General features: G+C 60.4%; 49 protein-coding genes and 1 pseudogene (1 of these 50 running past the window's edge). 27 read left to right on the forward strand and 23 right to left on the reverse strand.

Features of this window, described 5'->3' with window-relative positions; genetic code table 11:
* Positions 1–94: 94 nt before the first annotated feature.
* Positions 95–1,381: an NAD(P)/FAD-dependent oxidoreductase gene (locus tag ABID12_RS17675; protein ID WP_354435449.1), complete on the reverse strand. Its 1,287-nt coding sequence runs from the start codon at positions 1,379–1,381 to the stop codon at positions 95–97.
* Between the two features lie 341 nt (positions 1,382–1,722).
* Between ABID12_RS17675 and ABID12_RS17680 the strand changes: the two genes are divergently transcribed.
* The 5 genes from ABID12_RS17680 (at position 1,723) to ABID12_RS17700 (ending at position 4,490) form a co-directional block, all read left to right on the forward strand.
* A complete protein-coding gene (locus ABID12_RS17680) occupies positions 1,723–2,133 on the forward strand; it encodes a universal stress protein (RefSeq protein ID WP_106302349.1) in 411 nt (136 codons plus the stop codon).
* 45 nt (positions 2,134–2,178) lie between these two features.
* On the forward strand, positions 2,179–2,502 hold the full coding sequence (locus ABID12_RS17685) for a TraR/DksA family transcriptional regulator (RefSeq protein WP_354435450.1): 324 nt from the start codon (positions 2,179–2,181) through the stop codon (positions 2,500–2,502).
* Between the two features lie 160 nt (positions 2,503–2,662).
* The gene (gene trhA, locus ABID12_RS17690; RefSeq protein WP_354435451.1) at positions 2,663–3,328 is read left to right on the forward strand and encodes a PAQR family membrane homeostasis protein TrhA; all 666 of its coding nucleotides are present in this window, start codon (positions 2,663–2,665) and stop codon (positions 3,326–3,328) included.
* 76 nt (positions 3,329–3,404) lie between these two features.
* Positions 3,405–3,914 (forward strand): lysozyme inhibitor LprI family protein, encoded by a 510-nt coding sequence (locus ABID12_RS17695; protein WP_354435452.1) that lies wholly within the window; start codon positions 3,405–3,407, stop codon positions 3,912–3,914.
* A gap of 81 nt (positions 3,915–3,995) precedes the next feature.
* Positions 3,996–4,490, forward strand: coding sequence for a GNAT family N-acetyltransferase (locus tag ABID12_RS17700; protein WP_354435453.1), 495 nt, complete (start codon positions 3,996–3,998; stop codon positions 4,488–4,490).
* Here the strand turns inward: ABID12_RS17700 and glpK are convergent, their stop codons facing one another.
* Both glpK and glpD read right to left on the reverse strand, forming a co-directional pair.
* Positions 4,491–5,981: a glycerol kinase GlpK gene (glpK, locus tag ABID12_RS17705; protein WP_354435454.1), complete on the reverse strand. Its 1,491-nt coding sequence runs from the start codon at positions 5,979–5,981 to the stop codon at positions 4,491–4,493.
* A 22-nt stretch (positions 5,982–6,003) separates the two neighbouring features.
* The gene (gene glpD / locus ABID12_RS17710) at positions 6,004–7,530 is read right to left on the reverse strand and encodes a glycerol-3-phosphate dehydrogenase (protein WP_354435455.1); all 1,527 of its coding nucleotides are present in this window, start codon (positions 7,528–7,530) and stop codon (positions 6,004–6,006) included.
* 267 nt (positions 7,531–7,797) lie between these two features.
* Between glpD and ABID12_RS17715 the strand changes: the two genes are divergently transcribed.
* Both ABID12_RS17715 and ABID12_RS17720 read left to right on the forward strand, forming a co-directional pair.
* Positions 7,798–8,799: an alpha/beta hydrolase gene (locus ABID12_RS17715; RefSeq protein ID WP_354435456.1), complete on the forward strand. Its 1,002-nt coding sequence runs from the start codon at positions 7,798–7,800 to the stop codon at positions 8,797–8,799.
* Positions 8,796–9,962, forward strand: a complete 1,167-nt coding sequence (locus ABID12_RS17720; RefSeq protein WP_354435457.1) for a dienelactone hydrolase family protein — start codon at positions 8,796–8,798, stop codon at positions 9,960–9,962. Before ABID12_RS17715 ends, ABID12_RS17720 begins: the two co-directional genes overlap by 4 nt.
* Positions 9,963–9,987: 25 nt before the next feature.
* On the opposite strand, the gene ABID12_RS17725 is transcribed toward ABID12_RS17720, so the two are convergent.
* Entirely contained in the window at positions 9,988–11,379 is a 1,392-nt protein-coding gene (locus tag ABID12_RS17725; protein ID WP_354435458.1) for a DHA2 family efflux MFS transporter permease subunit, read from the reverse strand.
* A 195-nt stretch (positions 11,380–11,574) separates the two neighbouring features.
* On the opposite strand from ABID12_RS17725, the gene ABID12_RS17730 reads away from it, so the two are divergent.
* Together ABID12_RS17730 and guaB are read left to right on the forward strand one after the other, a co-directional pair.
* The gene (locus ABID12_RS17730) at positions 11,575–12,570 is read left to right on the forward strand and encodes an MBL fold metallo-hydrolase (protein WP_354435459.1); all 996 of its coding nucleotides are present in this window, start codon (positions 11,575–11,577) and stop codon (positions 12,568–12,570) included.
* Positions 12,571–12,754: 184 nt separating this feature from the next.
* Positions 12,755–14,257, forward strand: a complete 1,503-nt coding sequence (guaB, locus tag ABID12_RS17735; protein ID WP_106302321.1) for an IMP dehydrogenase — start codon at positions 12,755–12,757, stop codon at positions 14,255–14,257.
* A 465-nt stretch (positions 14,258–14,722) separates the two neighbouring features.
* Here guaB and ABID12_RS17740 read toward each other — a convergent pair whose 3' ends face one another.
* The 3 genes from ABID12_RS17740 to ABID12_RS17750 are packed head-to-tail and all read right to left on the reverse strand — an operon-like array spanning position 14,723 to position 17,936.
* Entirely contained in the window at positions 14,723–15,541 is an 819-nt protein-coding gene (locus ABID12_RS17740) for a transglutaminase family protein (RefSeq protein ID WP_354435534.1), read from the reverse strand.
* A gap of 32 nt (positions 15,542–15,573) precedes the next feature.
* Positions 15,574–16,512 (reverse strand): alpha-E domain-containing protein, encoded by a 939-nt coding sequence (locus tag ABID12_RS17745; RefSeq protein WP_106303189.1) that lies wholly within the window; start codon positions 16,510–16,512, stop codon positions 15,574–15,576.
* A 2-nt stretch (positions 16,513–16,514) separates the two neighbouring features.
* Positions 16,515–17,936, reverse strand: a complete 1,422-nt coding sequence (locus tag ABID12_RS17750; protein WP_354435460.1) for a circularly permuted type 2 ATP-grasp protein — start codon at positions 17,934–17,936, stop codon at positions 16,515–16,517.
* 315 nt (positions 17,937–18,251) lie between these two features.
* Here ABID12_RS17750 and ABID12_RS17755 point away from each other — a divergent pair, with 315 nt between their 5' ends.
* Entirely contained in the window at positions 18,252–19,430 is a 1,179-nt protein-coding gene (locus ABID12_RS17755; RefSeq protein ID WP_354435461.1) for a sialidase family protein, read from the forward strand.
* A gap of 111 nt (positions 19,431–19,541) precedes the next feature.
* Here ABID12_RS17755 and ABID12_RS17760 read toward each other — a convergent pair.
* Positions 19,542–20,846, reverse strand: a pseudogene (locus tag ABID12_RS17760) (DEAD/DEAH box helicase); the annotation flags it as partial.
* 298 nt (positions 20,847–21,144) lie between these two features.
* Positions 21,145–21,882, reverse strand: coding sequence for a tRNA (5-methylaminomethyl-2-thiouridine)(34)-methyltransferase MnmC2 (gene mnmC2, locus ABID12_RS17765; protein WP_354435463.1), 738 nt, complete (start codon positions 21,880–21,882; stop codon positions 21,145–21,147).
* A 43-nt stretch (positions 21,883–21,925) separates the two neighbouring features.
* On the opposite strand from mnmC2, the gene ABID12_RS17770 reads away from it, so the two are divergent.
* From ABID12_RS17770 to ABID12_RS17805, 8 genes are all read left to right on the forward strand, one after another.
* On the forward strand, positions 21,926–23,074 hold the full coding sequence (locus tag ABID12_RS17770) for an NAD(P)/FAD-dependent oxidoreductase (protein WP_354435464.1): 1,149 nt from the start codon (positions 21,926–21,928) through the stop codon (positions 23,072–23,074).
* A gap of 86 nt (positions 23,075–23,160) precedes the next feature.
* A complete protein-coding gene (locus ABID12_RS17775) occupies positions 23,161–23,883 on the forward strand; it encodes a DUF1045 domain-containing protein (RefSeq protein WP_354435465.1) in 723 nt (240 codons plus the stop codon).
* Between the two features lie 91 nt (positions 23,884–23,974).
* Entirely contained in the window at positions 23,975–24,910 is a 936-nt protein-coding gene (gene puuE, locus ABID12_RS17780; RefSeq protein ID WP_354435466.1) for an allantoinase PuuE, read from the forward strand.
* Positions 24,907–25,401, forward strand: coding sequence for a 2-oxo-4-hydroxy-4-carboxy-5-ureidoimidazoline decarboxylase (uraD, locus tag ABID12_RS17785; protein ID WP_106302307.1), 495 nt, complete (start codon positions 24,907–24,909; stop codon positions 25,399–25,401). The genes puuE and uraD overlap by 4 nt, the downstream gene beginning before the upstream one ends.
* Positions 25,402–25,404: 3 nt before the next feature.
* Positions 25,405–26,436, forward strand: coding sequence for an allantoicase (alc, locus tag ABID12_RS17790; protein WP_354435467.1), 1,032 nt, complete (start codon positions 25,405–25,407; stop codon positions 26,434–26,436).
* A 1-nt stretch (position 26,437) separates the two neighbouring features.
* Positions 26,438–26,938 carry an ureidoglycolate lyase gene (locus tag ABID12_RS17795; protein ID WP_106302301.1) on the forward strand — a complete coding sequence of 167 codons (501 nt, stop codon included), beginning with the start codon at positions 26,438–26,440 and terminating at the stop codon, positions 26,936–26,938.
* Entirely contained in the window at positions 26,935–27,291 is a 357-nt protein-coding gene (uraH, locus tag ABID12_RS17800; protein WP_106302298.1) for a hydroxyisourate hydrolase, read from the forward strand. The genes ABID12_RS17795 and uraH overlap by 4 nt, the downstream gene beginning before the upstream one ends.
* Before the next feature lie 5 nt (positions 27,292–27,296).
* The gene (locus ABID12_RS17805) at positions 27,297–28,037 is read left to right on the forward strand and encodes a metallophosphoesterase family protein (RefSeq protein WP_354435468.1); all 741 of its coding nucleotides are present in this window, start codon (positions 27,297–27,299) and stop codon (positions 28,035–28,037) included.
* Positions 28,038–28,067: 30 nt separating this feature from the next.
* On the opposite strand, the gene ABID12_RS17810 is transcribed toward ABID12_RS17805, so the two are convergent.
* The 6 genes from ABID12_RS17810 to ABID12_RS17835 all read right to left on the reverse strand — a co-directional run bounded on the left by ABID12_RS17810 (position 28,068) and on the right by ABID12_RS17835 (position 34,506).
* Positions 28,068–29,402 carry a TrkH family potassium uptake protein gene (locus ABID12_RS17810; protein ID WP_354435469.1) on the reverse strand — a complete coding sequence of 445 codons (1,335 nt, stop codon included), beginning with the start codon at positions 29,400–29,402 and terminating at the stop codon, positions 28,068–28,070.
* A gap of 3 nt (positions 29,403–29,405) precedes the next feature.
* Positions 29,406–30,074: a potassium channel family protein gene (locus ABID12_RS17815; protein WP_106303173.1), complete on the reverse strand. Its 669-nt coding sequence runs from the start codon at positions 30,072–30,074 to the stop codon at positions 29,406–29,408.
* Positions 30,075–30,248: 174 nt separating this feature from the next.
* Positions 30,249–31,256: a glycosyltransferase family 4 protein gene (locus ABID12_RS17820; RefSeq protein WP_354435470.1), complete on the reverse strand. Its 1,008-nt coding sequence runs from the start codon at positions 31,254–31,256 to the stop codon at positions 30,249–30,251.
* Between the two features lie 19 nt (positions 31,257–31,275).
* Entirely contained in the window at positions 31,276–32,271 is a 996-nt protein-coding gene (locus ABID12_RS17825; RefSeq protein ID WP_354435471.1) for a glycosyltransferase family 2 protein, read from the reverse strand.
* Between the two features lie 22 nt (positions 32,272–32,293).
* Complete coding sequence (locus ABID12_RS17830; RefSeq protein WP_354435472.1) at positions 32,294–33,232, reverse strand: glycosyltransferase family 2 protein; 939 nt, start codon at positions 33,230–33,232, stop codon at positions 32,294–32,296.
* Between the two features lie 2 nt (positions 33,233–33,234).
* Positions 33,235–34,506: an oligosaccharide flippase family protein gene (locus ABID12_RS17835; protein ID WP_354435473.1), complete on the reverse strand. Its 1,272-nt coding sequence runs from the start codon at positions 34,504–34,506 to the stop codon at positions 33,235–33,237.
* Between the two features lie 214 nt (positions 34,507–34,720).
* Here ABID12_RS17835 and ABID12_RS17840 point away from each other — a divergent pair, with 214 nt between their 5' ends.
* Complete coding sequence (locus ABID12_RS17840) at positions 34,721–35,953, forward strand: polysaccharide biosynthesis/export family protein (RefSeq protein ID WP_354435474.1); 1,233 nt, start codon at positions 34,721–34,723, stop codon at positions 35,951–35,953.
* 263 nt (positions 35,954–36,216) lie between these two features.
* Here ABID12_RS17840 and ABID12_RS17845 read toward each other — a convergent pair whose 3' ends face one another.
* The 3 genes from ABID12_RS17845 to ABID12_RS17855 all read right to left on the reverse strand — a co-directional run bounded on the left by ABID12_RS17845 (position 36,217) and on the right by ABID12_RS17855 (position 40,848).
* Entirely contained in the window at positions 36,217–38,826 is a 2,610-nt protein-coding gene (locus ABID12_RS17845) for an ATP-binding protein (RefSeq protein ID WP_354435475.1), read from the reverse strand.
* Between the two features lie 4 nt (positions 38,827–38,830).
* Positions 38,831–39,340, reverse strand: a complete 510-nt coding sequence (locus tag ABID12_RS17850) for a putative pterin-binding protein (protein ID WP_354435476.1) — start codon at positions 39,338–39,340, stop codon at positions 38,831–38,833.
* Positions 39,341–39,492: 152 nt separating this feature from the next.
* Entirely contained in the window at positions 39,493–40,848 is a 1,356-nt protein-coding gene (locus ABID12_RS17855) for a WecB/TagA/CpsF family glycosyltransferase (RefSeq protein ID WP_354435477.1), read from the reverse strand.
* A gap of 629 nt (positions 40,849–41,477) precedes the next feature.
* Here ABID12_RS17855 and ABID12_RS17860 point away from each other — a divergent pair.
* From ABID12_RS17860 to ABID12_RS17880, 5 genes are all read left to right on the forward strand, one after another.
* Positions 41,478–42,092: a response regulator gene (locus ABID12_RS17860; protein ID WP_354435478.1), complete on the forward strand. Its 615-nt coding sequence runs from the start codon at positions 41,478–41,480 to the stop codon at positions 42,090–42,092.
* A 119-nt stretch (positions 42,093–42,211) separates the two neighbouring features.
* A complete protein-coding gene (locus tag ABID12_RS17865) occupies positions 42,212–43,756 on the forward strand; it encodes a GumC family protein (RefSeq protein ID WP_354435479.1) in 1,545 nt (514 codons plus the stop codon).
* A 1-nt stretch (position 43,757) separates the two neighbouring features.
* Positions 43,758–45,032, forward strand: coding sequence for a hypothetical protein (locus ABID12_RS17870; RefSeq protein ID WP_354435480.1), 1,275 nt, complete (start codon positions 43,758–43,760; stop codon positions 45,030–45,032).
* A 456-nt stretch (positions 45,033–45,488) separates the two neighbouring features.
* Complete coding sequence (locus ABID12_RS17875) at positions 45,489–47,078, forward strand: hypothetical protein (protein WP_354435481.1); 1,590 nt, start codon at positions 45,489–45,491, stop codon at positions 47,076–47,078.
* 292 nt (positions 47,079–47,370) lie between these two features.
* Positions 47,371–48,618 (forward strand): polysaccharide biosynthesis/export family protein, encoded by a 1,248-nt coding sequence (locus ABID12_RS17880; protein ID WP_354435482.1) that lies wholly within the window; start codon positions 47,371–47,373, stop codon positions 48,616–48,618.
* Positions 48,619–48,830: 212 nt separating this feature from the next.
* Here ABID12_RS17880 and ABID12_RS17885 read toward each other — a convergent pair whose 3' ends face one another.
* Positions 48,831–49,178 (reverse strand): hypothetical protein, encoded by a 348-nt coding sequence (locus ABID12_RS17885; protein ID WP_354435483.1) that lies wholly within the window; start codon positions 49,176–49,178, stop codon positions 48,831–48,833.
* Positions 49,179–49,372: 194 nt separating this feature from the next.
* Complete coding sequence (locus ABID12_RS17890) at positions 49,373–50,407, reverse strand: Fe(3+) ABC transporter substrate-binding protein (RefSeq protein ID WP_354435484.1); 1,035 nt, start codon at positions 50,405–50,407, stop codon at positions 49,373–49,375.
* A 166-nt stretch (positions 50,408–50,573) separates the two neighbouring features.
* Here ABID12_RS17890 and rirA point away from each other — a divergent pair, with 166 nt between their 5' ends.
* From rirA to ABID12_RS17905, 3 genes are all read left to right on the forward strand, one after another.
* Positions 50,574–51,041 carry an iron-responsive transcriptional regulator RirA gene (gene rirA, locus ABID12_RS17895; RefSeq protein ID WP_106302254.1) on the forward strand — a complete coding sequence of 156 codons (468 nt, stop codon included), beginning with the start codon at positions 50,574–50,576 and terminating at the stop codon, positions 51,039–51,041.
* A 284-nt stretch (positions 51,042–51,325) separates the two neighbouring features.
* Positions 51,326–52,957, forward strand: a complete 1,632-nt coding sequence (locus ABID12_RS17900; RefSeq protein WP_354435485.1) for an FGGY-family carbohydrate kinase — start codon at positions 51,326–51,328, stop codon at positions 52,955–52,957.
* A gap of 74 nt (positions 52,958–53,031) precedes the next feature.
* Positions 53,032–54,033, forward strand: a complete 1,002-nt coding sequence (locus ABID12_RS17905; RefSeq protein WP_354435486.1) for a substrate-binding domain-containing protein — start codon at positions 53,032–53,034, stop codon at positions 54,031–54,033.
* A 30-nt stretch (positions 54,034–54,063) separates the two neighbouring features.
* Here ABID12_RS17905 and ABID12_RS17910 read toward each other — a convergent pair whose 3' ends face one another.
* From ABID12_RS17910 to ABID12_RS17920, 3 genes are all read right to left on the reverse strand, one after another.
* Complete coding sequence (locus tag ABID12_RS17910) at positions 54,064–55,431, reverse strand: aminotransferase (protein ID WP_354435487.1); 1,368 nt, start codon at positions 55,429–55,431, stop codon at positions 54,064–54,066.
* Between the two features lie 156 nt (positions 55,432–55,587).
* A complete protein-coding gene (locus ABID12_RS17915; protein ID WP_354435488.1) occupies positions 55,588–56,640 on the reverse strand; it encodes an ABC transporter ATP-binding protein in 1,053 nt (350 codons plus the stop codon).
* Between the two features lies 1 nt (position 56,641).
* A protein-coding gene (locus tag ABID12_RS17920) for an MGH1-like glycoside hydrolase domain-containing protein (RefSeq protein ID WP_354435489.1) crosses the window boundary here: on the reverse strand, positions 56,642–57,671 show its 3' portion. 266 nt of this gene lie beyond the right edge of the window; 1,030 of the gene's 1,296 nt are visible here — the last part of the coding sequence; the start codon falls outside the window, past its right edge; its stop codon occupies positions 56,642–56,644.

The raw sequence follows: 57,671 nt of genomic DNA on the forward strand, positions 1-57,671 counted from the left end.
TCCTCGCCGTAGCTATGGCTACGACTGCGGTTTTCGCCTAGCCGGCTTTCAAAATCGCTCCGGTCAGATGGGTCCTAATCATTGACTCTTGGTATCAGTCGAAGGTCACGGCCTTCAGCTTGTCGATCTTCAGCGCCTGCAATGCGAGTTTCTCGTAGAAGGGTTCGCTGATGCCGGTCTTCACCTTGCGCAGGAAATATTTTTCAAAGCCCACCTTGGCGGCGTGCACCCAGCGCCCTTCCGAGGCCCAGTTGACATTGCGCGGCGGAATTTGCGGCTGCGCCACGAAAGCGACTCCTCCATCGCCGAAATCGGCCAGGCAGACGGCGTTCCATGTGGCCTGAACATTGGGCTGTTCTCCGGCGATCAGCCGCGCGATATTGCCGACCGTCGCGGTGGCCATGGATTCGATCATGAAACCGGTTTTCGGCACGCCGACGGGCACCGCCGTCTTGCCCGTCGGGGCAATCGCGACGCAGACGCCGATGGCGAAGATGTTTTCAAAGGCCGGGTTCTGCTGATGCTCGTCGATGATGACGAAGCCGCGCGGATTGGTGAGCCCTTCAATGCCGCGAATGGCCGGGACACCGCGGAAGGCCGGCAGCATCATTCTGAATTTTGCCGGCAGTTCGTGGCGTTCCTTCACCGCGCCGTCTGCGCCAATCTCTTCTGCAACCACGCTTTCCGCGGTCATGTGATCGACGCGGGCATTGGTGATCCACTTGATGTGGCGTTCGCGCAGCTCGCTTTCCATCAGCCCCTTGGTGTCGCCGACGCCGTCGAGGCCGAGATGGCCGATATAGGGTTCCGGCGTGACGAATGTCATCGGCACCCGGTCGCGCACCTTTGCATCGCGCAGGGCCTTGTCGAGGATGAAGGCGAATTCATAGGCCGGTCCGAAACATGAGGCCCCCTGAACCGCACCGACGACCACGGGGCCGGGATTTTCAATCAGGGCATCGAACGCGGATTTCGCCTCTGCCGCATGCCCGGTTTCGCAGATGGACTGCGAAAACCCCGTCTCCGGCCCGAACCCCTCGATCTCGTCAAAGGCCAGTTCCGGCCCGGTGGCGATCACCAGATAATCATAATCGACCGAACTGCCGTCGGTCAGTTCAATCCGGTTTTCCGCCGGGTGCAGCCTTTCAGCGCCTTCGGGCCGAAGCGTGATGTTGCGCTTGGCAAACACCGGCGCCAGGTCGACCTGAACCTCTTCCTGCGTGCGCCAGCCCACCGCCACCCACGGGTTCGAGGGGACAAATGAATAGACGGACCCCTTGTTGACCACGGTGACCGTGTGTTCCCGGCCGAGTTTCTCGCGCAGTTCATAAGCGGCGATGGTGCCGCCGAGGCCTGCGCCCAGTATCACGATATGTGCCATGTCTTCCTCCCTTCTAGACAGGGCCGGGCAGTCACATCGATGACCGCCTCCGGTCCTGTCGGCACTGCCGCTCCCAGGCAGTGTACGATGCAATATAAATATGTATTATTTTGAAGATACGCAATATCGTATATTTTATCTGCCATAAAGGCGGCTGAAAGGGTGATTTCGGGTCTTGCGCTTAACAAAGGTCAATTTCAAAATTGACCTTGATCAATGCGCAGGACAACCTGTGGCGCGAATGTCGGGGCAACAGGCCAGTAGGCCCCGGGCCGTCACAGATGTGCCGAGAAGCAAAATGTCCTTGTCGGGAGGGACACGGTTCGGGAAAGGAGAAAGCAATGTTCAAGAAAATTATCGTTCCGGTTGACATTTCGGTGCTCGACAAGGGGCTCGATATTCTCACCAAGGCCAGCGAGCTGGTTGATCCGGAAGGCAGCATCGTGCTGCTGCATGTGGTCGAGGAAATCCCCTCCTATCTGGCAATTGATGTGCCGGTGGATCTGATGGACAATGCCGTCAACGATGCGCGTGACAAGCTGCAGGAACTCAGGTCCCGGGCCAAGGTGGATGCCGAGATCGAACTGCGCACCGGCCCGCCGGCCCGCGAAATCCTGGCCAGCGCAAAGGCGCATCAGGCCGATCTCATTCTGGTGGCCTCGCACCGCCCCGATCTCTCCAACTATCTGATCGGGTCCACAGCCGACCGCGTGGTTCGACATGCGGCCTGCTCCGTTCTCGTCCGCCGCTGAAGGCGTCGAACGCCGGTTGCGGGAACAGTATCAAGGGAGGAAGTCATGGACGCGATGCACTACAAGGCTCTGCTCGAAGCCCGCAAGACCGAGATACTGACGCGACTGCAGAAGATCGATACCGATCTTGGCCGGACGCGCAATCCCGACAGCCAGGAGCAGGCTGCCGAAGCCGAAAATGATGAGGTTCTGGAGGAATTCGGCCATGTCGGCTCGGATGAACTCAAGGCGATCGATGCTGCATTGCAGCGCATCACCGACGGCACCTTCGGCGTCTGCGTGAAATGCGGCGGCGAGATCGCCGCCGAAAGGCTTGAAGCTGTGCCCTATACGCCTTTCTGCAAGGATTGTGCGGCCAGTCTGGGGTAGGGCAGGCACTGCCTGTTTTGATTGCCGGCGAAAGGGCGCAGTGCACTGCACCCTTTCGCCGGATGTGTTTTGGCGCTAGAATCGGAAAGCATCGGGCCCGCCCGGGCCCCGTCACATTCGTCCGTCATGTTCATGCCAGCACGTCTGAGCCAGGTCTCTTATGAAGCAATTCGCACGCCGCGGCAGCCCGTATGATCTTTATGAACTCGTCGCCGATGGCATTGTCCACGGTGTTGGCGTCGTCTTCGCGCTGATTGGCGCGACGGTGCTGATCTTTTACGCCGCCGTGTGGACCAGCGCGGCGCAGGTTACCGCTGCCGTCATCTATTCGGCCGGGCTGGTGCTGACGCTTTCGATTTCGTTTTCCTATAATCTCTGGCCGCCGAAAGCCGGGCGCAGCAAGGCGATCTGGAAGCGGCTCGACCACAGTTCGATCTTCATTCTCATTGCCGCGACCTATACGCCGTTCCTGCAGCGCGGCATTGACGAGCCGATGATTTTTGGGCTGCTCATCGGCGTGTGGCTGATCGCCGCGCTTGGTATTGCGCTCAAGGTGTTGTGGCCCGGCCGCTATGACCGGCTTGCCATCCTGCTTTATCTTGCCATGGGCTGGAGCGGCATTGTCGTCGCCTGGCCGCTGTTTCCGCTGCTGCCGCTTGCCACCAGCATTCTCATCGTCATCGGCGGTGTGATCTATTCCGCCGGCGTGCTGTTTCATGTCTGGGAAAAACTGCGTTTCCAGAATGCCATCTGGCATGGATTTGTCGTGACGGCCGCCGCCGTGCATTATGCTGCGGTGTTGACCTGTTTCAGCCTGACGGGCTGAGGCTGGCACGGTCGCGGAACCGGGGCGGCCCCTAAGGTTTTCAGGAAGACAAGCAAAAAACATCTGGGAGAGGAATATGCGGATTGCAAAGGCTTTGACGGTGGCGGCGGTGCTGGCGGCTTCCCCTGCACTGGCTGAAGATGAGGTGGTTTATTCGGACGATCTGGTGGCCAAATGCGTCGACCTTGCCGAAACCGAGGCCGACATGAGAGCCTGTGCCGGTGTCTCTGCTCAAGCCTGCCAGAACGCCTCGGATTATGGATCCACCACGATCGGGCTGCAGGAATGCTCGGCGCTTGAGACGAAATTCTGGGATAGCTGGCTGAACCGGACCTATCGCAAGCTTCTGGCGCGTGCCAAGGCGGCCGATGCCGAAGCCGCCGACGATCCGCGCGCCAATGGCGAGGCTGCCGAAAGCCTGCGTGACATGCAGCGGGTCTGGATCACCTTCCGGGACGCAACCTGCGAATACGAGGCCAACCAGTATCAGGGCGGCACCATTGCCGGACCGGTCTATGCCGGCTGCCTGATGCGGATGACGGCCGATCAGGCGATCTATCTGGAAAATTCCTGGCCGACCTATTGAAGCACGTCGTTTCATCATGGACGGGCCCTGGGTGTCGTTCTAAAGGGAGGACACAGATGCTCCGGAATGGACGGGAACACCATGCTGATACGCGATGCGAAAGAGGCCGACCTTCCGGTCGTCCTCGAAATTTACAATGATGCCGTTCTGCACTCCACGGCGATCTGGAACGAGATCCTCGTCGATCTTGAAAACCGCAAGGCCTGGCTTGCAGCCCGCAATGCGCGCGGTTTTCCGGTTCTGGTGGCGGAGCGCGAGGGGGCGGTTATCGGCTATGCCAGCTATGGCGACTGGCGCCCGTTTGACGGTTACCGCCATACGGTCGAGCATTCGGTCTATGTGCACAAGGATCGCCGTGGCGGCGGTGCAGGCCGCGCGCTGATGGAAGCGCTGCTTACCCACGCGCGCCAGGCCGGCATGCATGCCATGATAGCGGCCATCGAGGGCGACAATACGGCCTCGATTGCGCTGCATGAACGCCTCGGCTTTTTCCACGTTGGCCGCTACCCGGAAGTCGGCACCAAATTCGGCCGCTGGCTTGATCTGGTCACGATGCAGTATCGCTTCGCCGATTGATCAGATCGGCCCCAGCGTTCGCTGCACCGCATTCTTCCAGCCCTTGTAGAGCTTTTCGCGGGTTGCTTCTTCCATGGCCGGCTTGAACTGGCGGTCGACGGCCCACGAGGCGGCGAATTCGGTAAGGTCGGGGTAAAGCCCGGCGCGGCTGCCGGCAAGCCAGGCCGCGCCCAGCGCTGTCGTTTCGACAACCTGCGGACGGTCGACAGGCACGCCAAGAATGTCGGCGAGAAACTGCATGGTCCAGTCATTGGCGCTCATGCCGCCGTCGACCCTCAGAATATTTGCCGAATCGTGACTGCCCCAGTCGTCGTGCATCGCTTCCAGCAGGTCGCGGGTCTGGTAGCCGACGCTCTGGAGCGCGGCTCGGGCAAACTCCGCCGGGCCCGAATTGCGGGTGAGGCCATAGACCGCGCCGCGGCATTCGGCATCCCAATAGGGCGCGCCGAGACCGGTGAAGGCGGGCACCATGTAAAGCGTCTGTTCCCGGTCGGCGGCGTTCGCCAGCGCATCGGTTTCGCGGGCATGGCGGATCACCTTCAGCCCGTCGCGCAGCCATTGCACCACAGCGCCGGCGATGAAGATCGAGCCTTCCAGCGCATAGGTCGGCTTGCCATCGAGCTGATAGGCGATGGTTGACAGCATCCGGCTTTCGCTTTTCACAAACTTGTCGCCGGTGTTCAAAAGCGCAAAGCACCCCGTGCCGTAGGTCGATTTGATCATGCCGGGTTCGAAACAGGCCTGGCCGACGGTGGCCGCCTGCTGGTCGCCGGCAACGCCGAAGATCGGGATTTCGCGGCCGAAGAGATCATGGCGGGTCATGCCGAAATCGGCGGCGCAGTCCTTCACCTCCGGCAGCAGCGACATCGGGATATTCAAGAGCGCGCAGATATCCTCGTCCCATTTTCCTTCGCGGATGTTGTAGAGCATGGTGCGCGCGGCATTGGTGGCGTCGGTGACATGGGATTTGCCATCGGTCAGCCGCCAGATGAGATAGGTGTCGACCGTGCCGAAGGCGAGCCGCCCCTTTTCGGCCAGTGCCCGCGCACCCTCCACATTGTCGAGCATCCAGGCGATCTTGGTGGCCGAGAAATAGGGATCGAGAATGAGGCCGGTGGCGGAGGTGATGAAGGCCTCGTGGCCTTCCGCGCGCAACCTGGCGCAGGTATCGGCGGTGCGGCGGTCCTGCCAGACGATTGCGCGGTGGATCGGCCGGCCGGTCGTCCGGTCCCAGATCAGCGCGGTTTCGCGCTGGTTGGCAATGCCGATTGCGGCGACATCGGCGGCATGGATATCGGCGCGCTCGATTGCCTCGCGGCAGGTGGCGGCAACCGTCGACCAGATGTCGGCGGGCGCGTGTTCGACAAGGCCGGAGGCCGGATAGTGCTGCCGGAACTCCTCCTGCGCGGAGGCGACCAGCCGCATGTTCGCGTCAAACACGATTGCGCGGCTCGATGTGGTGCCCTGGTCGATGGCCAGAATATGCTTCATGCCGTTTCCTCCCCGATCCTTTTTATGGCGCGACCGTCAGGTGATCCGCAAGCCACACATCCAGCGCCGCAATCTCTTCACCGCTCATGCGCAGACCGAACTTGGTGCGACGGAACACGATATCATCGGCCCGGCGGGCAAATTCCCTATCCACAAGCCAGCGCACTTCGGCCTCGTAAAGCCCGGCGCCGAAATGCCGGCCGAGATCTGCCGGTGAGGCGGCGTCGCCGAGAATCGTCCAGCAATCGGTGCCATAGGTGCGGATCATGCGCAATGTTTGCGCTTTTTCCAGAAAGGGATAGTCGGTTTGAAGCCGTGCCGGCAGTTTTGTCATCTCGCTCACCGCAAAATCGCCGCCCGGCAGCGTAGAGCCTGCCGTCCAGTCGCCGCCGGCCTGTGGAAAATGAGGGGACAATTTGTGGATAGCCGCTTCGGCAAGCTTGCGGTGCGTGGTGATCTTGCCGCCGAAAACGCTGAGCAGCGGGGCGCCGTCCTCACGCAGCGATAGCACATAATCGCGGGTGGCCGCCGTCGCTGAGGAGGCGCCGTCATCGTAAAGCGGCCGCACGCCGGAATAGGTCCAGACGATATCCGCGCGCGTGACCGGCTTTTCGAAATATTCCGAGGCGAAACGGCAGAGATAATCCGCTTCTTCATCGGTGCATTGCGCGGCGGATGCGGGCCCTTCGTGGTCCTTGTCGGTGGTGCCGATCAGGGTGAAATCCTGCTCATAGGGGATGGAAAAGATGATCCGTCCATCACTGCCCTGAAAGAAATAGCAGCGATCATGATCGTAGAGTTTTTTCGTGACGATATGGCTGCCGCGCACCAGCCGGACCTTTTCGGCGGTGTTGATACCGAGCGCGCCGGAAATGATATCGGCAACCCAGGGACCGCCGGCATTGACGAGCGCGCGGGCATAAACCGGCGGCAGCGGACCGTTTTCATCTTCGAGATCAATTTTCCACAGCGTCGTGCCGGACATGTCGATCTGCGCGGCGTGGACGACTTTCGTGCGCACCATCACCTTGGCGCCGCGTTCGCTCGCATCGCGCGCCATCAGGCTGACGAGACGGGCATCCTGCACCCAGCAATCCGAATATTCGAATGCGCGCCGATATTCGCTTTTGAGCGGTTTTCCGGCGGAATCCTTCGCAAGATCAACGCTGCGGGTTGCCGGCAGGATTTTTCGCCCGCCGAGATGGTCGTAGAGAAACAGCCCGAGCCGCAGCAGCCACCACGGGCGCAGGCCCTTGTGATGCGGCAGCACAAAGCGCATCGGCCAGGAGATATGCGGCATGGCCTTCAGCAGCACTTCGCGCTCGATCAGCGCCTCGCGCACCAGCCGGAATTCGTAATATTCGAGATAGCGCAGGCCGCCGTGGAACAGCTTTGTCGAGGCGGAGGAGGTTGCCGAGGCCAGGTCGTTCATCTCGGCAAGAGCGACGGAAAGACCGCGACCGGCGGCATCCCGGGCGATACCGACACCATTGACGCCGCCACCGATGACGAAAATGTCGATGGGCTCGTTCGGAGTTGCGCAGGGCATGCCTTTGTTCCTTGCTGATGGATCTGCCACGAATAAACGTAAAAAATTCGTTTTGTCAAATTTTATGTTCGTTTTTATTCGTTTTTAAGCGCGCATGCTCTGTCTGCGAAGGTGGCGGTCTCCTCCACCACCCGAGTGAAATATGTATTCTGTTAATAGCATGATTTTTCAGCTCAATTCATCAAACTCAGTTGATCTTCATTTCAAATCGGCTAGTATGTTAGATGCGGCTGTTGTGGCAACAATGGTCCATTTGGGAGGTTCTACATGACAATCGATTTTCGGGCCCGCGCACTGCGTGTGGCCGTTCCTGTTTTTGCGGCATCCATGCTGGCGTTCGGGGGCGGTGGCGCGTCTGCTCAGGAGCCGCTGGTGAATGAACAGGTCATTTCACTCTGGAATGGCCGCCCGGCCGGGACGCCGGATACGCTGGAACCCTATATTGTCGAGCGCAGCAAGGACCTGTTTCGCGCCGACAGGGCTTTGATGGGCATTGCAGATCCATCGCTCACCGTTATCCTGCCCGAGCATCCCAACGGCACTTCGCTGATTGTCGCGCCCGGCGGTTCCTATCGCCGTGTCGTGCTTGACAAGGAAGGCATCGAGATTGGCAAAGTCCTCGCAAACGAGGGGGTCACGACATTTCTGCTGGCCTATCGTCTGCCCGGTGAAGGCCATGAGGCCGGCCCTGATGTGACGCTGGCCGACGGTCAGCGCGCGGTGCGTCTGGTGCGCGCCCATGCCGAGGAATGGGGTCTTGAGCCGGACCGTATCGGCATTCTCGGATTTTCGGCCGCCGGTCATCTGGCGGCTTCGGTTGCAACAGCTTACGACCGTGAAGCCTATGCACCTGTCGATGCAGCCGACAGTCTTTCCGCTCGGCCGGATTTCACCGTTCTCGTCTATCCGGTCGTAACCATGGAGGACCCTTACGCCCATGCCGGTTCGCGCGAGGCGCTGCTGGGCAAGGAACCAACCGCCGAAGACGAGGCGCTTTATTCGCCGGAGCGGCATGTCACGGCGCAAACGCCACAGACATTCATGGTCCTTGCCGACAATGATCCCTCTGTTCCGAGCCAGAATGCCATCGACTTCTATCTTGCCCTGCATCAGGCCGGTGTGCCTGCCGAGTTGCATGTCTTCAGCGATGGCCGTCACGGTTTCGGCATCAGGAAGGCTGCGGATCAGGGCATGCCGGTGGCCGGCTGGCCGGCGCTTCTTGGCGACTGGATGCGCTATAACCATTTTATCGTGGAGGATACCGAATGAGACGTCTCACCCTGACCGCAATAATAGGTATCGCCATGGCTTCGACCGGTTACGCACAGTCCACCCAGTCTCCGCTGGAACCCAAATCGGGCAGTTTTTTCGAAACACACCCGATCACGGACGGCAATATGCCGACCTTCTTTTCCGAGTTGAAGGCGAAAATGACCTATCCGTTGGCCTATGACGGCGGTGACCCGGCGGCCTGGCGCGAACGGGTGCTGCCTGCTGCGGAGGCACTGATGCTGCCGTCGGAGGATACGGTGGCATTCAAGCCGGAGGTCATCGACCAGATCGACCGCGGCGCGTTTACGGCGATGCGGGTTGCCTTCAATATTACAGATGAAAGCCGGGTTGCCGCTATTGTTCTTGTTCCGGAAGGAGAGGGGCCTTTCCCCGGTGTCTTGATGCTGCACGACCACGGCGCGCGTTTCGACATCGGCAAGGAAAAGTGGATTCGTCCCTGGTATGACGCGGCGCGACTGAAGTCGACCACACAATGGTCTGAAAAATATTTCTCCGGCCTGTTTCCCGGAGAAGAGCTTGCCAAACGTGGCTATGTGGTTGTGGCTACCGATGCGCTCGGCTGGGGAGACCGCGCCGGAAACGGTTACGAGGCGCAGCAGGCGCTGGCCTCCAACCTCGTGAATCTCGGTTCGTCACTTGCCGGCATTATGGCACAGGAGGACGTGCGGGCATCGGAATTTGTCGCCAGTCTGCCCGAGGTCGATCCCGAGCGTGTTGGCGTCGTCGGGTTTTCGATGGGGGCATTCCGCGCCTGGCAGGTCGCCGCTCTGTCTCCGGTGGTCAAGGCCACGGTCGCCGATTGCTGGATGGCCACCTATGACGGGCTGATGGTGCCGGGCAACAACCAGCTCAAGGGGCAATCCGCATGGTATATGAGCCATCCGGGACTTGCCAGAGTGATGGACTATCCCGATGTTGCCTCACTTGCTGCTCCCAAGGCGCTCTATTTTATGGAAGGGGTGGATGATCCTCTCTTCCCCAAAGCGTCTGTCGAGCATGCCTATGCAAAGATGCACACCGTCTGGGATGCCTATAATGCTGACGACATGCTGAAGACGGAGTTTTTCGAGGGCGGGCATATCTTCACCGAAGACCGCCAGAAAGCGGCATTCGACTGGCTTGACGGACAGCTGAAATAAAGGAAACGACGCTGCGCCGGCTGTTTCATTCAGCCGGCTGCCTGTTTCTGTGGCCGGAAACCGCAGCGCCGGCTTCACGGTCAAGGCGGAGAAGAGGGATGATGGCGATAAAGGAAATGATCGAGACCACGAAGAAAGCGACGTGGAAGTGCGCCACGGTCAGCGATCCGCCGGTAAAATAGCCTGTGATTTCAAGGATGACGGCGGCAAAGGCAACGCCCAGAGCAAGGCTTACTTGCTGGAACATCGAGGTCATGGCGGTCGCCTGGCTCGCCTGCCGGTTGTCGATATCGGAATAGCCGAGCGCGTTGACGCCGGTGAAGAAGAACGAGCGGCAAAGTCCGGTCACGAACAGAATTCCGATGATGACGAGATGCGGCGTCGTTGCTTCGAACCAGATGAAGGAAATGGTGAGCAAGGCTGCACCCAGAGCAGCGCTCAGCAGAACCGTACGGAAGCCGAAAGCTGTGAAGACGCGCGGCGCAATGAATTTCGTTGCCAGAGCGCCGATGGCGCCGACAAAGGTGATCATGCCGGATTCGAATGGGTTGAGGCCGAAGCCGATCTGTAACATCAGCGGCATGAGAAACGGAAATGCGCCGGTCGCCATGCGGAAGAAGGTCGAGGACGCGATGGCTGTCCGGAAACAGTCATTTTGAAACAGCGAAAGGTTGAGGAGCGGCCGTTCCTTGCGCCGGGCGTGACGCACATACCAGATGGCCGCCAGAACGCCGATGCCGGTGGTGATGAACCCCGTTGCGGGCGGCAGCGCCGGAAGCGAAATGACGGAAAGCCCGAAAACGAGCCCGGAGGCGGCCAGCGCCACCAGAAAAAAGCCCTTCCAGTCAAGATTTGAAGGTGGTTGATCTTCGATAACCGGTAGGAATATGCCCGTCATGATGAGGCCGACAATGCCGATGGGCACATTGATCAGAAAAATCCAGTGCCACGAGAAATAGGTGGTGATGAAACCGCCCAGCGGCGGCCCGGCCATCGGCCCCACCAGCGCGGGGATGGTGAGCAGCGCCATGGCACGCACCAATTCCGAACGATCCGTTGTGCGCAGGATGACGAGCCGGCCGACCGGCGTCATCATCGCGCCGCCCATGCCCTGCAGGAAGCGCGAGAGCACGAATTCGAGAAGGTTGCCGGAAAACGCGCAGCAGACCGATCCCAGCAAAAACACGATGATTGCGAGCCTGAATATCCGTTTGGCGCCAAAACGGTCGGCCATCCAGCCGGAAACCGGAATGAAGATCGCCAGCGCCACCATGTAGGTCGTCAGCGCCAGTTTCAGCGTGATCGGCCCGACGCCCAGATCGGCGGCGATTGCGGGAAGGGCAGTTGAGATGACGGTGGAATCCATCTGCTCCATGAAGAGCGCGACGGCCATGATCAGCGGAACGACAGGATTCATCGGGTGGCGACTGCAAAATAATGTGACAAGAGCAAGTGTCTTAGCCTTCAGGGACGCAAATGCCAATGGCCAAAACCGATCTTTGGCTCACGCAAATGTGACGCCTTGCATGGACCAAATACAGCCGTCCGGCTTGAAACCTGCTCATTGACCCCAAGATTTTCGGTGTATGTTTGATTTCAAGGAGGACGACCGATGACCACCGATAAAGGCATTCACCGTCGCAGCCTGATGGCCGGCGCGGGCCTGGCCGCCATTGCCACGCCTTTCGTGGCGGGCGCGACGCGCACGCATGCGCAGGACATGGAAAGCGACAGCATGCAGGTGGCCGATCCGCCTGCAAGCGACAGTTTCAACCTCGGCGACTTCAAGCTTCTCGTCGTCGAAGACGGCAGCCGGGTGATGGACAATCCGGGCGATACTTTCGGAACCGGGCAGGACCCGGAAACCGTTGCCGCGCTGCTGGAGGAAAACTTCCTGCCGCCGGACCAGATGGTCAACGGTTTTGCTCCCGTTCTTGTCGACACCGGCAGCGAGACCGTGCTGTTTGACACCGGCATGGGGCCGGCGGGCCGTTCCTGGGGTGCGGGCCGGCTGCGCGACGGACTGATTGCCAACGGCTACCAGCCGGAGGATATCGATATCGTCGTCATCACCCACATGCATGGCGACCATATTCTGGGGCTGATGGAAGAGGACGGCCCGGCCTTTCCCAACGCCCGCTATGTCTTCGGCGAGAAGGAATATGCCTTCTGGAGCGATGATGCGCGCATGGGCACGCCGGCCGAAGGCGGCCACGAAACGGTGAAGAAGATGGTCGTGCCGCTTGCCGATCAGGCGACCTTCATTGGCGGCGGCGACGAAATCGTGCCCGGCATTACCGCGATGGAAGCATTCGGCCATACGCCCGGCCATCTGATCTTCATGCTCGAATCGGGTGATCGCAGACTGCTGCTGGCAGCCGATACGGCGAATCAGTACGTGCTGTCGCTGCAGCGCCCCGACTGGCATGTGCGCTTCGACATGGACAAGGAGATGGCTGCCGAAACCCGAAAGAAGGTGTTCGACATGGTGGCCGCCGAACGCATCCCCTTCCTTGGCTATCACATGCCGTTTCCCGCTGTCGGCTATGTCGAAAAGACCGGTGAAGGCTACAGATTCATGCCGAAGACCTACCAGTTCAAACTGTAGCAAAGCGGCGGCGCCCACGCGTCGCCTTCACAATCCTGCCCGATCCGGAAACAACATTTCGGATTGGGTATTTTCAACACGTCATCTTCGTGTTACGAGCACTCGCCAACTTCCAGACTTATCTGCAAGGGACCGGACGGGACAAACCGCCCGGCCATTTCGTATTTGAAAAAGGAAATTGGCCATGGCTCAGATTATTCAGGCCGCTACCGGAATGCAGGCACTCACCTTCGATGATGTGCTGCTGCAGCCGGGACATTCAGAGGTGATGCCGGGGCAGGTCGACGTCTCGACCACGATTGCCCGCGATATCGATCTCAACCTGCCCATCCTGTCTTCCGCAATGGATACGGTGACCGAAGCCCGGCTTGCAATTGCCATGGCGCAGGCCGGCGGTATCGGCGTTATCCACCGCAATCTGACCCCGCATGAGCAGGCCGAACAGGTTCGCCAGGTCAAGAAGTTCGAAAGCGGCATGGTGGTCAATCCGGTCACCATCGGACCCGATGCGACGCTGGCCGAAGCGCTGGCGCTGATGAAGGCGCATCATATTTCCGGCATTCCGGTGGTCGAGCAGGGCACCAGCGACGACAATACATCGGGACGCCTCGTCGGTATCCTGACCAACCGCGATGTCCGCTTTGCCTCCAATCCCGAACAGCGCATCTACGAACTGATGACCCGGGAAAATCTGATCACCGTGCGTGAAACGGTCGATCAGCAGGAAGCCAAGCGGCTTCTGCATCACCACCGGATCGAAAAGCTTCTGGTCGTGGACAATCGCGGCCATTGCGTCGGCCTCATCACCGTCAAGGATATCGAGAAATCGCAGCTCAACCCGAACGCCGCGAAGGATGCGCAGGGCCGCCTTCGCGCCGCCGCCGCCATCTCGGTCGGCGATGACGGTTTCCAGCGCGCCGAAATGCTGGTCGATGCCGGTGTCGACATGATCGTGATCGATACCGCCCACGGCCATTCGCAGAAGGTTCTGGATGCGGTCGGCCGGGTGAAGACGCTGTCGAACTCGGTGCGGATCATGGCCGGCAATGTCGCCACCACCGATGGCACGAAGGCACTGATCGATGCCGGTGCGGATGCGGTCAAGGTCGGTATCGGACCGGGTTCGATCTGCACCACGCGCATTGTCGCCGGCGTCGGCGTGCCGCAGCTTGCCGCCGTCATGGCCGCTGCCGAGGCCGCGCGCGATGCCGGTATTCCGGTGATCGCCGATGGCGGCATCAAGTTTTCCGGCGATGTGGCCAAGGCGATTGCCGCCGGCGCGTCCGCCGTCATGATCGGCTCGCTTCTGGCCGGTACCGACGAAAGCCCGGGCGAGGTCTTCCTCTATCAGGGCCGCTCGTTCAAGGCCTATCGCGGCATGGGTTCGGTCGGCGCCATGGCGCGCGGCTCGGCGGACCGCTATTTCCAGGCGGAAGTGCGCGACACGCTGAAGCTCGTGCCCGAGGGCATCGAAGGCCAGGTGCCCTACAAGGGCCCGACCGGCGGCGTTCTGCATCAGCTTCAGGGCGGCCTGCGCGCGGCCATGGGCTATGTTGGCGGCAAGAACATCGTCGACTATCAGGAAAAGGCGACCTTCGTGCAGATTTCCAATGCAGGTCTGCGCGAAAGCCATGCCCACGACGTAACGATCACCCGCGAAAGCCCGAACTATCCGGGCAGCGTGTAAGCGGCAACGTCAGCGATTATTCACCGGGCGGCACCTCGCAAGCCGCCCGGTTTCTCCGGCAGGCATTTCCGGGCATTTCTGCACCGCTCGCTCCAGCCGCTCCGCCTCTCGGCCTCTCCGTCTCCCAGCCTCTCCGCCTCCTTCTGCCTCTCCTCCTATTCGGCGTCATTCTCGGGCTTGACCCGAGAATCTACGCACCGTGCCCCACGACAGGCGTTTTCGGTTGTTGTGAAGTCCCTCGCAATGTCTTTCCAGATGTCGCCAAAGCCACTCGCGTGGAGCGGTGGTTAGATCCTCGGGTCAAGCCTGAGGATGACACGTGTTGAGGGGATTGCGCGTGCCCGGAGGCCGAGTTCCCGGCTGGCGCTTTCAGCCATGCCTGCGCCATTCTCTCCAGCCTCTCGCCCTACGCTGCGCCATCCTTGGGGCTGACCGTAGCGTATCCTGGATGTGGGCAGCTACCAATCAGCTCTGGCTCTGTGACTGGCTCTGGCCGGCCACCTTGAGCTTTACCGCGAGGCTTTCCTTGCCGCCGCCGATGGTCATGCCGGAAACGGGGGCGGCGTCGGTGTAGTCGAGGCCGCAGGCGACGCGGACATAGCGCTCGTCCGGGCAGACCTTGTTGGCGGCGTCGAAGCCGACCCAGCCGAGACCTTCCAGATAACATTCCGCCCAGGCATGGCTTGCCGTCTGGTTTTCCGTGTCGGGCATGTAGAGATAGCCGGAGACGTAGCGGGCCGGCACCTTCATCTTGCGCGCTGCAGCAATCACGATGTGGGCGTAATCCTGACAGACGCCGGATTTTGCTTCCAGCGCTTCGCCGGCCGTTGTCGCCACGCTGGTGACGCCGGGCTTGAAGGCCATGGTCTTGTGCAGCCGCTCCATCAGGTTGTGGAGTTTCGCAAGATCGGAATCGCCCTCCAGTGTGCCGACCAGGGTCTCGATGGCCTTGTCGGCAGTGGTCAACGGCGTCTGGCGCAGGAACAGCCAGAGCGGAATGTCCGGGGAGGCCGGGCCGAAAATGCCGTCGGTATCGCGGGTTTCCACGGTGCCGGCGGCGATCAGCCGCACGGCCGGGTGCTCGCCTTCGACGGAGACGAGGCGGACATGGTTTTCGTACTGGTCGATATAGGAGACTTCGCTCTTGGCGCCTTCGATGGAGACGGTCCAGTCACGGATTTTCTGGCCGGCACTGTCGACCGGCGTCAGCCTGAGCCGCTGCAGCGAGAACTGAACCGGCGTTTCGTAACTGTATTCAGTCACATGGTTGATGTTCAAAAGCATCGCGTTTTTGTTCCTCTTCACGCTTTTCCGCATCATGCGTAGAAGCGATACCCCTCGCTGATTTGCTGGCTGAGCTTATTGTTGCGGCTGACGAAGTCCTCCAGGAACTGATGCAGGCCGTTATCCATGATCGTCTTGATTTTCTGGCTGCGCAGAATGTTGCGGATGGCATGGGCGGTTTCATGCGCCTCCAGCCGTTCGCCGTAATCGGCCGCCAGATAATCGAGATTGAGCACGATCTTCTCGTAGGAATAGGCGAGCGAGCGCGGAAGTTGCACGTCGAGGATCAGGAATTCGGCAATCTGGCTTGGCCGGTATTCGCCATTATGCACCCAGCCGTAAGCCCGGTGGGCCGACACCGAGCGCAGGATCGATTCCCATTGCAGATTGTCGAGCGAGGTGCCGACATGGTGCACCGAGGGCAGCAGCACGTAATATTTCACGTCGAGAATGCGGCTGGTATTGTCCGCGCGCTCGATGAACGTGCCGATATGGGCGAAATTGTAGATCTCGTTGCGGAGCATCGAGCCGTGAAACGTCCCGCGGATCAGCGCCGTGCGGTGCTTGATGACGTCGATGACCTTGGGCAGGTCGGACGGCTTCAGCTTGGCAGCGAGCATGCCGCGCGCCTCGATCCAGCATTCATTGGTCGCTTCCCAGGTTTCGCGCGTCAGTGCGGTGCGCACCAGCCGGGCATTGTTGCGGCCGGATTCCAGACAGGACATCACGCTTGACGGGTTGCGGCGGTCGCGCAGCAGAAAGTCGATGGCGTTGTCGGCCGTCAGCTTGTCGTGCACCTCGAAATAGGCTTCCTGCACGCCCGCGCTTTGCAGCACGCCGTCCCAGTCGTCGGCGCCGCTGGAGCGCGTCAGCGCCACGCGCTGGCCGGCATCGATGAGACGGGCGATGTTTTCGGCGCGCTCGATATAGCGGAACATCCAGTAGAGGCCGTTTGCGGTTTTTCCAAGCATCATCAGTCCTCCAGCACCCAGGTGTCCTTGGTTCCGCCGCCCTGGCTGGAATTGACCACCAGCGAGCCTTCCTTCAGCGCCACGCGGGTCAACCCGCCGGGCATGATCCGCACGCGGTCGGAGACCAGAACATAGGGACGAAGGTCGACATGGCGCGGCGCGATGCCTTTCTTGACGAGGATCGGCACGGTGGAGAGCGAAAGCGTGGGCTGGGCGATATAATTGGCCGGCCGGGCGCGGAGCTTGGCGGTGAAATCCTCCAGCTCCTTCTTGCTGGCCGCCGGGCCGACCAGCATGCCGTAGCCGCCCGAGCCGTGGACTTCCTTGACCACCAGATCGGCAATATTGTCGAGCACATAAGCCAGGCTCTCCGGCTCCGAACAGCGCCATGTCGGCACGTTTTCCAGAAGCGGTTTCTGGCCGGTGTAGAACTGGACGATCTCCGGCATGTAGGAATAGATCGCCTTGTCGTCGGCAATGCCTGTGCCCGGCGCATTGGCGATAGTAACGTGCCCTGCGCGATAGACATCCATGATGCCGGGAACGCCAAGGGCTGAATCCGGACGGAAGGTCAGCGGGTCGAGGAAATCGTCGTCGACGCGGCGGTAGATCACGTCGATCGCCTCATAGCCGCGCGTGGTACGCATCTTCACCTTGCCGTCGATCACCCGCAGGTCCTGGCCTTCGACCAGCTCCACGCCCATCATGTCGGCCAGAAAAGAATGTTCGTAATAGGCGGAATTGTAGATGCCCGGCGTCAGCACGCCGACGCGGGGCCTTGTGCCGGAAAAGCCGGGCGGCGCCAGCGTTGCAAGGCTCTGACGCAGAAGCTGCGGATAGTCTTCCACCCGGCGCACGCGGTTCTTGTAAAACAGTTCGGGAAACATCTGCATCATGGTTTCCCGGTTTTCCAGCATGTAGGACACGCCGGAGGGCGTGCGGGCATTATCCTCCAGCACATAGAACTGGTCTTCGCCGGTGCGCACGATATCGGTGCCGACGATGTGGGTATAGACGCCGCCGGGCGGCTCGAAACCGATCATCTGCGGCAGGAAGGCATCGTTTTCCTCGATCAGGCGGCGCGGCACCCGCCCGGCCTTGATGATTTCCTGCTTGTGGTAGATGTCTCGCAGAAAGGCATTGAGCGCGATCACGCGCTGCTCGATCCCGGCTGCAAGCCTGCGCCATTCCTTGCCGGCGATGATGCGCGGGACGATGTCGAAGGGGATAAGTTTTTCCGAACTGTCGGCATGGCCGTAGACGGCGAAGGTGATGCCGGTCTTGCGGAAGATGTTCTCGGCGTCGCGCGATTTCGCGATCAGGGATGCCGGATTCTGCTGGCTGTACCAGTCATGATAGTCTTTGTAAGGCTCGCGCGGCTGGTTGTCCGCGGTCATCATTTCATCGAATGGCAAAGCGTTCATCCCCCGATTGTTATTCTCGCATATCAATACAACATCATCAGCAATGCAAGGACCGTGCCTTCCTGCAGATGTTGCTATTCGCGTGGCATTATTAAATTAACGCGCTGAAAATCGGGCAGTTCCCATCACGAGGCGCTGAATAAATGGGCAAAAGCATTTTCGGGTATGCAAAGCGCCTGAAGGCTGCAAGTTCGGGCGGGTTGCCGCCGCGGTGCAAGGTGATCGTAATGCTGATGGGATATCTTGTATGATAAGTGATTGAATCAATCCTGCGGAATGTTATTCTCGCCTTCCATTTTGTCATGGGAGGAAAACATGAAATCACGAACCCGTATCGTCACGGCCATTGCGGCGCTGTTTCTGACGTCCGCTTCTGTTTCCGCCATTGCGGCGGATGCACCCTTCACGGTCGAACCCGGCCTGATCGACGCTGCCAATGAGGATACGCTCGGTCTTGAGACGCCGCCGGGCGTTGAAACCGTTACGGTTTTTGCGCCGGGCGCCGACGACTGGCAATTCGTCAACGGCATCGTGCTCACCGCATTCAAGGGCAAGCTCTACGCCCAGTGGCAGAGTTCGAAGAAGGATGAGGACGCGACCGAGACCGTGGTGGTCTATGCCGTCAGCGAGGACGGCAAGAGCTGGAGCAAGCCGGTGGCGCTGACGGCGCCGTGGAACGGGGGATACCACAGCAATGGCGGCTGGCTGACGGATGGCGAAACGCTGGTGGCGTTTTTGAACACCTGGCCGGATACGGTCAGCCCGCGCGGCGGTCACGTTGAATACAGGACCAGCAAGGACGGCGAGACCTGGAGCAAGGCGCGGCCGGTGCTGATGGCCGACGGTTCGCCGCTCATGGGCATTTTCGAACAGGCCCCGCACGCCCATTCGTCCGGCCGCATCATCAACGCCGCCCATATGCAGCCGGGCCTCACCGGCAAGCCGATCTATACGGACGACCCGCTGGGCATTTCCGGCTGGCATGTCGGCGAAATGGAAAACCTGCCGCATGAGGGCGACATTACCCGGGAGCTGGAGCCGAGCTGGTATGAACGCGCCGACGGTACCGCGGTGATGGTGTTTCGCGATCAGGGCGGATCGTTCCTGAAGCTTGCTGCCGAAAGCACGGATGCAGGCAAAACCTGGACCAAACCGGTGGAAACGGAAATGCCCGATGCCCGCACCAAACAGGCAGCCGGCAACCTGCCCGACGGAACCGCCTATATGGCCGGAAGCCCGACAGGGCATAAGGGCCGTTTCCCGCTTGCCGTCGTCACCTCGAAGGACGGCGCGCATTTTGATGCGGCCTTTTTGCTGCGCTCAACCGGCGACATGCAGGAACAGCGCGGCGAGGGGCGGGCCAAACGTCCGGGCTATCACTACACCAAGAGCCTTGTGTGGAACGACCGGCTCTGCGTCAGCTACGCCACTAACAAGGAAGACGTCGACATCACCTGCGTTCCGCTTTCCGCCATTTCCCGCAACGGCGAATAGGCGCGCATCGGGATCAAACAAAAAAGCCCCGCCGGTCTTTCGGCGGGGCTTTCATATTCTGTCTTGTCCTGAAAATCAGGCGCTCTGGCGACGGTCGTTCTGGCGGTTGCGCTGGCGGCGCGGGCGTGATTTTGCCGGGCCGTTGCGGTGGGCGCCATCGCGGGCGTCACCGGCATGGCGCTGGCCGCCATTATTGCCGGAGGGGCGTGCACGACGGGCGGGCTTGCCGGACGGATTGCCGCGGCCACGGCCGCCGCGCCCGCGGGCAGGGCGGTCGGCGTGGGCATGGGGTTCGCCGGAGGCAACGGCAATGTCGATGCCGGTCAGCCGCTGGATATCGCGCAGGAGGCCCGATTCTTCCGGCGTGCAGAAGGCGATGGCCTTGCCGTCATTGCCGGCACGCGCTGTGCGGCCGATACGGTGGACATAGGCATCCGCCACTTCCGGCAGGTCGTAATTGTAGACATGGGTGACGCCGGGAACGTCGATGCCGCGTGCGGCGACATCCGTTGCAACCAGCACGTTGATCGAGCCGTCCTTGAACGCCTTCAGTGCGCGCTCGCGCTGGCCCTGGCTCTTGTTGCCGTGGATCGAGGCCGTGGCAAAACCGCGGCTGTCGAGATGCTTCATCAGCTTTTCCGCGCCGTGCTTGGTACGCAGGAAAACGATCGCGCGGCCTTCCGGATGGCTGGTCAGCTCCTGACGCAGGAGCTCCACCTTTTCGGCCTTGCCGGCGACGAAGTGGACAGCCTGGTCAATCTTGTCGGCCGTCTTGCCGGGCGGCGAAACCTCGACCCGTTCCGGGTTGGAGAGGAAGCTCCGGGAAAGATCGGCGATCGATTTCGGCATGGTCGCCGAAAACAGCATGGTCTGGCGCTGGTCGGGCACCAGGGCGGCGATCTTCTTCAGGTCGTGGATAAAGCCGAGGTCGAGCATCTGGTCGGCCTCGTCGAGCACCAGAAAGCGGACCGCGTCGAGCCTGAGCGCGCGGCGATCCAGAAGGTCGAGCAGACGGCCCGGAGTGGCAACCAGAATGTCGGTGCCGCTGGAAAGCTGATGCTGCTGGCGGTTGATGGATGCACCACCGACGACGATGTTGACCTTCAGCGGCGTCTTGCGCGCGAAGATGCGCAGGTTCTCGGCAATCTGGTTCACCAACTCGCGGGTCGGAGCCAGGATCAGGGTCTTCACGGTCTTCGGATCGGGCTTTTTGCCGTTTTGCAGCAGCATGTCGATGATCGGAAGGCCAAAGGCCGCCGTCTTGCCGGTGCCGGTCTGGGCAAGGCCCATCACGTCACGACCTTCAAGCACCAGCGGGATCGCCTTTTCCTGGATCGGGGTCGGCTTTTCATAGCCTTCCGCGCCAATGCGGGAAACGATCTGGGCGGAGAGGCCGAGTGCGGAAAAATCTGTCAAATCAAATGCGCCTTTCAAGGCATACCGAAATGCCACCTGAGCCAGACCATCACGGTCCAAGCCGGTGTTTTCGGTTTCAAGAACCCCGCGTGAAGTGGGAACTTATGGGTGGAAAATGCCTTCCGCGCGCCGGGTGGGAGCCCGGTCTTTCATCAAGCGCTTGACCTGACCTTGCCGGAACCGCTCGGGTTCTTCAGTGGCGGGCATGCTCACGCGGCATGCGAACAGGTGGAAAGCCTGAGCGCTACATGAGGCTCGGGCTTGCAAAAGTCAAGCCGCAAGTTGGTTTTGCCCTAAATCAGGGCGTTTGCGGCCTGTATCCGCAAAGCATTTCCCGTTTTCCCGCAAAACCCGGCTGTCGGGCGACGGAAAAGCCTGCGGCCTGAAGGTTCCGGCGCACAAAGCCCGCTGCCGTATAGGTGCCGAACGTGCCGTCCGGACGAGTATGGTCGAACACGGCCTGCATCAGTTCTGTCGACCACATTTCCGGATTGCGCGAAGGAGCAAAGCCATCGAGAAACCATGCGTCGAACTGCTCACGCGTTGAACGGAGCGCCGTCAGTGCATCATCACAGCGAACGATCAATCGTGTCTGCTGGTCAACATCGATCGTGATCGCGCCGTGCGGTGCATCGGGCCAGCAAGAAACAAGCGCATCGCGCTCATCGGCAATCTCCGGCCAGCGTGACAGCGCGCGGGCAATCTCATCTGCCTGCATCGGAAAACGTTCGAAGGAGGTAAAGCTCAGATGCGCGTCCGGCCGGCGCAGCGTCTTCCACTGGCGCCAGGTCTCGCAGAAATTGAGCCCCGTCCCGAAGCCAAGCTCACCAATCGAAAAGGTGCCGCCCGCTTGCCAGCGCCCGGGCAGGCGGTTGGCGGCGATGAACACATGGCCGCATTCGGCGCGTCCGTCTGCCTTTGAATAGAAATGATCCTGAAAGGCCGGCGAAAACGGCATGTCGTTTTCGTGCCAGACAAGCGCCTCTGCGCCGGTTTTGCTTGCATCCGCTTCGTGTTTGTGGTCCGCATCGCCCATGATGAATGGCGATAATGCGAATAACACCTCCCGTCAAACCGGGATGGCTGATCTTGTGATCATCGGCGGTGGGATCATGGGGCTGTGGGCGGCCTATCACGCCGAAAAAGCGGGAATCGATACGCTTCTGATCGACCGCGCGGCCCCCGGCGGCGGCACCAGCAACGGGCTTCTCGGCGCGCTGATGGCCTATATGCCGGACCAATGGGACGAAAAGAAACAGTTTCAGTTCGAAGCGCTTGTGGCGCTCGAACAGCAGATCCGTGTGCTGGAAGCCGAAACCGGTATCGCCACGGGCTACCGCCGCGCAGGCCGGATCATGCCGCTTTACAATGATCGGCAGGTCAAGACAGCGCGTCTGCGCGAGGATGCGGCGGCGCAGAACTGGCGGATCGGCGAGCGTCGTTTTGACTGGACCGTGATCGAAACGCCGCCCTTGCCGGGCTGGCCCGGAAAAGACGAAAACGCGCTCGCCTATGTTCACGAGACCCTTGCCGCGCATGTATTTCCGCGTGGCGTGGTTGCCGCGCTGACAGCCTTTCTCCGCTCTGCACGCCATGTGCGGATCATGCAGGCAAGCGTTGCCGGCATTGATGTGATGGCCCGTCGCATCAGGCTTTCCGATGGACAGGGTGTCGGTTTCGGAAAGGTCATCGTTTCGGCCGGCGTCGAGGCCTTCTCGTTGTTGCAGCCCCTGTGGGCACCGGAAGGTCAACCGCTCGGCCGCCCGGTCAAGGGGCAGGCGGCGTTGCTGCAGGCCGATTGCGATCCGGCGCTTCCCATCATGTTCGACAACGGCCTTTACGTGATTGCCCATGAGGGCGGCAGGGTCGCCGTCGGCTCCACGTCCGAGGATGAATTCGACGATGCCTTTGCCACCGATGACAGGCTGGAAACGCTGATTGCCGCCGCGCGTGTGGCCATTCCAGCGCTCCAGGATGCACCGGTGATCGAGCGCTGGGCGGGGCTTCGTCCACGCGGCGTCCATCGTGAGCCGATGATCGGCGCGATTGAAGGCGTGCCGGATGTGGTCGCGCTTGGCGGCGGGTTCAAAACGAGCTTCGCTATCGCCGGCCGGCTGGCCGCGCATGCCATTGCGCTTGTCAGCGATAACACGCCGGCGCTGCAGGAATTGCCGGCCATTTATAACCCGGGAATCTACTTGCAGAGAGCCAATAGAAAGACAAAATAATTCAGTAACGGCAGTGGTTTCGTCGTATCAGTGTCATCACGGTCGCGTATTGCAAGGCATGTTCATCCGCCCTTATGCGTGCCGCAATGTCATCAGACCAGCAACGATATGCCATCAGTTTTACGCCTGCGCCGCATGAAGCGCTCGGCATTGTCGGGGCCAGCTGGGTCGGCCGCAATGCGTTTTCGGGCGCGTCGATCGAACCGCCGATGATTGGCGGACTGTCACTGGCGGAAACGTCCTTTCATACGGCCCTGCCGCGCCGCTACGGGTTTCAGGGCATGCTGAAATCGCCGTTTTATCTCGCTGACGGCATGAGCGAGGCGATGCTGCTCAATGCGCTGATGCGCTTTGCCACAGGCTGGCAGCCGTTCTGGCTGCCGCGTCTGAAGGTCGTGCAGCGGGGCGGCATCCTGGCCTTCGCGCCGGCTGTGGCCGTGCCCGAACTCGATGATCTGGCCGCCGCCGTGGTCTGCGAACTCGACCCCTTCCGCGCGCCCTTGAGCGAGGCGGAACTGGAGCGGCGCGATACCGGACTGCTGTCCCCGGTGCAGTTTACCAATCTGCACCGCTGGGGCCAGCCGGATGTCATGTCCGCGTTTTCGTTTCACATACCGCTGACCGGCCCGCTTGATGCGCGCGAGATGGCGCGGATGGAGCGTGCGGTTTCGGAATTTTTCGGGCCGATCCTGCAGGAACCGGTGGAATTTGAAAACATCGCGCTCTTTGTTGAAGAAGAGCCCGGCGCGCCGTTCTGTGTCCACTCACTTCACCCCATGGGCGCGCTGCCTGCCCGTAAGATTGCCTGATCGTCCTGATTTCTGTGACCTTTGCACCTTTCCTCTTTCGGCATTCGGACTGGTGGAGTACCGTCGGCCGAAAAATGAAAATGAGGGTGTAATGACTGCTGAGACTGGCGCATATCCGCGTGAACTGATTGGCTATGGGCGCAACACGCCGGATCCGAAATGGCCTGGCGATGCCCGCATCGCGGTGCAATTCGTGATCAACTATGAAGAGGGTGGCGAGAGCTGCATTCTCGACGGCGACCCCGCATCGGAATCCCTGCTTTCCGAGATCGTTGGCGCCGATGCCTGGCCCGGCCAGCGCAACATGAACATGGAATCGCTCTACGAATACGGCTCGCGGGCAGGCTTCTGGCGGCTCTGGCGCATTTTTACCGGCTTTAAAATTCCCGTCACGGTTTATGGTGTTACCCAGGCCATGGCGCGCAACCCGGAAGCGGTCGCGGCGATGAAGGAAGCGGGCTGGGAAATTGCCAGCCACGGTCTGCGCTGGCTGGAATACAAGGATTTCGACATCGAGACCGAGCGCGCCCATATTCGCGAGGCGGTGCGGCTGCACACCGAAGTGACCGGCGAACGCCCCTATGGTCTTTATCAGGGCAAGCCATCGGTCAATACGCTCGATCTGGTGATGGAGGAGGGCGGCTTCCTCTATTCCGCCGATACCTATTCCGATGATCTGCCCTATTGGGTGAAAACGCCCGAGGGCAAACCCTTCCTGCTTATTCCCTATACGCTCGACAATAACGACATGCGGTTTGCCACCCCGCAGGGCTTCAATTCGGGCGATCAGTTCTTCACCTATCTCAAGGATGCCTTCGACACGCTTTACGAGGAAGGCCGCGAGGGCGCGCCGAAGATGATGTCGGTGGGGCTGCATTGCCGGCTTGTCGGCAAGCCGGGCCGTGCGGCGGCCCTCAGGCGTTTCCTCGATTACGTCCAGACACACGACAAGGTCTGGCTTCCAAGGCGTGTCGAGATCGCCCGCCACTGGTATGAGCATCATCTGCCGGCGGGAGATGGGGCATGATTTCACGCGCGGAATTTGTCAGCCGGTTCGGCGGCGTGTTCGAATATTCGCCGTTCATTGCCGAACGCGCCTATGATCAGGGGCTTGTCAGCGAGCCTTTGACGGCATCCGGCGTGCATGATGCGCTGTGTACGGTGTTTCGCGCGGCAAGCGATGCGGAGCGGCTTGGCGTTTTGCGCAAGCATCCCGATCTTGCCGGAAAGCTTGCCGTCTCCGGGGATCTGACGGAGGAAAGCCGCCGTGAACAGGCCGGCGCCGGGCTCGATCGCCTCACGCCGGAAGAGCACACAGAGTTTACGGAACTCAATTCCGCCTATATAGAGAAATTCCAATTTCCTTTCATTATTGCAGTCAGCGGACTCAATAAGGACGATATTCTCGCCGCCTTCAAAAGCCGAATCGACAATTCCGCCGAGGAGGAACTGGCGACGGCCTGTCTTCAGGTCGAGAAAATCGCCGGGTTCCGCCTGCAGTCCCTTCTCGCGGAGTAATTGATGTCCGAACAAGAAATGAGTGTGGCCCTGCCTGATTTTGCAGTGGGAGCGATCAACCTCGCCTCGGCCCGTCTGGGCGCGCGTGCGCTTTATGCCACCGACCAGTTTTTTGCGCCGCTGGCGCGTATGCTGAAAGACGATTCTCCTGTCTTCCTGCCCGGCGAATATGACGAGCACGGCAAGTGGATGGACGGCTGGGAAAGCCGCAGAAAGCGCGTACCCGGCCATGACTGGGCAATCATCCGTCTCGCCATGCCGGGCCGCATTCGCGGTTTCGATGTCGATACCTCGCATTTTACCGGCAATTATCCGCCGCAGTGTTCCATTGAGGGCTGCTATATGGAAACCGGCGAGCCGGACGGAAATGCCGACTGGCAGGAGGTCCTCAGCCGTTCCGATCTCGGTCCCGACAGCCATCATTATTTCGAGATGGATCAGGACCGGCGCCAGAAGGTGTTCACCCATCTGCGGGTTCATATCTATCCCGATGGCGGTATTGCCCGTCTCAGGGCCTATGGCTCGGCCTATTTCAACTGGGACAAGGTCGGCGACGGCGAGGAAGTCGATCTCGCCTATATCTTCGGCGGCACTCACGCCCTGCACTGGTCCGATGCCCATTACGGCCATCCCGACCGCACGCTGGCGCCCGGCCGCGGCGTCAATATGGGCGACGGATGGGAAACCGCGCGCCGGCGCGGCCCCGGCCATGACTGGATGATCCTCAAACTCGGTCACCCGGGCATCATTCGCCGCATCGTCGTCGATACCGCGCACTTCAAGGGCAATTTCCCCGATACCTGCATGCTGCTCGGTGCCAATCTGCCGGATCAGAATGACGTTTTCACGCCGGAAGAGATCACGGCCTCGGAAAACTGGGAGCCGATCCTGGACCAGACCAAGATGCAGGCCGATCATATTCACGAGTTTTCCGGCGCTGCGGTGAAGAATATCGGCCCGGTGACCCATGTACGGCTGGCGATGTTTCCCGATGGCGGGATCAGCCGTCTGCGTCTTTACGGAGTGAAAGGTTGAGATGAGCATCAGGCTGCCCGTTGAGAAACTGACCCCGGAAGCCTTCGCGCCCTTTGGCACGGTGATCGCGCCCGATCCGGCGACGGCAAAGTCCATCAACGGCGGCACGACCACGCGTTTCCATGCGCTGGCGCGGTGCGAGGCGCTTGGCACCGATGCCGGGGTGATCATCAACATCTTTCGCGGGAGCCCGCGCCGGTTTCCCTATCAGGTGGACATGATGGAGCGGCATCCGCTGGGCAGCCAGAGCTTTTCGCCGCTTTCGCCCCGGCCGTTCCTCGTCATCGTCGCCGAGGATCACGGCGGCACGCCGGCCAAGCCGCGGGTTTTCCTGGCCGAGAACGGGCAGGGGGTCAATTACCGCGCCAATGTCTGGCATCATCCGCTGATGGCGCTTGGCGAGACGAGTGATTTTCTGGTTGTCGACCGGGACGGTCCCGGCAACAATCTGGAGGAATACATCTACCCCGCCCTGTTCACCATCGAGGAGACTGAGTTTTGACCGGCCTGACCACGCATGTTCTCGACACCGCCCTCGGCCAGCCCGCCTCTGGCATGAAGATCGATCTTTACCGCCTGAACGGCGCGGAGCGGACCTTCATCAAGTCGGTTCATACCAATGATGACGGGCGTATCGACGGCGGTCCGATGATTGCATCGGATGATATCGAGGTGGGGCAATATGAACTGGTCTTCCACGCCGGTGATTATCTCAGGCGCACCGGCGCCGCGGTCACCGAACCGGCGTTTCTGGAGGATATACCGCTGCGTTTTGGGATTGCCGATGTGACGGCGCATTACCATGTGCCGCTGCTGGTCTCCGCCCACGCCTATTCCACCTATCGCGGAAGCTGAACCTCATGAAGATTGCCGCACTCGCCGATATCCATGGCAATATCGATGCGCTGGAGGCCGTGCTGGCCGATCTCGAGCGCCACAGGCCGGATGCGATCGTCAATCTCGGCGACAGCCTGTCCTCGCCGCTTGCCGCCGGTGAAACGGCCGAGCGGCTTTTGCCGCTGTCGCTGCCGACGGTGCGTGGCAATCACGACCGGGCGCTGGTCGAAGGCCCGGAAAGCGAGATGGGGGACTGGGAGAAACCGGCCTTTCCGGAGCTTTCGGAAGCCCATCTGCAATGGCTCCGCGATATGCCGAGTGCGCTGGTGGTCGAGGGCGAGGTTTACATGTGCCACGCGACACCGCAAAGAGACGATGTCATGTGGACCGAGGAATTGTTGCCGTCCGGCCATTTCGCGCTGAAATCCCAGGCGGAGATCGAAGCGCTGGCCGAGGGGATTTCCTATCCGTTGATCCTGTGCGGCCATTCCCACACCGCGCGTTCGGTATTGCTGTCGGAGGGCCGTATCCTCGTCAATCCCGGTTCTGTCGGCTGCCCCGGTTTTGCCTATAACGTGCCTGTCGATCACAAGCTGGAAGCGGCAAACCCGTTTGCCTGTTACGCGATCATCGAAAAGACAGACGCCGGCTGGCAACCGACCTTCCATCAGGTCCGCTACGACACGACCCGCATGGTCTCGCTGGCGCGCGACGCCGGCTATGAGGATTGGGTGAAGGTGATTGCGACGGGACGGGTGGATTAGAGCGCTGCAATTGCCGTTGTTCGCGGAGACCTAACCCAGATAGACCGTACCGGCGGGATAACCGATCCGGCTGGGTTTTCGGGTGGCGAGCAGGAAGCCCAATGTTATCGGGCCGACGCGGCCGATGAACATGACCACCATGATGATGGCCCGGCCCGCATTGTCGAGATCGCCTGTGACGCCCTGAGACATGCCGACTGTGGCGAAGGCAGAGACCGTTTCGAACGCAATCGCGAGAAAATCGCCTTCGTGAAACAGCAGGAGCACGAAGATCGCGGTCATGATGAGCAGGATGCTGGTTGTGGCAAGCGCCAGAACTTTCATGACCTGATCCAGTCCGAGTTCACGCCCGAAGACCTGAATATTGGCCCGCCGTTTGAAAAACGCGACCGTTGCCAGCAACAGGACGATGAAAGTCGTGACCTTGATGCCGCCCCCGGTTGAAGTGCTGCCGGCGCCGATGAACATCAGGGTCATGAACATCAGCGCGGTGGGGTCGGACAGGTTGCCGATCTCGACGGTGTTGAAACCGGCGGTGCGTGTTGTGGCGGCCTGAAACCAGCTTGCCCAGAGCCGGTCAAACCATGGAAGCGCCCCGAGGGTTCCGGGGTTCGTCCACTCCATCAGGGCAAATGCAAGTGCCGACCACACAAGCAACGCCACCGTGCCGGTCAACATCAGCTTGGTGTGCAGCGAGAACCGGCGCCAGCTGCGAACCCGCCAGATGTCGGAGGCAACCGTGAAGCCAAGTCCGCCCATGATGAACAGGGCGGGAATGGTCAGGTTGATGATCGGGTTGCCGACCCAGCGGCTCAAACTGTCCGGAAACAGGGCGAAACCTGCGTTGTTGAAAGCGGAAACCCCGTGAAACAGGGCCTGCCAGAGACCCTCGCGCCACCCCGCTTCGGGCACGAAAACCAGGGCCAGCAGTCCGGCGCCGACCAGTTCGCATAATAGCACGACCTTGAGGATCATGCGGGTCAGCGCCAGCAGGTCCGTCGCCGAAGTCTGGTTGAGGTCTTCCTTCAGGTAAAGACGGTGGGTAAAGCCGACCGGCAGGCCAAGCATGGACAGGATCAGGACGGCAAATGTCATGAGGCCAAGGCCGCCGAGCTGGATCAGGAGCATGACAACAACCTGACCGAAAACGGTGAAAATGCTGCCGGTATCCACGACGACGAGACCTGTAACCGTGACCGCCGACGTCGCCGTGAAAGCGGCATCGGACCATGTGATCGGGCCGGTGGTCGCAAGGGGGAGTTTCAGCGCAGCCGTGCCAAGGATAATGCAGCCGGCATAGATGAGGATCAGGACGAGCGGCGGGGCCAGGTGCGGCGTCTGGCGTTTCGCGTAGATGCGTATCATGCCTCAGTTTCCGTCCCGCAGATCGTCTCCGAAATGGCGCAGGTCCGCGCGTTTGCCGAGCAGGAGAAGCTTGTCGTCTTCCATCAGTCTCAGGTCGCCATCGTCACAGGACAAATACTGATTGTCCCGCATCGCGCCCAATGCCCTGACGTTATATTTCTCGAAAATAGCGGCCTTGCCGACCATCTTGCCGTCGAGCTCGGCAGGCACTTTGAAGTCGACCACATGATAGCCGTTTCCGAGGCTGACATAGTCGCGCACAAGCGGATTGTGCAGCATCTGCGCAATGTGCTGTCCGATTTCCTGCTCGGGCAGGATCACACGGTCCGCGCCAAGCTTGGTCAGGATGCGGTGGTGCGTCCGGTTGAGGGCCTTGACCCAGATCGTCTCGACGCCGAGCATCTTGACGTTCATGGTGCACAGGACATTCGCTTCCAGATCTTCCCCGATCGCGACAATGGCGACGTCGTAGTCTGCGACGCCTGCTTCCTTGAGCGCGACTTCGTCCTTGCCGTCGGCAATCACCGCTTCCGTCAGCGTTTCCGCCAGCCTTGTCACGTATTGTCCGTCAATGTCGATGCCCAGCACCGGATTGCCGAAACGGGCAAGCTCACTGGCAACGGTGCTGCCGAACGTTCCGAGGCCGATCACGGCGAAGCTGCGGGTTTTCATGGTTTTGACCTTTCCGCTGTGGCAAGTGACGGCAGAAAGCGTCATCTCGACCAGGAATGCAAGTCTTGCGGACCGACGGTCTTTGCCGATTGCGTGCAAGCGTTTCAGGCAGTCTATATACTGAAGAACCCGCCGGTCAAAACCGGCGGGTTCCCATGACAGGCGTGGACGATTCTATGCGGCCATCTGGAACCGGAGGGGGTGTTCCGTCAGGTCGCCGAGCAATTGCAGCCAGCGGTCTGCAAATATTTGCTCTGCCTCCTTCGCCTGCTTTCTTCGGGATACGGCGCCCCGTCGAAAGGTATTGACTTCAAATTCATCCAGAAAACGGGCCCAGCCATCCGGCGTATTGTCGCCGACACCGGCTGCACCGTTTGCGATATGCCCGGCAAGGCCATCGGCGCCCGAGGCAATCACAGGACGGCCGGCTGCCATCGCCTCAAGTGCCACCAGCCCGTAAGGCTCGAAGCGTGAAGGCATGGCGATCACGTCGCACGCGGCCATGGCGGCCGCCGGGCTTTCCGCATAGCCCTTGAACACGATGCGCGGATCCTTGCCGGACAGTTTTTTCAGGTGCTTTTCGTCCGCGCCGCTGCCGTAAACATGCAGTTCGATATCCTTCCGGTTCGAACGGCGCAGGCCTTCGATGAGAATGTCGAAGCCTTTCTGGCTATCGAAACGACCGATTGCACCGATGACTGTCTTGCCGGCCGGCAACCTGTCAGGCAGGGCGAAAAAGTCGTCGAGCGCAACACAGGGTTCGATGACGGCAAGGCGGTTGCCCGAAACAAATTTGCGACCGAGCCACTGCCCCTGCTGGGCGCTGACGGCGACAACCTTGTCAAACAGCGCATAGGCTGCCGACAGGAGGGTTTCGAACCGGTCACGGTTTTCGACACGCGCGGTGACGAAGCGCTCCGAATAGCTGTGCTCGACATGGACCAGCGGCGTTTCGGCATAACGGGCCCGCAGCGCCGTCATCAGCGGCATGTTTTTCCAGCAGACCGAAAGATGCGAGACGATATGGCTGGCATCGGCAAGGCGCGGCGGCGAAAGCTGACCGCGTTTGACACGCACGAGCTTGTGTTCTCCGGCGCCCTGTCCGAGGGCGCGGGTGAGGTGATCGAGCATGCGGTTGACACCGCCGAAACCGGCATCATCGACGAGGTGGTAGATGGTCATGGATCTGGTCTCCCAAAGGTCAGGCGTTGCTGGTGCCGAGAAGGCGGTTTTCAACATGGGCGTAGAGGCCGTCGCCGGCGAGCGCGATAACGGCGGCGGCGGCGAGCGTGACAGTGGTCTTCACCGGCTCTTCAATGAGCGGGCGGTACGATGCTTTCAGCGAACGCAGCGCGTAGCCGAGTGCGGCGCGGCCCTGTCGCAGGGAAACACAGCGGCGTGCCAGATAGCGCAGCTGATAAGCGGCGGCACGGTCACCATGGCGCTCGACAAGGCCGGGGGCGAGCCGGGCGATCTTGTCGCGCATGGCAAGCCAGGTCTGAAACTGCTTTTCGACATTGGCCGAAAGGCCGCCGATATGGATGCGGTAAAGCGTCAGATGACCCGGAATTCCTTCGATCTTCCAGTCCTGGGTGACGATGAAACGCAGCCAGCCTTCGATGTCGTCCGACTGGCGGAAGTTTTCGTCAAACCACCAGTCGCGCTCGGTCTCTCCGGCCGGACGATAGCCGAAGCCTTGAAGTGCGGCGGCGCGGATAACGGCGGCGGAGCCGTTGCCGATCGGGTTGCGGCAGAAAACGTCGGCCGCGGTGATGTTCTTCAGCTTCGGTGACTGGTTGATGCCGACGGACTTGCCATCGCGATCGATCATGCTGGACCCTGCAAAGCTGATGCCGACATCCGGGTTGTCCTCAAGGTGGCGGATGTGAAGCTCAAGCTTTTCGGGCAGCCACAGGTCGTCGGCATCGCAAAAGCCGACATAGGCGCCCTTTGCGGCGGCGATGCCGGTGTTGTGGGCGCCCGCGAGACCCCGGTTGGCCTGCGAGATCAGACGAATGCGCGGATCGGCATACCCTTTGACAATGGCAACCGTACTGTCGCTGGAGCCGTCGTCGACAACGATGATCTCGAAATCGGTGAAGGTCTGGTCGAGCAGGGAATCGAGGGTTTCGCGAATGGTTGTCGCGGCATTGTAGGCCGGAACAACGATGCTGGCGGCGGGAAACAGGTTTTTCATGGCGACGTTCTCCGGGTGATGATCAGTGGTTTGCCGAAAGACGCTTGAAAGCGCTCGGGCTCAGGGCTTCGACAGTGGCTGCGCCGAGGGTCAGGACGCCCCGGCTGGGCTGTTTGAAAAAGGCGCGCGGGCTGAGGCAGAGCGCCTTGAGTGCAAGCTTGAGCGCGGTGCCGCGCGTGCTTTCCAGCCGCAGCGCGCGGCGGGCGAGATAGCGCAGATGCGTTGCTTCGGCCGCATTGATCTCGTTTTGCGAGAGGGCAACGTTCAGCCGGCGGGCGGTTAAAAGCGCGGTTTCCCAGGAAAAGCGCATGGCCGCCAGATCGGATGAAAGGCCGCTCCGGCTCGTGCGGTAAAAGGTCAGCACCGTGTCGATCCCTTCGATCCGCGCGCCGCCGGCGGCAAGCCGCACCAGCCACTCGACATCTTCGCCATGCACGATGTTCGCGTTGAAGCCGCCGGAAGCGATGAAGGCTTCACGCGTGACGACAATGTTCGACATCGTGCAGGTTTCGTTTTCGGCGATCAGGTTGGCGACCGTCAGCGGGGTGTTCGAAACCGTGGAATAGGTCTCGACATCCGCAACGCTGTTGGCGAAAAACGCAACGCGGCCATAGGCAACATCCGGGGCATTCGTCTCGGCGAACCGCCTGTCGAGAACATTCAGGCGGTTGGCGGGCCAGATATCATCGGCATCGAGGAAGGCGATCAGCTCGCCTTCGGCGTGGTGGAAGACCGCCCGGTTGCGGGCGATACTCGGGCCACCATTGGCCTGCTGTACGATCCGGATCCGTCTGCTGCGCTGGGCAAACCAGCTGGCAATGGCGACGGTTTCGTCGGTTGAACCATCATCGATGACGATAACCTCGAAATCAAAAAAGGTCTGGTCGAGAACCGCGTTCAGTGTTGCCGCGATCGTTTCGGCGGCGTTGTAGCAAGGGATGACAACCGAAAATCTGGTCATGATCAGGCTCCCTGAAACGAGGGTTTGCAATGGGCCACGGTGCGGACACCGAAAGCGCGAAACAGTACCGGTAGCGAAACGGCGCTCTGGACGATCGTCGCGGCGGCAAGCGTTGCCCAGGCCAGGGCCGTCAGGCCGTAGGGGGCCGCGACAACAGCTGTCGCCGTGATGATGGTTCCGGCAACCAGCGACAGGGCCAGTTCACGATCGGCACGGCCACCGGAGCGCAGCCACTGGGCGGTGACCGACCACAGCATGTTCGGGATCGCCGTCAGGCAGAGAATGGCGACCAGCGGGGCAACCGATGCCCATTTGGCACCGAAGACCAGCGAAACATAAGACGATGCGGCAAAGCTCTGGGTCAGCGCGACGACTGTTATCGCTGTCAAAGCCAGCGTGAGGCCGCGCTTGAGCGCACCGATACGGTCGCCGGATGTCGACAGATAGGGAAACAGGACCGTCGACAGCGCGGTTGCCAGCGAGGTCGAGATACCGACCCCGGCATTGAAGGCAAAGAAATAGATGCCGAGCGCTTCCGTTCCGAGGACGGCGCCGACGATCAGCTTGTCGGCCTGTGCCCTGACAGCCTTCACGAATTCGATGCCGAGTACCGACGCGCCGAAGCGGGTGAAGGCGGAAAGCGGGGCCGGCGCGATGCCGGGTGCGGGCTTCCAGGCGACCAGGCGGCGCATGCCGATCAGCCAGACCGGTGCGGAAATCAACTTCGGCAGAACCACAGCCAGCGGGCTCGGGAATATGGCGACGAGCAGGACGGTCAGCAGGTTGGCGCTGACATTCTGTGCGCCGGAGACCGCGGCCGTGCGGGTCAGCAGACCCCTGCGCATGGCAAGGGCGCACTGGACAAGGCCGCCGGGCATGAACAAATATTCCAGCCCGAGCAGTGCGATCAGGGCGAAGGTCATGATGCTGCCACCGGCAAGCCAGACACCGGCGCCGACTGCGATCTGCAGAACGGTAAGCCCCGTGCACCAGACCCAGAAGATCTGGCGGGCGCGATTGCAGACGGCGTCAAGCTCGTTGTCGCCGGCGATGATGATGCGCTGGCCAACGCCGTTTTCGGCGAGAGATTTGAGGATTTCCGAGCCGGCCATGGCCGCCGCCGCGATGCCGAGTTCCACGGGGGAGAGGAAGCGGGCCATCGCGACGACGACCGCGAGCCGGGAGGCTTTCGCGGCAGCCTCCGACGCGAGATAGGCCGAAGCGCCGCGCAGAAGCGGCGAAGAAGCAGCGTCAGCAATTTTCTGTCTGAGCATGTTCATCCTGGTATCGGCCTTGTGTTTCAAGCGGTGGACGTCGGGTTTCGTTGTGTTAGGTTTATAAGTGAAAGGAGGGCGGTCTTTGGGGGTGCCGAAGGTCATCGGAACGCACATTCGGCTCTGTTTCCTATCCTTTGGTATAGGCGACAGGCGGTAGAGCCATGTGATTATTGGGTGTGTCAGCGGCCGGCGGAAAAGGCCGCATTGCAGTATGGGTCAAAAGCGTTTGGAAAACCGACTGAAAACGGCTTGCTGCCGCGTCGCGCTCGTGTCGCTTCTTGCCTTTGCGCAAGGGTGTGCCACGCTCGAGCCGATTGAAAACAGCGAAAACGTCAAGCAAGGCGAAAGCTATCAGGCTCAGTATCGGGCGACGACCTCCGATGAGGAGGCCGAACGCCTGCGCAAATCTTCCGTTTTGATGAATGCCCAGCGCTGTGCGCCCGACCAGAAGCTCGGGCCGCCCGGCAGCCGGATGGTGCCGCCCGATATCGACATCCTGTCGCCGGGCGATCTGATCGAAATCTCGATTACCGACGACGATGTGATTTCAGGCAAATACGAAGTGTCGCAGGACGGCATGTTGCGGCTGATGCATGTGCCGCCGGTCCGCGCCCAGGGACGGTCCGTCGATTCCATTGAGGAATCCGTGCGCCGGACCCTGATTGACGAGGGGCTTTACAACACCGTGCCATTGGTCTCGATCCGCGTGATGGATTTCGCGCCGGCGCGTGTCTTCGTGGCCGGCGCCGTGTTCGAGCCGGGATCGGTGACGATCGGCTCGGTTGCCGCAACGTCGCTGGACCGGCTCCGGCAGGAAACGGCCGGCGGGCGGACCAGCGCGCGGCGACTGGCGCGCGCCCTGCAATCGGCCGGCGGCGTGCGCCCGGATGCCGACCTTTCGCGGGTCTCGGTCTGGCGCGGCGGACACAAGAAAGTTTATGACATGCGCCCTGTGATTACCGGGCATGCCTACCCCGATCCTGTTCTGCTGGAAGGCGATCAGGTCGAAATTCCAAGCCGTCACTGCTTCCAGGAAGAGCTGGTGGCGCCGTCGGCGGTTTCGCCGCCGGGCGTCAAGGTGTTCATGTCCAATCTCGCGGTGCCCGCCACATCCAATTCCCAGGCCGCGATTTCCAAGGATACGGTCGAACTGCGCTACGGGACGCGCTTTCTGCAGGCCGTCTTCAGCCTCAACTGCGTCGGTGGCACGCGGCTGACGAATTCCAACCGCTCGGCGGTGCTGTTTACCCGTAACCCCATCACCGGCCAGTCGATCGTGATCGAACGCAATCTCGAGGAACTCCTGCGGCGCGGGGATCGTGACAATTTCGATCCCTATCTGATGCCGGGGGATGCACTGGCCTGCTATGATTCCTCAGTGATCAACATTACCGACCTTGCCACCAAGCTGGGGATTATCGGCGCGCTCGGCGTGATCATCTGAGCGCTTCAGCCTGTCATACCAAGAGTCAATGATTAGAACGCGTATGACCGGAGCGATTTTGAAAGCCGGCTAGGCGAAAACCGCAGTCGTAGCCGTCGCTACGGCGAGGATTTTCAACGACGCGGGCTTTCAAAAGCGCTCGGCCCTGAAAGGGTGCGGCTGGAATGGCCACCGAGGGCGTCAAAATCCTCGCGCGATGCTTGAGCATCGCTCTGCGGTATTTTCCTACTCGGACGACCATTCCAGCGCGCATCATATGAGTCCTAATCATTGACTCTTGGTATCAGTTCCGACAGGGCTTTCAGCGTTCTTTCAGCCGTTTCACGCGCGGCGGCGCAGAGCGGGACAATTTGTTCGCGCGCGCCGTGCTTTGCCGCCGATTCCACATCCAGCAATGTGGCCCGCAGGGCAATTGCGCCGAAAACGGCGGCAGAACCCGCCATCTTGTGGGCGCAGGCGGCGAGGTCTTCGAGGTCGGTGTTCTGCTCGGTATCGCCGCAGAATTTTGACTCCGATTCAGCCAGTTCCGTCTTGAACCGTTCAAGCTGGCGCTGGAACAGTTCGGGCGGCAGTGCCTCGGTCAGGTCCGCCAGCGTTTCATGATCGATCAGATTGAAATCATCCGATACCTCATCGTCATCGGGGAATGCGTCGTCGGCAGCCTCGCGCCGGCGCATCAACATGCCGATCACCTCCCGCACCTTGGCGCTTCGAAGCGGCTTGACGATGCAGTCTTCCATGCCTGCGTCTTCGAGCTTGCGGCGCTCATCCGGCAGGGCATGGGCGGTCAGACCGAATATCGGCACATTGCGCGACAGGCCGTTGCCTTCACGGATGGCACGGGTGGCGCCGATCCCGTCGAGGCGCGGCATGCTGACATCCATGAAAATCACGTCGAAGCGCTCGGCTGCGGCCTTGTCGACACCTTCGATGCCGTCATGGGCCTCCACGATCCGGCAACCGTGCTTCTTCAGCATTTCACGTGCCACGAAGCGGTTTGTCTCATTGTCTTCGACAAGCAGGACGGAAAGTCCCGCCTGTTCGAGCGGTACGGGCGCGCTTTCGGTTTTTTCGACCTCCACCGGGCGCTGTTCCGACACCGCAAGCGGCGGCAGGCGCAGATAGAAGCGGCTGCCCTGACCGGGCGCGCTTTCGACGCCGATTTCGCCGCCCATCAGTTCTACAAGCCGGCGCGAAATTCCTAGGCCGAGACCCGAACCGGGCGCCGTCCGTTTATAGGATGGGTCCAGCATCACGAAGTCATCGAAAATACGTGAAACATCCGCTTCACTGATCCCGATGCCGGTATCGCTGACGGAAAACTCGACCCAGCCTTCTTTGTCATATGGGAGAGCGCTGATCCGGATCGTGCCGTTTTCGGTGAACTTCACGGCATTGCCGACGAGATTGATCAGCACCTGACGCAGGGCGTGGCGGTCCTGATCGAAAAACGCTGCTTCTTCCGCAGTCCTTATCTCTATGGTGTTTCCGCGTCTTTGCGCTGCCGGATCGTTCATTTTCTTCAGTTCCGTCATCAGCGGAAGAACTTCGAAGTGAACCGGATTGAGCCGGGTGACGCCTGCTTCGATGCGGGTGATGTTGAGGACATCGTCGATATGGCTTTGCAGGATTTCGCCGGACGCGATGGCCGTTTCGACATAGTCGCGCTGTTTGCGGGTCAGCCGGGTTTCGTTCAGCATGTCCAGCAGGCCCATGACCCCGTTGAGCGGGGTGCGCATCTCGTGGCTCATGACGGCAAGAAAGTCGGATTTCGCCTTTGCCGTTGCCACGGCATCGTCGCGTGCCTGGGTCAGATTGTCCTGCGCGCGTTTGCGTTCGGAAATGTCGCGCATATAGGTCACGATAATGCGTCTTTCGCCGCGCCGGATCAGGCCGACCGACACTTCCGCCGGGAAGACTTCGCCGTCAGCGCGCATCGCGTTGATTTCCAGCCGTCCGGAAAGGTTGGTTTCGCTGCCGCGGAACCGGTCGAGAAACTCGACGCGCCTGTCCCGGTGAAGCTGAAGATCCTCCTTCGGGATGATCAGCTTTTCCGCCGTAACGCCAAGCGCATGTTCGCGCTTGTAGCCGAAAAGCTGTTCGGCGGCGGGATTGAAATCGAGGATGCGTCCTTTTTCGTCCGAGACGATGATTGCATCCAGCGAGGCGTTGATCGCGCTTTCGTAAAGCAGGTTCTGCGTCTGCAGGTCCTCGGTTCGAAGCCGCGCAATGCGGAACTGCCAGACGGCGAGGAACAGCGCCAGAAACATGGCCGCCATAACGCCGGCTGCAACCAGCCCGGTGCGCAGCAAAAGACTGGAAAAGGCCTGCCGGTCCTGATCGGATTGCGCGGCCAGAAGGCGCACGCCGGTCAGCGCGATGTCGCGGACGTCGTCACGCATTGCATTCAGTGTCGGCTTGAGCGTCGGCAGGGCGCTGGCGAGCGCGTCATCGGGTCCGTCAATGAGGGGAATGGCGCGGTTGAGCGTATCGGTAATCCGGTTCAGGGTCTGCCGGGCACCCGCCTGTCGCGTGACGTTGCTGAAGACCGATCCGCGCCGCAAAGTGTCGATCCGGCTGTAGAAGATATCGAAGCGCTGGCGAAGCTCGTCAAGTGTTGCGGGTGTCGGATTCCGGGTCGCATCGTCGACGGCGCTTTCCAGCACCAGCAGTTCGACCTGGACCTGCGCCATCTGCCACTGGACATTGTCGGTCGAAGCCGAGCGCAGACGCGCCAGTTCCTGCATCAGCTGTGCAGCAAGCAGGCTCAGCACCAGCGTCACCGCCAGCAAAAAGAGACCGGCGGCGACGTAAACGCCTCTCCAGTCTCTCGGTTTGCGGTCGCGGGCGGCTATGCCAGCCTGTTCCTGCATCAGATCAGTCTTCCACTTCGATCGACTTCAACTGCCATATGCTACGCGAATATGTGATCTCTGTCTTGTAGGCCGGCTTGTCATCAAAGGGATAGATCACCCAGACCGGTCCTTTATCCCGCACCGAAAGAGGGTGCCCGTCAACCCGCGTCGCCAGGATCGGCCCGCCGGAAACGGCCTCTGATGCCGGGACATCAATTGCGTAGTCGTTGAGCGCGGTCATCAGCAGTTGAGAGCCGTCGGCATCGACGGCCTCGAGCAGCGCCGACAGTTCCACGCCGGAATATTCAGCCGCTTTGTCGGTCCAGATCGTCTCTGTCGTAAAACGGGTCTGGGGCAGGGCGTCCAGCATGGCGAGATCGAATTCGGCCGCGCCGTCGGCGTTGGTCACGCCGATATTGCCCGAAACGGTCAGGATGACCCGGCCCATCGGTGCGGGCAGGTCCTCGGCCGATGCGGTCGCAATCAGAAGAAACGGCGTCAGCACTGCGGTCAGAAAAAGTCGTTGGAACATGATCAGCAACCTTCCAGGTTTGCGGAATTGATATTGTGATTTTACGCGCAAGCCGCTCCGGCTGATGGGCAAACAAGCGTGGTTGCGCTATACGGAAGGATAGGATCGGCGACGCGATCGTGACGTTGGATCGCGCGCCGGACCTTTTGTTTTCAGTAGGCGCCGCGCCCGGAGAAGACCGCGCGCACCGTCAGCGCGATAATGGTCAGGTCCAGGACGATACTGCGCGAGCGGATATAGGCATTGTCCATCTGCAGCATCCGCTCGAACCCGATTTCGGCGCGGCCGGAAACCTGCCAGAGCCCGGTGATGCCCGGCTTGGCGGCAAGCCGCGACATGGCTTCCGGCGCGTAGGCGGCAACTTCCTGCGGCAGCGCGGGGCGCGGGCCGACAATCGACATATTACCCTTCAGCACGTTGATCAGCTGCGGCAGTTCGTCGATCGAAAGCTTTCGCATGATCCGGCCGGCAGGCGTGACGCGCGGGTCCTTGCGCGACTTGAAGCAGATGCCTTCGCGGTCACTGGTTTCCAGCAATGCTGCGCGGCGGGCTTCTGCGTCGCGGTACATCGAGCGGAACTTCAGCATGGTGAATGTCTGGCCGTTTTCGCCGACACGGGTTTGACGGAAGAACACGGGCCCCCGCGAGGTGGCCGCCACGGCAAGCGCCGTGCTGGCCATCAGCGGCGACAGCATCAAAAGTGCCGATGAGGCAACGGCAATGTCGAGCAGGCGCTTGCCGCGAACATTTGCAGCAGCCGTCGCCCCGGCGCGCACCGTGCGGGCCTCACGCCAGGCATTGAAAACGAAACGGAAATTGCCGACGAGATAGCGTTTGGCCATCCGCTTCGGTTCCATCATCAGCCGCCAGACCCACTCGCATCCCGCCTTGCGGAAGAGCAGAGGCGCACGGGTGACCCGGCCCGACCAGAAATCGAACTGAGCGCCGACGCCCATGACCATGCCGGCGTTGAGCTTGTGGCGGTTGCGGGCAATCCACACGTCCTGCATCGGCACGCCAAGCGCGACAAGCACGATATCGGCGCCCGAACGGTTGATGGCGTCGATGATGCCGGCTTCGTCGTCACGGGTGAAATAGCCATGGCGGGTGCCGGCAATCTTCAGGCCGGGCGCAAGTTCGCCGGCGCGCGTGGCCGCAGCATCCGCAACGCCATCCTGACTGCCGAAAAAGTAGATTGAACGGCCAAGCCGTGCGGCTTCCCGACACAGCGGCACGAAAAGGTCGGTGCCGTTGAGATTGGCCTCGAAACCTTTTTTCTGCAGCTTGGCTGCAAGCTTCATGCCGGAACCATCGGGCAACAGGTAATCCGCCTTGCTGACGGCCCAGCGATAAGATGCGTCGTCCTTATGGGTATTCATGCAATGGGCGTTCAGGAAAGCGGCGGTGCGCTTTTCCTGCGGCGCCTCGAGCAGGCCGCTGACCGCCTCCTGCTGGGTAGCGCTAACAATCGGAAGTCCGAAGAGCGAAACTGTTTTGAAAGCGGCCATCTGCCTCTCCATCATGCGTGTTGTTGTTGGGGAGAAGATGTCGGAAGCGCGGGGCCTGCGCCTTATCGAGTAAGGTGATGTTTTACGCCAGGAAGCATAGGAGATTGCGCGCCCGCAACGTTGTCTGCTGCTTTCGGATGGCACACCTATCCAAAGGGCATATTCACGCGAACCAGCCTATCCCTTGGAGCCCTTCAGTTTTATATGGAAACAGTTCTGTTTGCCCAAACCGGTCATTCCACGCGAAGAAGCCCGCGCGGCATAGCCATAGCTATGGCGAAGGGTTTAGACAAAGTGGAGGGCCGGTTTCGGCAAACCCGCAAGGGCGGCATTCCATGATCTCCAGATCATGGAATGAACACGCCCGCGATTTAGTCGGTTCAGCGCGTCAAGCGCGCTGAACTGGGCGGCATGAATTTGCACCATTACCGGCGGTCTTCGGCTTGGACATAGCTTCGGCTATGCCCTGCGCCAAAGCCCTTGGTTCTGGTGCAAATTCCTTGCCGCAGAACGATTCCATATAAACCTGAAGGGCTCTAGGCTATATCGATGCCGGGCGACGGTGACAGGTCATACCTTTTTAAGTTATGGGTGAACTTTGAGGCAGAGGTCATGAGAAGGGGAAGCTCATGAAGATATTGATAGCGGACGACCACGAACTGGTGCGCGACACCATATCTGCCTTTCTGTCGAACGAGCCGGGATTGCGCATTTCCGTGGCGGCCGACTTTGACGGCGCGGCCAACCTGATGAACAAGGAAGGTCCGTTCGATCTTGTGCTGCTCGACTACGCGATGCCGGGGATGAATGGTCTGGAGGGACTTGCGAAAGCCAGGGACCTGAATTTCGGCAGTCCTGTCGCCATCCTTTCAGGCACCGCCTCGCGCGATGTGGCGGAAGAGGCGCTGGCGTCCGGTGCGGCCGGATTTCTGCCGAAAAGCCTTCCGGCAAAGTCGCTCATCCATGCGGTGCGCTTCATGGCAGCCGGCGAGCAATATGCGCCGGTGCAGTTCATGACGGAAAAGGAAGAAAAGACGACCCATCCGCTGGAGGAAAAACTGACCCGGCGGGAGATGGAGGTTCTGAAAGGGCTTGTCGAAGGCCATTCCAACAAGGAAATCGCGCGCACGCTCGATCTCCAGGAAGTGACCGTCAAGCTTCACGTCAAGACGCTTTGCCGCAAGCTGGATGCGCGCAACCGCACGATGGCGGCGATGATCGCCAAGAATGCCGGTCTGTTCTGAACCCTATCCCAAAGGGTAGCGATGAACGCGAAAGGGCGTGCGGTTAGTGCCATCGTGCCGGCACGATGGCACAGGGAAGTCTTTATTAAAAACGCGAACTCGAACCGGGGGACCGTTTGATGAAGACCAGCAGCTCTAAAGAGAATTCGCAGTCCGCAGGCCGTATGTCGCGCATGCTCACGCCCTTTGTCTGGGGTTTTCGGGGCGTGAAGGCGGTTGTGCGCGGTTTCCTGTCCGTTCCGCGTCTTCTGCACCTCAGCCGCGGAGGCAGGCTCAGCCTCTGGCGTGTCGCCAGCGGCGGCAAGCTGGACGATTCCGGCCGTCTGCCGCGCTATGTGCTGCTAGGGGCAATCATGCTGGCCGCCATCTGGACACCGGTCATCAGCTACGTCCGCTACGCGCCGCTCACCTATTCATCGGATATGGCGCTGATCCTGCCGGGTGCCGGCGCCTCGACGTCCATCAACCTTTCCGATATCGGCCAGGCGTCCTCTTCGGCCAACTCGGCCTATTCCAGTTCGACGCTGAGCCCGACTGTCACTTATCAGAGCCTGCTGTCATCGCCGCAGGTCCTTGAGCGTGCGGCCGATGCGCTGGGCAATGATCCGGCGGCTTTCGGCAAGCCGCGGATCAAGCTGCTCGACCAGACCAGCTTCATTCAGGTCGCCATCAAGGGCAGTTCGCCGGAACAGGCCCGCGCCCGCAACAAGGCGCTGCTCGATGCCTTTCTCCTTGAACTGGACACGCTGCGCAATGATGAGATCGCTCGCCGCGAAAGTTCGGTCGTCAATGCCATCGATGCCTATCAGGACAAGGTCGAGGACGCCCGCAAGGCGATTGCCGATCTGCAGCACGAAAGCGGCCTGAAATCGAACGAACAGTATGACGCGATTATTGCCGACAACGAGGACCTGCAGCTGGAAGTCGCGGCCGCCGAAGCCCGGCTCGACCAGCTCGATCAGCGGATCGCGACACTCAGCCAGACCTTGGAAACCACGCCGGAAATCGCGGCAATCATCCTCAAGCTGCGCGCGGATCCGCAATATGTTACGCTTGCCGATAATCTGGCCCGTGACAATGCGGCCCTGGCCAAGCTGACCGTTAATTTTGGCCCGAAACATCCGAAAGTCGTTGGCGCGAACAATCGTGTCAGCGGATTGCGTGGTCAGCTTTCCGGCCGGGGTGTCATTCTGGCGGGGTTCGATACACTGGAGCTTGCCGGTGAAGTCGATGCATTGGCCGATGGCCAGCGGGCAGGGCTGTTGTCCAGCCTGGTTACATTGTCCGCCGAGGCGCGTGGCCTCTCCGCGGAAATATTCTCCATGCGGGCAACGCTCAAACGTGGCGAGGCGCGTGTGCGTGCATTGTCAGCCTCTGCTGCGCGGCTTGATGCGCTGAAGCGTGAATACAAGGTAGCCGAGGCCGTGTTTGCATCAGCGCTCGCTCGTATCAATACGGCGAAGTCGGATATCTTTGCGTCCTATCCGATGGTGCAGGTCGTCAGCAGTCCGTCGATTGAGTATCAGCCGACCTCGCCGAACATCAAGATCGCGATTGCCGGCGGCGTTGCGGGCAGTGCATTTGCTCTGTTCAGCCTGCTTCTTGCGTGGATCCGCCAGCCGATCCTTGGCCGGGCCGTCAGGCTCTTTACCGAAGGCAAGTGAGATGAGCCTTTCATTTCCGCCCGAAAACCTCCCGGAGGCCATCGTCTACAAGACGCTGGTCTTCACCTGGCTGTTCTACGCCTTCGGCGCGCTCTACGTGGTCGGGCCGGTCCTGGGGTGGTTGCTGTTCGCGCTTGCCGTGATCGCGCTTTATTTCGGGCCGGCGCTCAGGCCATCGCTGAGGCCGGCAGGCCCGGTGCCGTTTATCGTCTGGCTGTGGATTGCAGGTATGCTGGTGATGTTGATCGCCCTTTGGGGCGGTCATCTGCAGTGGGGTCTTGGCCTCAAGCAGACCATCAAGTCGAGTATCGGCTGGGCCAAGGGCTGGGCGCTGCTGGCGCTGTTTCCGCTGGCCGGTGCTGTTCTTCAGGTGCGGCGCGAAGTGCTGGTGCGCGGCCAGTGCGTTATCGGCCTGTGGACGCTGATCCTGCTGCCGGTGATGTTTGCCGCGCCGTATATCGGTCTGCCAGAGCGGATTTTCGTTTCACCGCTCAAGGCGGTCGGCGGTCCGGGGCCGGAATATTTCTCGGTCTATTTCTACACGCTCGACCCGTCGACCTGGACGCCGCGCTGGCAGTTTTATGCGCCGTGGTCGCCCTTTGCCGGTCTGCTCGGCATCGTCATGGTCGCCTTTGCGCTGGAAGAAAAACAGCCTTTCTGGAAAACCTGCGGCATCGTCGCGGGTCTTGCCATGATCATGCTCACCAAGTCGCGCATGAGCCTTGTGGGCGTTGTGGTCTGCACGGTTGGTCCGCGCATGTTGCCGCTGGTGGCGAAGGTCTATGCCTGGCGGATGGCGGCTGCGTTTGCGACGTTGATGGCGATTTTCGGCGGCGCGGTGTTCGCCATGATCCAGGGCGGCATCTATGCCTTCAAGAATGCCCGTGCCGACAGCACCCGTGTCCGCGAGGCGTTGCAGCGCATTGCCTATGAGCGCTGGTCGGAAGCCTACTGGTTCGGCCATGGCACCGTGCAGCCAGGGCCGCATCTGGTGGAATACATGCCGATCGGTTCCCACCATACCTGGTATGGTCTCCTGTTCGTAAAAGGTCTGACCGGCTTTCTGGCCATGCTGGTACCGCTTCTGGCGCAGACCTTCATCGTGCTCGTCGACTGCGTGCGTCATCCGCGCGGGCGGCTGCCGCTTTCGGTCGTATTCGTGATGATTGTCCTGAGCTTCGGCGAGAATATCGAGATCGAAGCTTATCTCATGTGGCCGGCGCTGATGATGCTCGGTATTCATGCACGCGAGATGCGGGGTCAGGCGCGCGCCTGAAGCCCCTATACTGCCTGTTTTCGCGCCGGACCGCTCCGCAGAAATACACATAGCGCGCGGTCTGGTTGCGTTTTCGGGTGGTTTTGAGTTTATGGTTTACAGATTGCAAAAATGATACATGCGCCCGGTTGGCCACGCACGCCGATACCTGCCCTGCGTATATGTCGCAGGAGGTCGGGGTGTGGAAAAATACTTGGACCGGATGCTGATATAGTGTGGGGAACGCTTGTTACGGAAGGTTATCCGATCGTTAGTAAGCCGCTCTTCTACTATGAGTTTAACCGAGCAGACAGAACGTCCGCAAACCCGGTCCGTTCGCTTGTTTAGGAGTTGTTAATAGGCTATCGTCTCGCCGGTTCTTTAGTTTATTTCATGATCGGGAAATGGCAGTTTATGCCCAGAATATCGGACCTGGCCGGTTTCGTTTTACTTACTGCCGTTTGGGGCAGCACTTTTGTGACGACAGGCACGCGGTCTGCCGAGGCGCAGGTGCTTGAAGGGCCCGGTGCGCTGTTTCTCGATCAAACGCCGATCGAAATGATGGCGACCAATTATTCGAGTTTCGAAACCGGATATCTTCTGCCCAAAGGGGCTGTCTATCTGCAATTCGGCTCGCATCAGACACTGGGCGGTAATTCGACCGGTACGGAGGTCTATGAAGGACGGGCAGACTGGGCGATTACCGATCGCTTTCAGGTGAGTGCTTTCGGTCATGTGTTCGACGACCCGCCATTGTGCGGCACTGCCCTGTGTGATGAGAATCTTACTTTTATGGCTGGCGGCGGCGGCGTCAAATACAGCCTGCTCGACAGTTACGGGCTCTCCATGGCGGCTTTCGGGTCGCTTGAGGGCGTTTTCCTCTCCGGAAACCTTTATGAGAATGACGGGGACGGAACGTTGAACCTTGCCGGCAGCCTGCAACTGCCGATCAGCCTCACCGTGACGGATTCGCTGCGTTTGCATGTGACGCCGGGTGTTTCCTTCCTGCCTGACAGCATCAACGGCCAGCCCTATTTCGGCACTGTGCCATATCTCGGCGCCGGTCTGACCTGGCAGCCGGTTACCGGGCTGCAGTCCTATGCAACGGTGATGCTGCCCTACGCTACCGACGGCAATACCCTGTCGAGCAGTGGTGGACTTGAGACGAAACCGGTCTGGATGGCGGGCGTCAAGCTTGCCGTCACGCCAAAGGCCGCAGTGGACATTTTCGCCACCAATGGATGGGGGATGACGCCGGCAACCAGTATCATTGCCTTTCCTCCAGAATCGGATGATATCGCCTATGGTGTCCGCCTGAGTTACACGCCGTTTGTCGGCACGGCGACGCGTGATGTCTATTTCGACAGTTACCGGGTTGACATGCTGAGCCCTGTCACGGACCTGGAGCTTCGCCAGCAGATTGGCGGTATTACACTGCAAAGTGCTGATACACTGACGCCGGGGCGTTTTCTGGTCGAGGCGGGCATCGGAGACCGCGATTTTCGCGATATCCATCTCGCCTTCAGCCCGGATCAGGATCTCCAGCTTGACGCTATTTTTTCGCAATATCCTGCGGGAGGCGCTGCCGGCAAGGCGCGGAGCGTGTGGAACGATGAATGGTCCTATATGTTCGGCGGCAAGCTCCGCCTGATGGACCAGAAATATGGCGATCTGTTTTCGCTGTCCGCTCAGGTTCTCGCCGGACGTGATTTCAAAAAGCCGACAACGGGTATCCTTTACGGCGCGCTTCCGGCAAGCCTTGCCTTCTCGGACAGGGCAAGCGTGACGCTGGAATCGAAATTCGCTGCTTATGACTCCGAGCGTTTGTGGGCTGTCGGCGGTGGTCTTTCCGTGCGCCCGTTCCGCGATCTTGAATTGCTGGGCGAGGTCACGGCCGTTTCCGATGGCGGCGACACGATCTGGTCGGCTGGTGCGCGCTATAACCTCAACGGCACGCCGTTCAGCGCGGACGTCTATGCCACAAATGCAACAGGTCTTCACGGAGTCGGCACAATGCTTGCGCAGGACGACCCGCGCTATGGACTCACGTTGAGATTTGCGTATTAAGGGAGGCTAAAATGTTCCGTATTTCCAGGGCAGCGCGATGTCGGCGACTGGTTGCGGCAGAAAAAGATAATGATGTTATTCGGCCCCGCGTGTTTTCAGTCAGGGGCAGGGTCAATTTCAGTTTATGTGTTCTTGAGTATTTTTATATTCTTGCCGGGCGATCTGCTTGTCTCCAGCGGGGTGATATGTTTTGAGCTTTAACTTTCGGGGCAAGTCGCAGCAATTCGGAGTATTTCAATTGCGTTTCATCACCCTCATCCTTGCCGCGGTCATGATGACCGGATGCAGTGCATTGTATAATGTTTCCGAAGTGCGTCCTGTCGTCGGCGAAACTTCGGTGGTCAAGGTGGTGCCGGTAACGAGCCAGAATGTCATGATGGCAAACGCGATGACGCCGTATACGCCGCGTTCCCTGCCGTCTGTTTTTGACCAGACGGCGACGCTCCAGAGTTCGGCCGTGCCGAGCATCTCGGCCTACAAGCCACAGGCCAGGCCCGGCGCCGTGCCAACAAAACTGCCGCCTGTACAGCAACCGAAAGCCTACAGGATCGGTGTCGGAGATGTGGTGCTTCTGGCGACCCCGAACGCCGATTCCGCGCTGAACGAGATCAATGGACTTCTGGCTGCGCAGAATGCGCGCCAGGGCTACACTGTTCAGGACGATGGCGCCATTGCGATTCCGACCGTGGGGCGTGTTTCGATCGGTGGGATGACGCTGGAGGAGGCCCAGTCCGCCTTGTTCCAGAAACTCGTTCAAAGCCAGATCGATCCGACATTCAATCTGGAAATTACCGACTTCAATTCGCAGCGCGTTGCCGTTGGCGGGGCTGTGGCACAGCCGCAACTCGAGCCGATTACTCTGACGCCGCTTTATCTGGATGAGGCCATTACGGCGGCAGGCGGTGTGGTCGCTGCCGATCCAAGTTACGCGACTGTGCGGCTTTATCGTGACGAACAGACCTATCAGATTTCGGCAAACAAGCTGTTTGCCAAGAACGATATTCCAAAGGTTCTGCTTCAAAACGGCGACCGTGTTTTCGTCGATACCGAATATTCTGTCGAGCTGGCTGAAGGATATATGCGCCAGGAGCTCGATCTCGCCAAGTTCCAACGCGACGTTCTGGATGAACAGCGTGATATCTTCCAGACGCGTGTGGAGATGGATGCGGTCGATCGGGACTATGTTTATGTCTTTGGTGAGGTCAAGACGCAGGGACGCTGGCCGCTGCCGTTCGACCGCACTGCATCACTTGCCGATGCGATGTTCGAGCAGGGTGGCATTCAGCCGGTTACCGGAAATCCGCGCCGGATTTATGTTCTGCGCAAGAACAGGGATACTTCAAGCGGTGCGATGGGGATCACGGCCTGGGCGCTCGATGCGCAGAATACGGCAAATCTGCTGCTGGCCACGGAACTCCAGCTGCGCCCGAACGATATCGTGTTCGTTGCAAGTCAGCCGGTCACCAACTGGAACCGCCTGATTTCCCAAGTCCTGCCGTCGATTTCGATCCTCGGGACTGCCAACGGCATCGTGAACTAACGGTTCAGCTGTTGGTTTGAGTGGAGAAAACTATGGAAAGATTTTCCATAGTCTCTCACCGCTGGTCCGCAGGAACACCGAAAGGCTGATCTGAACTGTTCTGCGGCGCAGAATCGGAATTCTCATAAAAAAGGCCGACTGCTTTTGCAGCCGGCCTTTTCTGATCAGGTGAACAGGAACGGCTCCTGTTCAAAGCTATGTGGCCGTGCCGCTCAATACCCTGCCGGCAGCACCGACAGTTCGTCGCAGGTCTGTTCATTGCCCACAAGCGTGTCACGAATTTGTGCCTGCTGGCGGGCGCGCAGCCGTGCGGCATCGATGTCGGACTGGTCGGCACCCATCGTTCTCGCCTTGGCATAGATCTGTTCGGAGGCGTCCCTGAGCTTCCGGTCGCCCCGCAGGCTGGTATAGCTTTCGCATCGCTGGGCTGCGAGTTCGGCGCGGGCGCCCTGGTCGAGCAGCTCCTGTAGCGGCGTTTCCTGCGCCTCCGGTGGAGCCGTCTGGCAGGCAGCGAGGGCGACCAATGCCGCAAGCGCTGCTGTATGAATCAGTTTGACCATTGCTTGTCTCTCCCAATTGGTTGCTGTCGCCACCATAGCGGAAAATGCAGGCACGGGCTCTGCTTTCTTGCGCGCCCCATGAAGGGCAGGCCGCAGGGGGTGCGTCAAGATCGTACGGCGCAGAAACGAAAAGGCCCGGTGTCTTCAAACACCAGGCCGAAAGAGTTTATTGCCGCCGATCGGTCGCCGCTGATTTACGGGCCGTTGTTGAAGCCGACCTTGTCGACGAGCTCGGATGCCTCGCGGCGGTGATCGGCAATTTCGATGAGCGGCAGATCGTCCGGATGGATATCCCCAAATGACTGCACGATCTCGGAGGCTTCAGCCCCCGGCATCACCGGATATTCGAACACCTGTTCGGCGTAGATTTCCTGGGCTTCCGGTGAGGCGAGGAATTCCATCAGCTTCAGTGCGTTTTCCGGATGGGGCGCATGTTTGGCCATGGCCATGCCGGAAACATTGACGTGGGTGCCGCGGTCATCGGCATTGGGAAACAGGATATCGATCGCGGCTGCCCATTCCTTCTGCTCGGGTTCCTTGTCATTGGTCATCATCAGCCCGACATAATAGGTGTTGCCAAGTGCGAGGTCGCATTCGCCGGACATGATTGCCTTGGCCTGGCTGCGGTCATTGCCGTTCGGGCGTCGGGCGAGATTGGCCTTGAGGCCTTCCAGCCATTCTTCGGTGTATTCCGTGCCGTGATGGGCGATCATTGAAGCGATGAGGGCGATATTATAGGGATGCTGGCCGTCGCGGATGCAGATCGCGCCTTCCCATTTCGGGTCCGCCAGTTCCTCATAGGTAATGGGTATCTGGCCGATGCGGTCTTTCGATGAGTAGACCACGCGACCACGTTTGGTCAGCGCGAACCAGTTGCCGTCGGGGTCGCGGAACTGCGCGGGGATATGGTCATTGATGATCGCGCTTTCGACCGACTGGGTGACATCGGCTTCCCTGGCTTCCGTCAGTCGGCCGATATCGACGGTGAGAATCACGTCGACGGGCGAATTGGCGCCTTCTGCCTTCACCCGTTCCACAAGGCCCGTATCCAGAAACAGCACATTGGTATTGATTCCGGTCTCGGCCTCAAAGGCCTCGAGCAAGGGGGCGATCAGCTCCGGCTGGCGATAGGAATAGATATTGACATCCTCGGCCAGGGCCGCAGGCGCGGCAAAAGCGGCAGTCGCGAATGCAAGAAAAAAACCGGCGGACGCCTTGAGCCTTGTCATTGAATCCTCCTTGTGTTCTTTTAAGTTGAATTATGTCATCAGGTATTCGGATCGAGGTGTCAACCGAGAGCCTTTCTGGACTTGAGTGAAAATTTCTTCTTTTGGAATTGTTCCAAAGTGAGAAACGCGCTATAAAGATGGAAACATTCTAAAGAGGACAATTGGTATGCGCCTGACAAAGCAGACGAATTATGCGGTACGCATGCTCATGTATTGCGCCGCCAATGACGGAAAACTCAGCCGCGTGCCCGAGATTGCCAAGGCCTACGGTGTGTCCGAGCTGTTTCTGTTCAAGATCATTCAGCCCTTGCACAAGGCTGGTATCATGGAAACGGTGCGTGGGCGCAATGGCGGTGTTCGCCTCGGTCGGCCCGCTTCCGAGATCACGCTTTTCGATGTTGTTTGCGTGACCGAGGAAAACTTTTCCATGGCCGAGTGTTTCGATGACAGTAACGAAACGGATTGCCCGCTGGTCGACAGTTGCGGTTTCAACGGAGCGCTGCGAAAGGCACTCAACGCCTTTTTCGCGGTTCTCGCCGACTACACGATCGCCGATCTGGTGCGGCGTCGCGGTGACATTTTCAAGCTTCTCAGCATCGAGGAAAACGAGAAGGTTGAATCCTCAGCCGCCTGATAGCACTGCGCAGATGATGTCTGCGGCCGAAAAGCTTTTATGAATTGGTACGACGAGCGCCGGGATATTTTCCGGCGCTTTTTCGTTGTTCGGGGGAGACATTGCTCAATGGTGCTTGAGCTTCCACCGGGAAAGATATAGCTGTAGGTCGCTAACTCGTAGCAGCATATGCTTTTCATGGCTGAAAAGCATAGGTCGGGCGATGGCAGGTAAGCATCGGGCAGTGGTGCCCTGATCGAAAGATACGGAGTTGCGCCGTTGGCGAACGGGGCAGGGAGGGAACCATGAACAATCATTTCATCGGTATCGATGTCGGAACCGGCAGTGCCCGGGCAGGCGTTTTCGACGAGAACGGTCGTCTGCTGGGCGTCGGCAAGAAGGATCTGATGCTTTGGCGGGAAGCCGGTGATATCGTCGAGCAGTCATCGCATGATATCTGGAGCGCCATCTGCTTTTGCACGAAAACGGCGCTGGCGGAGGCCAATGTCGAACCGGCAACCATCAAGGGGATTGGCTTTGACGCGACATGCTCGCTGGTTGTTCTGGACGCGCAGGGAGAGCCACTGGCCGTCGGCCCCTCGAACGATCCCGAGCGCGATGTCATCGTCTGGATGGATCATCGCGCAATCGAGCAGGCCGACCGCATCAATGCCGGCGGCCATGATGTGCTGCGCTATGTCGGCGGACGGATTTCACCGGAAATGGAAACGCCGAAACTGCTCTGGCTGAAGGAAAACAGGCCGGAGACCTTTTCCGCCGCCGGTCATTTCTTCGATCTCGCCGACTTTCTGTCATGGCGCGCAACCGGTTCGACGGACCGCTCGGTCTGCACGGTTACCTGCAAATGGACCTACCTTGTCCATGAGCGACGCTGGGACGCCGGATATTTCAGGGCCATCGGCCTTGAGGAGCTTGCTGACGACGCATTTGCGCGCATCGGTTCGAATGTCGTCGATATCGCAACCCCTGTTGGCGACGGGCTGACGGATACGGCTGCCACAGAGCTCGGCCTTGTTGCCGGAACGCCGGTCGGCGCCTCGCTGATCGATGCCCATTGCGGTGGCGTTGGCACTTTTGCCTGCGAAGGCCCGAATGGCGAAAACCTGCCGCCGGAAACCCAGATGGCGCTGATCATGGGGACCTCGGCCTGCGCGATGACGCTTGCGAAGGATGCGCATTTCGTCGATGGCGTCTGGGGGCCGTATTTCGGCGCGATGGTGCCGGGCTTCTGGCTTCTTGAAGGCGGGCAATCGGCTTATGGCGCGGCCCTCGATCACCTCGTCACCCTTCATCCGGCCTATCCAGCCATCCGCGAAAAGGCGGCGGCCGAAGGCCTGCCCGTCCCTGTCTATCTGGAGAAACGCGCGATCGAACAGGCCGGCTCGCTGGACGCGGCGACCTTTCTCGGCCGTGACATTCAGGTGGTGCCGGAATTTCTCGGAAACCGCGCGCCTTATGCCGATCCACAGGCAACCGGTGTCGTCAGCGGGCTGAAGCTTGATACGGGGGAGGACAGTTTTGTCGCGCTCTACGTCGCGGGGCTTTGCGGGCTGTGCTACGGCACACGGCAGATCATTGAGGCGGAAAAGGCAGCAGGGCTACCGCTTGAGACCATCGTGGTCAGCGGCGGAGCCGCGCAGAGCAGGCTTTTGCGGCGCATCCTTGCCGATGCGACGGGCCTCAAGGTTGCCCTTCCCGATACGGCAGAACCGGTACTCCTCGGCGGTGCCATCGTCGGCGCGGTTGCTGCGGGGCATCACGGTAATCTGGAGCAGGGCGCGCGACAGATGTCGGCGATCCGGGAGATTATCGAACCTGCCGGCGGCGCGGTCGCTGAGTTGCACGCAGCAAAGTTCGAGGCTTTCGCACTGCTACAGGACGCTGACCGCAAGATCAGGGCGATGATGGCATCCTGACCGCGTAGCCTTCTTGGTGCTGGCGTTTGGCACGCGCCTTGCGATAGACTGCCGGCAGCGGAGAAAAACAGGCTATGGCGAAAACGATTTCCGAGATTGCGGAAGAAACCGGTTATTCCCGGACGACGATCACCATGGTGCTGAGCGGGCGTGCTTCCGAATATCGGATCAGCGCCCGCACGCAGAAGATCATCCGCGATTATGTCGACGAACATGGCTACACGATCAACCAGACTGCGCGCAATCTGAAGACGCAGCGCAGCCATACGATTGGGTTCGTGGCGCCGGAGATCGCGAACCCGTTCTTTGCCCGTTTCATGGCGCATCTGGAAGCCTGCTGCCGGAGTGAGGGCCTGGTGCTGATCACTACGTCGAGCGGGGAGGATCCGCTGGTGGAAGCCCGTGCGCTGCAAAGCCTGCTTGAACGCGGTGTCGATGCACTGGTGCTCGCACCGTGCGCGCCACGCCCGGCGGTTTCGGCCAAAAAGCGCAGCCGGCAGACGCCCATGGTCGTGATCGACCGCCACTATCCGGGCGATAATACGCAGGTGATTGCCAGTGATCACCGGGAAAACGCAAGGCTTCTCACCGCCGCGGTGATGAGCGCGGGCGCAAGCGACATGGTGTTTTTCTGCGGGCATCCGGAAAACCCGGCCATTGTCGCGCGCATTGCCGGGTTTCGCGCGGCTGCGGGCGAGGGTGAAAATGCAAGACTGCTGACAGCGGCCGACGACAGCGTGGCCGCCGGCAAAGCCATGATGCAGACGCTTCTTGAGGCCGGTGGCGCATTGCCCTCGGCGCTTTTGTGCTCTTCGCTGCTCGTGCTCGAGGGCGCCCTGCAACATCTAAGGCGCACACGTTCGGCCGTTCCGCCCGACATGATCATCGCCACGTTCGACTATGACGGCTTTCTGGAACTTCTGCCGAACACGGTCATCGTCGTCCGGCAGGATGAAGAAGCACTGGCGCGCGCTGCCTTTCAGGCGATTTCCGACCGGATCGGCGGCAATGCGGCGGCCGAGGGAACGCGCACGGTCGTCGATGCCGAACTGCTCTATCTCAACGCGCCGGCATGACGCGTTCCGGGCGGCGGTGCAGCAACAGCGCTAACCGATCTCGGCAAAGACATCGGCAACCGTCTCTTCCAGCAGATCGAACATGGTGTCGGTTTCAGCATTGGTGATGATGAAGGGGGGCGCGAGAACCACGGCGGCGCCGAGCGGGCGGCAGATCAGACCCTTTTCCAACGCCTTGTTGGCGATCCGCTCGGACACCCGAAGCTTGCTGTCGAACGGCGCTTTGGTTTTTCTGTCGGCGACCATTTCGATCGCGCCCATGAAGCCGACGCCGCGCACCTCGCCTGTATGGGGATGGTCGCCGAAGCGTGACAGCCGCTCGAGAAAATGCGGCGTCAGAGACCGGACATTGTCGATCAGCCCTTCCGTCTCGAGCACATCGAGCGCCTTCAGGGCAACAGCGCTGCCAAGCGGGCTGCCGGCTGCGGTAAAGCCATGCGGAAATTCCTCTGCCGCCTCTGATGCTTCTTCCAGTTCCGCGGCAAGCTTCGCGCCGAGAATGACGGCGCCCATCGGATAATAACCGGCGGTAATGCACTTCGAGGCGATGATCGCATCCGGCTCTATCCCGTAATAATCGCTGCCCCACATCGTGCCCATCCGGCCGAAGCCGCAAATCACCTCGTCGGCGATCAGCGGAATGTCATATTCCCGAAGGATCGGGCGGATTGCGTCGAAATAGCCTTTTGAGGGTGGAATGACGCCGCCCGCGCCCTGCACCGGTTCGGCAAACATGCCGGCAATGGTTTCGGGGCCTTCGCGCTCGATCAGGTCCCTGAGATTGCGCGCCATGCGCGCGGTAAATGCATCTTCTGTTTCCTCCTCGAGGCCGAAACGCCAGAAATGCGGGCAGTCGGCACGGAGAAAACCGGGCAGCGGCAGGCCGAATTCGCTGTTATAGGGCTTTGCCGTCATCGAGGCTGTGGCCACTGTCACGCCATGATAGGCATTGATGCGGGTGATGATCTTGCGCCGTTCCGGCATGCCCTTTCGCCGGTTGATCATCCACAGCATCTTCACCATGGTGTCGTTGGCTTCCGAACCGGAGTTCGTGTAGTAGACCTTGCCGCTGTCGAAAGGCGAAAGCGAAATCAGGCGTTCGGACAGTTCGACGGTGACATCGGCAATCCGGCCGAAAAACGAATGATAGCCCGGAAAGCGCTGCGCCTGTGCGCAAAGCGCTTCCACAATGCCCGTGTGATTGAACCCGGCGACATTGTTCCACAGGCCCGAATTGGCATCCAGATAGCGTTTGCCGTGCACATCGAAGACATGAATGCCTTCACCATGGGTGAGAACAACCGGCCCGTTCTCCTTCAGCGAAGGAAAATCGGTAAAGCCATGGAAGACATTGGCCATGTCCTTCTCTTCCCATGAATTTCCGCCTGTGTCCGCCATGCCCGGTCTCCCTGTTGCCGTTTGCAAGCCTGACCTTTCCGGGATTAGGTGGCGTCGTCAAGGCACGAACGGCAAAAGGGGCGTCTGGCGGTCCCGATGCGGCCTTTCATGCCTTCCGCCGCGGCAAAGGTTCAGGCGGGGCGAAGATTGCGGGCATCAAAGCGAAAGCCCGGCCTCGTTGAAGAAGTGCAGTTTATCCGGGCGGAAGGAAAGGCCGATATCCTGGCCGCGAATGTCGGCGTCGATTTCTGCAACGCGGATGATGAGCCTGCCGGCATCGCCGCAATCGACATAGAGATAGGTGTCGGAACCGAGATATTCGGAGATCTCCACCTTGCCCGTCACCTGACCTTTGCCGGCCTCGACGACGTCGATGTGTTCGGGGCGGATGCCGAGCGAGGCGGGCGTGCCTTCCGTGCCCTTAGGCATTGGCCCGCTGCCGTGGCCTTCGATTTTATATTCCCCGGCGCTGCCCGAACACGGCAGAATGTTCATTTTCGGTGAGCCGATGAACTGGGCGACGAACAGGTTGTCGGGTTTTTCGTAAAGGTCGCGCGGGGTGCCGACCTGCATGATGCGGCCATCCTTCAGCACCACGATCCGGTCGGCCAGCGTCATCGCCTCGACCTGATCGTGGGTCACGTAGATCATCGTCGTGCCCAGCGTTTCGTGCAGGCGGGCGATTTCGAAGCGCATTTCCACGCGAAGAGCCGCATCGAGATTGGAGAGCGGCTCGTCGAACAGAAAGCCTTTCGGTTCGCGCACGATGGCGCGACCGATGGCGACGCGCTGGCGTTGTCCGCCGGAAAGCGCCTTCGGGCGGCGGTCGAGATAGTCGTCGAGGCGCAGGATTTCGGCGGCGCGGCCGACCTTTTCCGCGATTTCCTTTTTCGGGCTACCGGCGGTCTTCAGCGAAAAGCCCATATTGTCGCGCACATCCATATGCGGATAGAGCGCGTAGGACTGAAACACCATGGAAAGGCCGCGCTCTGACGGCAGCCGGTCGGTCACATCGTCGCCATCGAGCAGAATGCGGCCACGGCTCGTCTCCTCAAGCCCGGAAATCATCCTGAGCAAAGTCGACTTTCCGCAGCCGGAGGGGCCGACGAAGATGACGAACTCGCCGTCGTCGATTTCAAGGTCGATGCCCTTGATGACCTGCAGGTCGCCGAACCATTTTTCCACGTTTTCCAGCCGGATAGAGCCCATCTTATTCTCCTTCAGCCTGCAATAGATCGTCGCCCATGGCCCAGGCGAGATGAATGGCTGCGGTCCATGTGAAAAGCTTGCCGCCGAGACCTTCGCCGGTCAGCGGGTCGAAATATTCGTAAAAGCCGGATGTCTCGACGGCCCTTCGGGTGTCGCCGCGCAGCCGTTCGGCAAGGGCGCCATGGCCCTTTTCGGCAAGGCCGGTGCCAATCATGTAGTTGACCACGGACCAGATGGGGCCGCGCCAGTAGCGCCGGCTTTCAAACTGGCTGTCGCGCGGGTCCCAGCTGGGAAAACCATAGGTGCAGCAATCGAGAATGGCGGTGACTTCTCTCACCAAACGGGCTTGTTGCGCCGCATCTCCGGCATCGGCGTAAAGCGCCATGGCCGACGCATTGGTGAAGGCGGTTGAAAGCGTACCGGAGCGCAGGTCTTTGGCAACAAAGCCGCCGACATCCTCGCTCCAGAAACTGCCGCAGCCTTCCTTCGCGCGTTTCAGCCAGCTTTCCGCCTCGTCGCGGATGCCGGGAAGGCCGAATTCATCGGCGAGTTCGGCCAGATCGCGGTCACCGCGCATCAGCGCGAACTGAACGCAGGGATCGACCATGAAGAACGGCCCGTTGCGGGCAATCTCGAGATGATCCCATTTGCATTCATGGCCGAATTTCACGATGGCGAGATAGCGGTTATATTGCTCCGCTGTCGGCCGTTCGGACGGGTCGACATGGGTGATGTCGCGGCGTGGCAGGTCGCCGAGATCGTCGGGCACCGTGATCTGCTCCATACCGATATCCCAGTCCGGGCAATTGTCACGGCCGGATTCCCACGGGTGGATAATGCCGACAACGCCGGTTTCATCCGGATCGCGGTACTTGTGAAACCAGCGGTGCCAGGCGACGAGTTTTTCGAACAGTTTTTCAGCGCGTTTGCGGTCTTCGGGGCCGCCTGTTTTCATCATCGTCAGCATGGCGCTTGCGGCAACCGGCGGCTGCGAATGGCCGGAGGAGGGCGGCACGGTGTTCGATTTCCAC

The sequence above is a fragment of the Martelella mangrovi genome (genome assembly GCF_040545495.1).
GTDB classification, from domain to species: Bacteria; Pseudomonadota; Alphaproteobacteria; order Rhizobiales; family Rhizobiaceae; genus Martelella; species Martelella mangrovi.

Bases quoted from the DNA above. Each gene is read 5' to 3' on its own strand.
- ABID12_RS17805 (WP_354435468.1), top strand. From the start codon at position 27,297: ATGAAGATTGCCGCACTCGCCGATATCCATGGCAATATCGATGCGCTG.
- ABID12_RS17910 (WP_354435487.1), bottom strand. From the start codon at position 55,431: ATGGCGGACACAGGCGGAAATTCATGGGAAGAGAAGGACATGGCCAAT.
- ABID12_RS17840 (WP_354435474.1), top strand. From the start codon at position 34,721: ATGGGTCAAAAGCGTTTGGAAAACCGACTGAAAACGGCTTGCTGCCGC.
- ABID12_RS17870 (WP_354435480.1), top strand. From the start codon at position 43,758: ATGAGCCTTTCATTTCCGCCCGAAAACCTCCCGGAGGCCATCGTCTAC.
- ABID12_RS17885 (WP_354435483.1), bottom strand. From the start codon at position 49,178: ATGGTCAAACTGATTCATACAGCAGCGCTTGCGGCATTGGTCGCCCTC.
- ABID12_RS17755 (WP_354435461.1), top strand. From the start codon at position 18,252: ATGAAATCACGAACCCGTATCGTCACGGCCATTGCGGCGCTGTTTCTG.
- ABID12_RS17695 (WP_354435452.1), top strand. From the start codon at position 3,405: ATGCGGATTGCAAAGGCTTTGACGGTGGCGGCGGTGCTGGCGGCTTCC.
- rirA (WP_106302254.1), top strand. From the start codon at position 50,574: ATGCGCCTGACAAAGCAGACGAATTATGCGGTACGCATGCTCATGTAT.
- ABID12_RS17850 (WP_354435476.1), bottom strand. From the start codon at position 39,340: ATGTTCCAACGACTTTTTCTGACCGCAGTGCTGACGCCGTTTCTTCTG.
- ABID12_RS17715 (WP_354435456.1), top strand. From the start codon at position 7,798: ATGACAATCGATTTTCGGGCCCGCGCACTGCGTGTGGCCGTTCCTGTT.
- uraD (WP_106302307.1), top strand. From the start codon at position 24,907: ATGATTTCACGCGCGGAATTTGTCAGCCGGTTCGGCGGCGTGTTCGAA.
- ABID12_RS17905 (WP_354435486.1), top strand. From the start codon at position 53,032: ATGGCGAAAACGATTTCCGAGATTGCGGAAGAAACCGGTTATTCCCGG.
- ABID12_RS17795 (WP_106302301.1), top strand. From the start codon at position 26,438: ATGAGCATCAGGCTGCCCGTTGAGAAACTGACCCCGGAAGCCTTCGCG.
- ABID12_RS17770 (WP_354435464.1), top strand. From the start codon at position 21,926: ATGGCTGATCTTGTGATCATCGGCGGTGGGATCATGGGGCTGTGGGCG.
- ABID12_RS17745 (WP_106303189.1), bottom strand. From the start codon at position 16,512: ATGCTTGGAAAAACCGCAAACGGCCTCTACTGGATGTTCCGCTATATC.
- guaB (WP_106302321.1), top strand. From the start codon at position 12,755: ATGGCTCAGATTATTCAGGCCGCTACCGGAATGCAGGCACTCACCTTC.
- ABID12_RS17750 (WP_354435460.1), bottom strand. From the start codon at position 17,936: ATGAACGCTTTGCCATTCGATGAAATGATGACCGCGGACAACCAGCCG.
- ABID12_RS17675 (WP_354435449.1), bottom strand. From the start codon at position 1,381: ATGGCACATATCGTGATACTGGGCGCAGGCCTCGGCGGCACCATCGCC.
- glpK (WP_354435454.1), bottom strand. From the start codon at position 5,981: ATGAAGCATATTCTGGCCATCGACCAGGGCACCACATCGAGCCGCGCA.
- ABID12_RS17820 (WP_354435470.1), bottom strand. From the start codon at position 31,256: ATGACCATCTACCACCTCGTCGATGATGCCGGTTTCGGCGGTGTCAAC.
- ABID12_RS17890 (WP_354435484.1), bottom strand. From the start codon at position 50,407: ATGACAAGGCTCAAGGCGTCCGCCGGTTTTTTTCTTGCATTCGCGACT.
- puuE (WP_354435466.1), top strand. From the start codon at position 23,975: ATGACTGCTGAGACTGGCGCATATCCGCGTGAACTGATTGGCTATGGG.
- ABID12_RS17740 (WP_354435534.1), bottom strand. From the start codon at position 15,541: ATGCTTTTGAACATCAACCATGTGACTGAATACAGTTACGAAACGCCG.
- ABID12_RS17815 (WP_106303173.1), bottom strand. From the start codon at position 30,074: ATGAAAACCCGCAGCTTCGCCGTGATCGGCCTCGGAACGTTCGGCAGC.
- ABID12_RS17810 (WP_354435469.1), bottom strand. From the start codon at position 29,402: ATGATACGCATCTACGCGAAACGCCAGACGCCGCACCTGGCCCCGCCG.
- ABID12_RS17900 (WP_354435485.1), top strand. From the start codon at position 51,326: ATGAACAATCATTTCATCGGTATCGATGTCGGAACCGGCAGTGCCCGG.
- ABID12_RS17685 (WP_354435450.1), top strand. From the start codon at position 2,179: ATGGACGCGATGCACTACAAGGCTCTGCTCGAAGCCCGCAAGACCGAG.
- ABID12_RS17825 (WP_354435471.1), bottom strand. From the start codon at position 32,271: ATGAAAAACCTGTTTCCCGCCGCCAGCATCGTTGTTCCGGCCTACAAT.
- ABID12_RS17865 (WP_354435479.1), top strand. From the start codon at position 42,212: ATGAAGACCAGCAGCTCTAAAGAGAATTCGCAGTCCGCAGGCCGTATG.
- ABID12_RS17680 (WP_106302349.1), top strand. From the start codon at position 1,723: ATGTTCAAGAAAATTATCGTTCCGGTTGACATTTCGGTGCTCGACAAG.
- ABID12_RS17855 (WP_354435477.1), bottom strand. From the start codon at position 40,848: ATGGCCGCTTTCAAAACAGTTTCGCTCTTCGGACTTCCGATTGTTAGC.
- ABID12_RS17730 (WP_354435459.1), top strand. From the start codon at position 11,575: ATGACCACCGATAAAGGCATTCACCGTCGCAGCCTGATGGCCGGCGCG.
- glpD (WP_354435455.1), bottom strand. From the start codon at position 7,530: ATGCCCTGCGCAACTCCGAACGAGCCCATCGACATTTTCGTCATCGGT.
- trhA (WP_354435451.1), top strand. From the start codon at position 2,663: ATGAAGCAATTCGCACGCCGCGGCAGCCCGTATGATCTTTATGAACTC.
- ABID12_RS17835 (WP_354435473.1), bottom strand. From the start codon at position 34,506: ATGCTCAGACAGAAAATTGCTGACGCTGCTTCTTCGCCGCTTCTGCGC.
- ABID12_RS17915 (WP_354435488.1), bottom strand. From the start codon at position 56,640: ATGGGCTCTATCCGGCTGGAAAACGTGGAAAAATGGTTCGGCGACCTG.
- ABID12_RS17845 (WP_354435475.1), bottom strand. From the start codon at position 38,826: ATGCAGGAACAGGCTGGCATAGCCGCCCGCGACCGCAAACCGAGAGAC.
- alc (WP_354435467.1), top strand. From the start codon at position 25,405: ATGTCCGAACAAGAAATGAGTGTGGCCCTGCCTGATTTTGCAGTGGGA.
- ABID12_RS17725 (WP_354435458.1), bottom strand. From the start codon at position 11,379: ATGAATCCTGTCGTTCCGCTGATCATGGCCGTCGCGCTCTTCATGGAG.
- ABID12_RS17860 (WP_354435478.1), top strand. From the start codon at position 41,478: ATGAAGATATTGATAGCGGACGACCACGAACTGGTGCGCGACACCATA.
- mnmC2 (WP_354435463.1), bottom strand. From the start codon at position 21,882: ATGGGCGATGCGGACCACAAACACGAAGCGGATGCAAGCAAAACCGGC.
- ABID12_RS17700 (WP_354435453.1), top strand. From the start codon at position 3,996: ATGCTGATACGCGATGCGAAAGAGGCCGACCTTCCGGTCGTCCTCGAA.
- ABID12_RS17775 (WP_354435465.1), top strand. From the start codon at position 23,161: ATGTCATCAGACCAGCAACGATATGCCATCAGTTTTACGCCTGCGCCG.
- ABID12_RS17720 (WP_354435457.1), top strand. From the start codon at position 8,796: ATGAGACGTCTCACCCTGACCGCAATAATAGGTATCGCCATGGCTTCG.
- ABID12_RS17830 (WP_354435472.1), bottom strand. From the start codon at position 33,232: ATGACCAGATTTTCGGTTGTCATCCCTTGCTACAACGCCGCCGAAACG.